The organism is Streptomyces silvae, from assembly GCF_016745505.1.
In the GTDB taxonomy this organism is placed as follows: domain Bacteria; phylum Actinomycetota; class Actinomycetes; order Streptomycetales; family Streptomycetaceae; genus Streptomyces; species Streptomyces silvae.
The window spans coordinates 1-57,538 of sequence record NZ_JAERUC010000153.1; the positions used below are offsets into that span (position 1 = coordinate 1).

The 57,538-nt window shown below is 71.0% G+C and carries 49 protein-coding genes and 1 pseudogene; 16 read left to right on the forward strand and 34 right to left on the reverse strand.

All coding sequences use genetic code 11. The features are described 5' to 3' along the window. Positions 1-302, reverse strand: a 302-nt coding sequence (locus JKV81_RS24350; RefSeq protein WP_307820594.1) for a carboxyl transferase domain-containing protein, incomplete at its 3' end; no start/stop codon positions are given. Between the two features lie 625 nt (positions 303-927). Between JKV81_RS24350 and JKV81_RS24355 the strand changes: the two genes are divergently transcribed. The 3 genes from JKV81_RS24355 to JKV81_RS24365 all read left to right on the forward strand — a co-directional run bounded on the left by JKV81_RS24355 (position 928) and on the right by JKV81_RS24365 (position 3,966). Next, positions 928-2,139 (forward strand): glycoside hydrolase family 64 protein, encoded by a 1,212-nt coding sequence (locus JKV81_RS24355; RefSeq protein ID WP_187281888.1) that lies wholly within the window; start codon positions 928-930, stop codon positions 2,137-2,139. Positions 2,140-2,267: 128 nt separating this feature from the next. After that, positions 2,268-3,590, forward strand: coding sequence for an amidohydrolase family protein (locus JKV81_RS24360; RefSeq protein WP_129265637.1), 1,323 nt, complete (start codon positions 2,268-2,270; stop codon positions 3,588-3,590). 127 nt (positions 3,591-3,717) lie between these two features. Beyond that, positions 3,718-3,966 (forward strand): hypothetical protein, encoded by a 249-nt coding sequence (locus JKV81_RS24365; RefSeq protein ID WP_236057593.1) that lies wholly within the window; start codon positions 3,718-3,720, stop codon positions 3,964-3,966. Between the two features lie 69 nt (positions 3,967-4,035). Here the strand turns inward: JKV81_RS24365 and JKV81_RS24370 are convergent, their stop codons facing one another. Then, a complete protein-coding gene (locus JKV81_RS24370) occupies positions 4,036-4,560 on the reverse strand; it encodes a hypothetical protein (protein WP_099174284.1) in 525 nt (174 codons plus the stop codon). A 231-nt stretch (positions 4,561-4,791) separates the two neighbouring features. On the opposite strand from JKV81_RS24370, the gene JKV81_RS24375 reads away from it, so the two are divergent. Then, positions 4,792-5,409, forward strand: coding sequence for a YceI family protein (locus JKV81_RS24375; RefSeq protein WP_202077775.1), 618 nt, complete (start codon positions 4,792-4,794; stop codon positions 5,407-5,409). 62 nt (positions 5,410-5,471) lie between these two features. Here JKV81_RS24375 and JKV81_RS36345 read toward each other — a convergent pair whose 3' ends face one another. The 3 genes from JKV81_RS36345 to JKV81_RS24385 are packed head-to-tail and all read right to left on the reverse strand — an operon-like array spanning position 5,472 to position 7,606. Continuing rightward, positions 5,472-6,110: an SAM-dependent methyltransferase gene (locus tag JKV81_RS36345; protein ID WP_129265634.1), complete on the reverse strand. Its 639-nt coding sequence runs from the start codon at positions 6,108-6,110 to the stop codon at positions 5,472-5,474. Then, entirely contained in the window at positions 6,107-7,144 is a 1,038-nt protein-coding gene (locus tag JKV81_RS36350; RefSeq protein ID WP_236057596.1) for an NAD(P)/FAD-dependent oxidoreductase, read from the reverse strand. Before JKV81_RS36350 ends, JKV81_RS36345 begins: the two co-directional genes overlap by 4 nt. A gap of 15 nt (positions 7,145-7,159) precedes the next feature. Continuing rightward, on the reverse strand, positions 7,160-7,606 hold the full coding sequence (locus JKV81_RS24385) for an ATP-binding protein (RefSeq protein ID WP_202077777.1): 447 nt from the start codon (positions 7,604-7,606) through the stop codon (positions 7,160-7,162). A 112-nt stretch (positions 7,607-7,718) separates the two neighbouring features. Between JKV81_RS24385 and JKV81_RS24390 the strand changes: the two genes are divergently transcribed. The 5 genes and pseudogenes from JKV81_RS24390 to JKV81_RS24410 all read left to right on the forward strand — a co-directional run. Beyond that, positions 7,719-8,540, forward strand: a complete 822-nt coding sequence (locus tag JKV81_RS24390; protein ID WP_202077779.1) for a helix-turn-helix domain-containing protein — start codon at positions 7,719-7,721, stop codon at positions 8,538-8,540. Next, positions 8,537-8,848, forward strand: a complete 312-nt coding sequence (locus tag JKV81_RS24395) for a DUF397 domain-containing protein (RefSeq protein ID WP_202077781.1) — start codon at positions 8,537-8,539, stop codon at positions 8,846-8,848. Before JKV81_RS24390 ends, JKV81_RS24395 begins: the two co-directional genes overlap by 4 nt. A gap of 10 nt (positions 8,849-8,858) precedes the next feature. Then, positions 8,859-9,692 carry an SMI1/KNR4 family protein gene (locus JKV81_RS24400; RefSeq protein WP_202077784.1) on the forward strand — a complete coding sequence of 278 codons (834 nt, stop codon included), beginning with the start codon at positions 8,859-8,861 and terminating at the stop codon, positions 9,690-9,692. A gap of 117 nt (positions 9,693-9,809) precedes the next feature. Then, complete coding sequence (locus JKV81_RS24405; RefSeq protein WP_202077786.1) at positions 9,810-11,189, forward strand: cellulase family glycosylhydrolase; 1,380 nt, start codon at positions 9,810-9,812, stop codon at positions 11,187-11,189. 187 nt (positions 11,190-11,376) lie between these two features. Beyond that, positions 11,377-12,051 (forward strand): annotated as a pseudogene (locus JKV81_RS24410) (cellulose-binding protein); the annotation flags it as partial. A gap of 63 nt (positions 12,052-12,114) precedes the next feature. Here the strand turns inward: JKV81_RS24410 and JKV81_RS24415 are convergent. Continuing rightward, positions 12,115-12,555, reverse strand: a complete 441-nt coding sequence (locus JKV81_RS24415; protein WP_129265627.1) for a hypothetical protein — start codon at positions 12,553-12,555, stop codon at positions 12,115-12,117. 19 nt (positions 12,556-12,574) lie between these two features. Next, positions 12,575-13,039: a GNAT family N-acetyltransferase gene (locus JKV81_RS24420; protein WP_129265626.1), complete on the reverse strand. Its 465-nt coding sequence runs from the start codon at positions 13,037-13,039 to the stop codon at positions 12,575-12,577. An 82-nt stretch (positions 13,040-13,121) separates the two neighbouring features. Between JKV81_RS24420 and JKV81_RS24425 the strand changes: the two genes are divergently transcribed. Then, entirely contained in the window at positions 13,122-13,988 is an 867-nt protein-coding gene (locus JKV81_RS24425) for a hypothetical protein (protein ID WP_129265625.1), read from the forward strand. Positions 13,989-14,042: 54 nt separating this feature from the next. Continuing rightward, positions 14,043-14,807, forward strand: a complete 765-nt coding sequence (locus JKV81_RS24430) for a DUF4097 family beta strand repeat-containing protein (protein ID WP_202077788.1) — start codon at positions 14,043-14,045, stop codon at positions 14,805-14,807. Between the two features lie 6 nt (positions 14,808-14,813). On the opposite strand, the gene ppk2 is transcribed toward JKV81_RS24430, so the two are convergent. After that, positions 14,814-15,767: a polyphosphate kinase 2 gene (gene ppk2 / locus JKV81_RS24435; RefSeq protein ID WP_236057606.1), complete on the reverse strand. Its 954-nt coding sequence runs from the start codon at positions 15,765-15,767 to the stop codon at positions 14,814-14,816. 153 nt (positions 15,768-15,920) lie between these two features. Between ppk2 and JKV81_RS24440 the strand changes: the two genes are divergently transcribed. After that, positions 15,921-16,508: an MSMEG_1061 family FMN-dependent PPOX-type flavoprotein gene (locus tag JKV81_RS24440; RefSeq protein ID WP_202077792.1), complete on the forward strand. Its 588-nt coding sequence runs from the start codon at positions 15,921-15,923 to the stop codon at positions 16,506-16,508. Positions 16,509-16,533: 25 nt separating this feature from the next. Here JKV81_RS24440 and JKV81_RS24445 read toward each other — a convergent pair whose 3' ends face one another. The 10 genes from JKV81_RS24445 to JKV81_RS24490 all read right to left on the reverse strand — a co-directional run bounded on the left by JKV81_RS24445 (position 16,534) and on the right by JKV81_RS24490 (position 31,387). After that, complete coding sequence (locus JKV81_RS24445; RefSeq protein ID WP_202077794.1) at positions 16,534-17,934, reverse strand: hypothetical protein; 1,401 nt, start codon at positions 17,932-17,934, stop codon at positions 16,534-16,536. 61 nt (positions 17,935-17,995) lie between these two features. Then, entirely contained in the window at positions 17,996-21,085 is a 3,090-nt protein-coding gene (locus JKV81_RS24450; RefSeq protein WP_202077795.1) for a glycoside hydrolase family 3 N-terminal domain-containing protein, read from the reverse strand. A 32-nt stretch (positions 21,086-21,117) separates the two neighbouring features. Next, the gene (locus JKV81_RS24455; RefSeq protein WP_202077797.1) at positions 21,118-22,992 is read right to left on the reverse strand and encodes a discoidin domain-containing protein; all 1,875 of its coding nucleotides are present in this window, start codon (positions 22,990-22,992) and stop codon (positions 21,118-21,120) included. A 30-nt stretch (positions 22,993-23,022) separates the two neighbouring features. Continuing rightward, entirely contained in the window at positions 23,023-24,435 is a 1,413-nt protein-coding gene (locus JKV81_RS24460; protein WP_129265619.1) for a GH1 family beta-glucosidase, read from the reverse strand. A gap of 53 nt (positions 24,436-24,488) precedes the next feature. Further along, on the reverse strand, positions 24,489-25,475 hold the full coding sequence (locus JKV81_RS24465) for an ABC transporter ATP-binding protein (RefSeq protein WP_129265618.1): 987 nt from the start codon (positions 25,473-25,475) through the stop codon (positions 24,489-24,491). Beyond that, a complete protein-coding gene (locus JKV81_RS24470; protein WP_241748526.1) occupies positions 25,472-26,545 on the reverse strand; it encodes an ABC transporter permease in 1,074 nt (357 codons plus the stop codon). Before JKV81_RS24470 ends, JKV81_RS24465 begins: the two co-directional genes overlap by 4 nt. A gap of 5 nt (positions 26,546-26,550) precedes the next feature. Further along, positions 26,551-27,531 carry an ABC transporter permease gene (locus JKV81_RS24475; protein WP_129265617.1) on the reverse strand — a complete coding sequence of 327 codons (981 nt, stop codon included), beginning with the start codon at positions 27,529-27,531 and terminating at the stop codon, positions 26,551-26,553. Continuing rightward, positions 27,528-28,583 (reverse strand): ABC transporter ATP-binding protein, encoded by a 1,056-nt coding sequence (locus JKV81_RS24480; RefSeq protein ID WP_202077799.1) that lies wholly within the window; start codon positions 28,581-28,583, stop codon positions 27,528-27,530. The genes JKV81_RS24475 and JKV81_RS24480 overlap by 4 nt, the downstream gene beginning before the upstream one ends. 18 nt (positions 28,584-28,601) lie before the next feature. Then, a complete protein-coding gene (locus JKV81_RS24485) occupies positions 28,602-30,281 on the reverse strand; it encodes an ABC transporter substrate-binding protein (RefSeq protein ID WP_129265615.1) in 1,680 nt (559 codons plus the stop codon). Positions 30,282-30,412: 131 nt separating this feature from the next. Beyond that, a complete protein-coding gene (locus JKV81_RS24490; RefSeq protein ID WP_124274844.1) occupies positions 30,413-31,387 on the reverse strand; it encodes a LacI family DNA-binding transcriptional regulator in 975 nt (324 codons plus the stop codon). A gap of 290 nt (positions 31,388-31,677) precedes the next feature. On the opposite strand from JKV81_RS24490, the gene JKV81_RS24495 reads away from it, so the two are divergent. Beyond that, positions 31,678-33,546: a ricin-type beta-trefoil lectin domain protein gene (locus JKV81_RS24495; protein WP_202077800.1), complete on the forward strand. Its 1,869-nt coding sequence runs from the start codon at positions 31,678-31,680 to the stop codon at positions 33,544-33,546. Between the two features lie 62 nt (positions 33,547-33,608). Here JKV81_RS24495 and cimA read toward each other — a convergent pair whose 3' ends face one another. The 9 genes from cimA to JKV81_RS24535 all read right to left on the reverse strand — a co-directional run bounded on the left by cimA (position 33,609) and on the right by JKV81_RS24535 (position 43,248). Continuing rightward, complete coding sequence (gene cimA, locus JKV81_RS24500; RefSeq protein ID WP_202077802.1) at positions 33,609-35,216, reverse strand: citramalate synthase; 1,608 nt, start codon at positions 35,214-35,216, stop codon at positions 33,609-33,611. Positions 35,217-35,494: 278 nt separating this feature from the next. Next, the gene (locus JKV81_RS24505; RefSeq protein WP_129265612.1) at positions 35,495-36,139 is read right to left on the reverse strand and encodes a TetR/AcrR family transcriptional regulator; all 645 of its coding nucleotides are present in this window, start codon (positions 36,137-36,139) and stop codon (positions 35,495-35,497) included. Positions 36,140-36,142: 3 nt separating this feature from the next. Then, positions 36,143-37,165, reverse strand: coding sequence for an agmatine deiminase family protein (locus JKV81_RS24510; RefSeq protein WP_202077804.1), 1,023 nt, complete (start codon positions 37,163-37,165; stop codon positions 36,143-36,145). An 8-nt stretch (positions 37,166-37,173) separates the two neighbouring features. Next, complete coding sequence (locus JKV81_RS24515) at positions 37,174-38,856, reverse strand: urease subunit alpha (RefSeq protein WP_202077806.1); 1,683 nt, start codon at positions 38,854-38,856, stop codon at positions 37,174-37,176. Continuing rightward, positions 38,856-39,545, reverse strand: coding sequence for an urease subunit gamma (gene ureA / locus JKV81_RS24520; RefSeq protein WP_202077808.1), 690 nt, complete (start codon positions 39,543-39,545; stop codon positions 38,856-38,858). Before ureA ends, JKV81_RS24515 begins: the two co-directional genes overlap by 1 nt. A 157-nt stretch (positions 39,546-39,702) precedes the next feature. Further along, a complete protein-coding gene (locus JKV81_RS24525) occupies positions 39,703-40,806 on the reverse strand; it encodes a branched-chain amino acid aminotransferase (protein WP_202077810.1) in 1,104 nt (367 codons plus the stop codon). 290 nt (positions 40,807-41,096) lie between these two features. After that, on the reverse strand, positions 41,097-42,140 hold the full coding sequence (locus JKV81_RS24530; RefSeq protein ID WP_202077811.1) for a 3-isopropylmalate dehydrogenase: 1,044 nt from the start codon (positions 42,138-42,140) through the stop codon (positions 41,097-41,099). Positions 42,141-42,252: 112 nt separating this feature from the next. Further along, a complete protein-coding gene (locus JKV81_RS36585; RefSeq protein WP_099174318.1) occupies positions 42,253-42,378 on the reverse strand; it encodes a hypothetical protein in 126 nt (41 codons plus the stop codon). A 270-nt stretch (positions 42,379-42,648) separates the two neighbouring features. Beyond that, complete coding sequence (locus JKV81_RS24535; RefSeq protein WP_129265606.1) at positions 42,649-43,248, reverse strand: TetR/AcrR family transcriptional regulator; 600 nt, start codon at positions 43,246-43,248, stop codon at positions 42,649-42,651. Positions 43,249-43,419: 171 nt separating this feature from the next. On the opposite strand from JKV81_RS24535, the gene JKV81_RS24540 reads away from it, so the two are divergent. Then, a complete protein-coding gene (locus tag JKV81_RS24540; RefSeq protein WP_307820595.1) occupies positions 43,420-45,705 on the forward strand; it encodes an exo-beta-d-1,3/1,6-glucosidase in 2,286 nt (761 codons plus the stop codon). A 146-nt stretch (positions 45,706-45,851) separates the two neighbouring features. Here JKV81_RS24540 and pruA read toward each other — a convergent pair whose 3' ends face one another. Both pruA and JKV81_RS24550 read right to left on the reverse strand, forming a co-directional pair. Further along, on the reverse strand, positions 45,852-47,483 hold the full coding sequence (gene pruA / locus JKV81_RS24545; RefSeq protein ID WP_124274833.1) for an L-glutamate gamma-semialdehyde dehydrogenase: 1,632 nt from the start codon (positions 47,481-47,483) through the stop codon (positions 45,852-45,854). 81 nt (positions 47,484-47,564) lie between these two features. Further along, positions 47,565-48,545, reverse strand: a complete 981-nt coding sequence (locus tag JKV81_RS24550) for a proline dehydrogenase family protein (RefSeq protein ID WP_124274832.1) — start codon at positions 48,543-48,545, stop codon at positions 47,565-47,567. A 177-nt stretch (positions 48,546-48,722) separates the two neighbouring features. Here JKV81_RS24550 and JKV81_RS24555 point away from each other — a divergent pair, with 177 nt between their 5' ends. Beyond that, entirely contained in the window at positions 48,723-49,865 is a 1,143-nt protein-coding gene (locus JKV81_RS24555; protein WP_202077813.1) for a PucR family transcriptional regulator, read from the forward strand. 21 nt (positions 49,866-49,886) lie between these two features. Here JKV81_RS24555 and JKV81_RS24560 read toward each other — a convergent pair whose 3' ends face one another. Further along, positions 49,887-50,945: an aldo/keto reductase gene (locus tag JKV81_RS24560; protein WP_202077815.1), complete on the reverse strand. Its 1,059-nt coding sequence runs from the start codon at positions 50,943-50,945 to the stop codon at positions 49,887-49,889. 116 nt (positions 50,946-51,061) lie between these two features. Here JKV81_RS24560 and JKV81_RS24565 point away from each other — a divergent pair, with 116 nt between their 5' ends. After that, a complete protein-coding gene (locus JKV81_RS24565; RefSeq protein WP_202077817.1) occupies positions 51,062-51,895 on the forward strand; it encodes a helix-turn-helix transcriptional regulator in 834 nt (277 codons plus the stop codon). A 99-nt stretch (positions 51,896-51,994) separates the two neighbouring features. Here JKV81_RS24565 and serA read toward each other — a convergent pair whose 3' ends face one another. The 4 genes from serA to JKV81_RS24585 form a co-directional block, all read right to left on the reverse strand. Further along, the gene (gene serA / locus JKV81_RS24570) at positions 51,995-53,587 is read right to left on the reverse strand and encodes a phosphoglycerate dehydrogenase (RefSeq protein WP_124274828.1); all 1,593 of its coding nucleotides are present in this window, start codon (positions 53,585-53,587) and stop codon (positions 51,995-51,997) included. A 299-nt stretch (positions 53,588-53,886) separates the two neighbouring features. Beyond that, complete coding sequence (ilvC, locus tag JKV81_RS24575) at positions 53,887-54,888, reverse strand: ketol-acid reductoisomerase (protein ID WP_031091632.1); 1,002 nt, start codon at positions 54,886-54,888, stop codon at positions 53,887-53,889. A gap of 105 nt (positions 54,889-54,993) precedes the next feature. Next, a complete protein-coding gene (gene ilvN / locus JKV81_RS24580; protein WP_099174327.1) occupies positions 54,994-55,521 on the reverse strand; it encodes an acetolactate synthase small subunit in 528 nt (175 codons plus the stop codon). Between the two features lie 22 nt (positions 55,522-55,543). Next, a complete protein-coding gene (locus JKV81_RS24585; RefSeq protein ID WP_202077819.1) occupies positions 55,544-57,400 on the reverse strand; it encodes an acetolactate synthase large subunit in 1,857 nt (618 codons plus the stop codon). Positions 57,401-57,538 lie beyond the last annotated feature (138 nt).

A 57,538-nucleotide genomic window follows, 5' to 3' on the forward strand; every position in this document is an offset into this window, starting at 1 on the left:
ACGAAGACCGTGCGGCCCTCGACCGTGCCCCAGCCGGTGATGACACCGTCGGTGTACGGCTTCTTCGCCTCCAGGCCGAAGCCGGTCGCCCGGTGCCGGCGCAGCTGCTCGACCTCCTTGAACGATCCCTCGTCCAGCAGCAGCTCGATACGCTCCCGCGCGGTCAGCTTGCCCTTGGCGTGCTGCGCCTCGGTCGCCCGGTCGCTCGGTCCACGCCGGGCCTGCTCACGCAGCGCCAGCAGTTCGGCCACCCGGCCACGCGTGTCGCTCGGCTCGCCCGGGATTTCGTCCACAACGGTCATACGTCGACCCTACGAACCCGACCGCGTAAACCCTGCCGTTCACTTTGGACAGTCTCCTGCCCGGTTTCCTGGTGGCACCTGACAGAAGCCGGGCACCATGCAACCCATCTGCCAGCTCACAGGGCTCTCGCGTTGTAGGGCTCCGACAAAGAGGGGCGTGTGGCGCCCGACACACGCCGGTCCGCGCGCCACGCCGCTGATCCACCGGGGCGGGCGACTGCGCACACCGCAAATGGCAGAGGGCCGGCACCGGGACCGGGCTCGCCGGAACGCGCTCCGCGAGCGACGGCTCCGCACCCCGGACCGCTCCCCGGGGGCGAAACAGACAGTACGCGCCCGCCGGCCGCAGGGGCGCCGGACCCCGGGCGGCCGTCGCGTTCAGTTCCTGTTCACTCCGCGCAGGCGGTGATCGACCAGGCGTGGCCAAAACCCGGCCAGGAGCGTCGAGTTGTGAAGAACGAAGACTTCTTGAGAGCGCTCTCAGTCATAACTCTTGACGCTCACCGGAGGCATCGCGAGAGTGGTGCGCACCGCAGACGGCCCCACCGCTCCGCCTCCCCGCACCACACCACATCCCTGTCTGCGACCCCCACACCTCGGGAGTTCCTCCGTGATTTCGCGCAGAATGTTCCTGACGGGCGCCGCCGCCTCCGCGACCGCGCTCACCTATCCCCTCTGGGGCAGCGCCCTGAGCCCTCGCACGTCGGCGGCCGCCGCCACCTGCGAACTGGCCCTGGAGAACCGCTCGTTGCCCGGCACGGTGCACGCGTACGTCACCGGGCACGAGCAGGGCACGGACCGCTGGGTGCTGCTGCGCCCCGACGGCAGCGTCTACCGCCCCGACTCCCCCGGCGCCCCGCAGACCCCGCTGCCGGTGGACTGTGCCATCCCGCTGAACTCCGCGGGCGGCGCGCCCGTGGTCCTGACCCTCCCCCAGATGTACGGGGCGCGGGTCTACTTCGTCCGCGACGACAAGCTGGACTTCTACCTCAACCCGGGGCCGTCCCTGGTCGAGCCGGCCTTCGCGACGCCCACCGACCCGAACTACGGCAGGACCTGGTCGTTCTGCGAGTTCACCTTCAACCCGCAGCAGCTGTACGCGAACATCAGCTATGTCGACCTGGTGACGGCGCTGCCGATCGGGCTGACCCTGGAGGGCGACGAGACGCACACGGTGGCCCCGCTGCCGGACGGCGCGGTCCAGCGCATCGCCGACGACCTCACGGCCCAGGCCGCCGCAGACGGGCAGCCCTGGGACAAGCTGGTCACCCGCGGCTCGGACGGGCAGGTCCTGCGGGTGGTCTCGCCGCAGAACCTGATGGCGCCGTTCTTCGACCGCCCGGACGAGATGCCCTTCCGCGACCTGTTCACCGCGCAGATCGACGAGGTCTGGGAGAAGTACCGCTCCACCGACCTGAAGATCGACCTCCAGGGCGGCCGGGGCACGCTCGCCGGCCGGGTCAGCGGCGACACCCTGACGTTCGAGGGCGGCCACACCTTCGTCAAGCCGACGTCGAAGGACATCTTCACCTGCAACCACGGGCCCTTCACGAACGACCCGGCGGACTCCGACGACAAGAAGGCGCTGCTGGCCAGGATCGCGGCGGGCTTCAACCGCTCGATCATGCTCAGCCACCCCAGCCAGCCGAACGGCACCTCGGTGGCCGACTACTACAAGGGCGCGGTGACCAACCACTGGTCGCGCGTCGTCCACGCGAACTCCCCGATCGGCTACGCGTTCCCCTACGACGACGTACGCCCGGACGGCGAGCCGGACGTGTCGGGGGCCGCGCACGACGGCAACCCGCGGCGCTTCACGGTGAGCGTCGGCTCCTGACCCACCCGTGACGCTGTGACACCGTGCCCGTCCGCCGCCCGTCCGCGGCGGGCGGGCACGGCCGCGTCCTGCACCCGAGCGGCCCAGCGCACCCTGCGCCGCCGGTCCCGGGGGTGGACCGTTGGCAGATGTCCTCCCTCGACGAGCACCCCGCCGGTGACCCCGCTGAGCGGGTCCTCCTCCATGGCCTGCGTCTGATCGACGGCACCGGCCGCGCCCCGGTCCCCGACGCGGCGCTGCTGATCGAGGGGGAGGTGATCCGCTGGGCCGGTCCCGAGGCCGGGCTCCCCGCCGCGCTCGGACCGGCGAGGCGGCTGGATCTCGGTGGCCGGACCGTGTGCCCCGGCTTCATCGACACCCATGTGCACTTCGCCCTGCCGGGCCCGGCGGGCAATCCTCTCCAGGGGCTCGGGGAGCTGCCGACCTACCGCGCCCTGAAGGTCCTGGACCGGCTGCGCGTCACCCTGGAGAACGGGGTGACGACCGCCCGGGACCTGATGGGACTGGACGCGGGCTTCCGGCAGGCGGTGGCGGAGCGGCGGATCCCGGGACCCCGGCTGCTGGTCTCGGTCACCATGCTCAGCCAGCGCGCCGGCCACGCCGACTTCACCCTCGCCGGAGGCATCGACGGGCTCGCGCTGGCCGTCACCTTTCCCGAGAGCCCGCGCAGCCTGGTCGGCTCCGTCGACGACATGCGGGCCCGGGTGCGCGACCTGGTCGCGGCGGGCGCCGACTGCGTGAAGCTCGCCACCAGCGGCGGTGTCACCTCCCCGCACGACCGGCCGGAGTGGCTGGGGCTGCGCCCCGAGATGATCCGGGCCGCCGTCGAGGAGGCCCAGGCCTACGGCGGCCTGCCGGTCGCCGCGCACGCCATCGGACGGCCCGGCATCGAGGCCGCCGTCCGCGCGGGGGTGAGCAGCATCGAGCACGGCTACGCCCTGGACGACGAGCTGCGGGCGGAGATGGCGGACCGGGGTCAGTTCCTGGTGCCCACGCTGCTGGAGACGACGCAGGACCTGGACCCGGCGCGCACCTCCCCGTCGGCGTACGAGAAGGGGGTGCGCTGGCACCGGATCGCCCAGGAGTCGGTGGCCCGGTCGGCCTCGGCGGGGGTCAGGATCGCGATGGGGACCGACAGCGGCCTGGCCGTCGGGCACGGGCACAACCTCCAGGAGCTCGGGCTGCTCGTGGAGATCGCCGGTCTGTCGCCGATGGCGGCGATCGTGGCAGCGACCGGTGACGCCGCGCGGCTGTGCGGTGTCGACGAGGTCACCGGCACCCTGGAGGCGGGCAAGGCGGCCGATCTGGTGGTCACGGACGTCGACCCCCTGTCCGACATCGCGTCCCTGGGCGATCCGGCCCACATCCTGGCCGTGGTGAAGGAGGGCCGGATCGCCGTCGACCGCGCCGGTGTCCTCGGCGCCGGCGTCCTGTCCGCGCTCTGCCCCTGAGCCGGAAAGCTCCGTCCGTACCGCTGGTGGAACGTGTAACTACACCTGGTCGACCGCCTCCTGCGCGGGATCGGCGCCGGGCCACGCGGCGATCAAGGCCGCCGCGGCGTATCTGGCCGCGACCGCCGTGGACCTCCTGCTCCAGCCGGAACTGCTGCGCGGCATCAAGGAGGAGTCCGGGAAACGGACGGAGGACCTGACCTGGAAGACCGCCCTCCCTGACGGCTACGAGCCGCCGATGTACGAGCCGCCCGCCCGGTTCCTGAAGAAGACCGGCCAGAGCTGGCCGCCGGAGAACATCACCTGGCCGCCGCGCCGGGTGATCAGCAAGGAGAAGTTCGCCTCGCTCGGGCCGGCGCTGAAGCCCCAGGTCTGACCGGGGGCGATCCGGACGCGAGGTGCCCCCGTCCGGTCCGGACGGGGGCACCTGTCGTGCGTACGGGGCTCAGCAGCCGCCGCAGTTGTAGTACGTCACGTCCCAGTGGTTTCCCTCGTCCGCGTAGACGTTGCCGGAGCCGGACTGGTACTGCGGGGCGCCGTCGCCGCGCACCCCGATGTAGGCGAACGTGCCCTTCACGTAGTTCGTCAGGCAGGTGGTCTTGCCGAAGTCGAGCTTGTAGCCGTTCCAGTGCGAGTAGGTGCCGCTGGCGTGCCCGGTCTCCGTACCCCCGGTGATGTTGAGCGCGCAGCCGGTGGCGCTCTTCAGGGTCTGGGCGCCCTGTGCGCTGGTCAGGTTGAGCTGGTCGAAGGACGTGCAGGTGGAGACGTTCCGGTTGGAACAGCCGCCCGAGGACGACCAGGTGATCCCGGACGAGCTGAAGCGGGAGGTCGCCTGGGAGTGGGTCAGCTTGGTGGCGGCGTGCGCCTCGGTGGCGCCGCCGCCGAGGATGCCCACGCCGGGCGCGAAGAGCGCGCCGAGGACGAGGGCGAGAGCGGCGAGGGCGGAGCGGAGTCGGGGACGGGTCTGCATGGGGGAAATCCTCCTGCTCATGACAATTTTGGGGGCAGGGAGATAGTGCCCCAGCTCTACGCGCGTCCGCCAGGGGGCGACAGAGGGCGGACGGTGCCCCGCCCGCGACTTTCGGACGGGCCTGGACCCTTGATGTTGAACTTTGAACAAGATGGGTCTACAGTCAATCTCGTTGAAGGTTAAACAAACCTTCGACGGCCACTCGTCTGAACCGTCCCCCGAGGAGGAGCCATGGCTCTGTTCAACCGCAGGAACAACAACGCCCCGTCCACCACCGCCACCCTCGCCGTGGACCCGGCGCTGGCCGCCCTGACCGGCACGTACACGATCGACCCGGCCCACAGCAGCATCGGCTTCACCGTGCGCCACGCCATGGTCACCAATGTGCGCGGCTCCTTCGGTGAGCACGAGGGCACCCTCACGCTGGACGGCACGGACCCGTCCGCCTCCACCGCGTCCATCGACGTGAAGATCGCCAGCGTCGACACCGGCATCGCCGACCGCGACGGCCACCTGGTCAGCGGCGACTTCTTCGACGCCGAGGCCTTCCCCCTGATGACGTTCCGCTCCACGGCGGCCGAGCAGCTCGGCGGCGACGCGTACCGCGTCACCGGTGACCTCACGATCAAGGGCGTCACCCGGCCGCTCGCCATCGACCTGGAGTTCAACGGCTCCGCCACCGACCCCTACGGCAACCAGCGCGTGGGCTTCGAGGGCAGCGCCGAGATCCTGCGCTCCGACTGGGGCCTGACCTACAACGCGGCGCTGGAGACCGGTGGCGTGCTGGTCGGCGACAAGGTCAAGCTGAACTTCGACATCTCCGCGATCAAGGCCGCCCCGCAGGCCTGACATCCCCGCACCGAGCGCGCCCGCCGCTTCCCCGAAGGGGAGGCCGGCGGGCGCTCGGCGTGTCAGCGGCCGGCCGCGCGGCGCACCTTCAGCGCGTTGTCCGTACGGGTGGTGGGGTTGCCGTCGGGGTCGTTCTGGATGCGCTCGTGCTCCTCGCTGAGCAGCACCTCCCACTCCCCCTCCGGCAGTTCGAGGGAGGCGAGGACCTCGTCCGTCGTGGGCAGCTCCATGTCCGGGTGGTCGTGCTCCCAGGAGGGGAATCCCGCGTGCCCGACGATCAGGAGGACGCCGCCGGGTGCGACGGCCCCCGCCGCCCGGCGCAGGATCTCCTCGCGGGGCAGATCACCCATCGAGTGCAGGAACTGGGCGGACACCAGGTCGTACTCCCCCTCCGGGAAGGAGGCCCCCAGGTCGTGCCACTGCCAGTCGACCCGGTCGGCGACACCGGCGTCGGCCGCGTGCACCGCCGCCCGCTCCAGGGCGACGCGCGAGATGTCGGTGGCGGTCACCTGCCAGCCCGTCCGGGCGAGCCAGACCGCGTCGGCCCCCTCGCCGCACCCGAGGTCGAGGGCGCGCCCCGGCTTCAGGTCCTCCACTTCACGGACGAGGACGACATTGGGGTTCCCGCTCCAGATCCGGTCGCTCTCGCGGTAGCGGTCGTCCCACATCTCGGCGTCGGTACGGGTGCTGTCGGTGGTCATTTCATCTCCTGAAGTCCGTGACGGCGGTCCCCGAGCACACGCTCGGTGACCTGGCGCTCGGCCTCGGCCGAGAAGGGCGCGCGGCGGGCGTCGACCGCGCGGGCGGTGTCCTCGGTGACGAGGTCCATGTTGATCGTCGAGGCCGCCTTCAGCCCGGCCGCCGCCGCGCCGACGACCTGCTCCATGAGGTTGGCGACGTTACCGGCGACCCATACCCCAGGCACGTCGGTGGCCCCGGCGGGATCGGCCGCGATGTAGGTGCCGATGACCTGGTCGCCCATGGTCAGCTCGGTCGGCACCAGGCCGAGGCTCTCCAGGACCGCCGACCGCGCGGTGAAGCGCGGCTGGACGACGAGCGCCTCGCACGGGATCACCGTGCCCCCGGCCAGCCGCACCCCGGTCATCCGGTCGCCGGTCACCTCCAGCGCGGCCACCTCGCCGTCCACCACGGAGATGCCCCGGGCGGCGAACCGCTCGTACTCCTCGTCACCGAAGTCGGGCTGCCCGTGCCGGAACAGCACCACGTCGTCGGTCCACTGCCGCCAGAGCAGCGCGTGGTGCACGGCCATGGGGCTGGTCGCCAGGATGCCGACGGTCGCATCCCGCACCTCCCAGCCGTGACAGTACGGGCAGTGGAGCACCTCGCGGCCCCAGCGCTCGGCCAGGCCCTCCACCTGCGGCAGCTCGTCGACGATCCCGGTCGTCACGAGCAGCCGGCGGGCGTGGACGGTGCTCCCGTCCTCCCGCACGACGCGGAAGCCGTCGGTCAGCTTCTCGGCCGAGACGACGTGCCCCCGGACGATCTCGGCGCCGTAGTCCGCCGCCTCGGCCCGGCCCGCTGCCAGCAGCTCCGAGGGCGGGGTGCCCTCCCGGCCGAGGTAGTTGTGCACATGGGACGCCGGTGCGTTACGCGGGCTCCCCGCGTCGATCACGAGCACGGAACGCCGCGCCCGGGCCAGGGCGAGCGCGCCGCTCAGCCCGGCGGCCCCGCCGCCGATCACCACCACGTCGTACCGCTGGTCCTTCTCGCTCATGCGGAACACCTCCTGTTACGGGAGATGGTGCGCGCGCGGCCCCGATTCGACAAACCTGCTTGCCGAACCGGCAAACTCGCACCAGACGATCTTCCCCGGATCCCGCTCCCCCACCCCCCAGGCATCGGCGAGCGCCCCGACGAGCGCGAGGCCGCGCCCGTACTCGGCGAGGGGCCCGGGGTCCTCCGGCTCCCCGACCCGCCCCCCGCCGCTGTCGTGCACCTCGATCCGGAGCACGCTCCCGCAGGTGAGCTGGACCCGGAAACCCCGGCCGGGCGGGACGCCGTGCAGCAGCGCGTTCGTCGCGAGTTCGCTCACACAGAGCAGTACGTCGTCGAGGTCCGCCTCGCACGCCCAGTCGAGCAGCGCCTCCCGGACGAACTGGCGCACGAGGGGCACCGACCTGCGCTCACGGCGGTAGAACGCCTCACGGAAGGAGGGGAGTTGTGTTGATTCATTCACGGGACGACTGTCACAGCTCGTCACTACTCTGGGTCACCGTGTCAGGTCGTACACCGCGTTTGTACGAGCGCTGACGGGTCCGGCGGGGTTCGCGTACGGGGAGAGGCACGTCATGCACTCGGTGAAGAGGAACAAGCGGGTCACGTCCTGGCATGTGATCGGCGCACAGCTCGCCGCGTTCCGCCGCGCGGCGGGGCACACGCAGACATCGCTGGCCGACCGGTTCTGCGTGGGCGAGGACACGATCGCCTCGATCGAGCAGGGGCGCCGCGCCCTCCAGGCGGACTTCGCGGCACAGCTGGACGAACTCCTGGATACGAAGGGGGCATTGGGGGTCGCGGTGGCGAAGGTGCCGCAGAAGGAGCGGTTCCCGGCGTTCGTGCAGGACTTCGTGGAGTACGAGCAGGAGGCGGTGACGCTGCTCTGGTACGAAACCCAGGTCGTGCCTGGACTGCTCCAGACCGAGGAGTACGCACGCTTCGTGTTCTCGTGCCTCTTCCCGCCCCTCGAAGAGGAGCAGCGGGAGGAGTGGGTGGCCGCCCGACTCGACCGGCAGCGGCTTCTCGAACGCAGGCCACGGCCGATGCTCCACTTCATCCTGGAGGAGAGCATCCTGCGCAGTGAGATCGGGGACTCCACCGTGCGGCGGGAGCAGATCCAGCACCTGCGGCAGTGCATGGAACTCCCCTTCCTGGGGCTGCAGATCATGCCGATGCGGCTCCCTAAACACGCCGGTCTGGCGGGGCCGATGGTCCTGCTGGAAACCCCCGATCACGACCATCTGGCCTACGTGGAGGCCCAGCTGACCAGCGTGCTCCACGATGATCCGGATGACGTCAGCGTCCTCCAGCAGAAATATGGGATGCTGCGTTCGCAGGCGCTTTCCGTGGAGAACAGCGCGCGCCTACTGGACGACCTGCTTGGAGAGTCATGACTCGCGCAGCACACGGCACGGATCTCTCGTGGTTCAAGTCCAGCTACAGCAGCGACCAGGGCGGCGCGTGCCTCGAAGTCGCCTACGACTGGCGCAAGTCCAGCTACAGCAGCGACCAGGGCGGCGATTGCGTTGAGGTCGCCTACGACTGGCGCAAGTCCAGCTACAGCGCCAGCGAGGGCGGCGCCTGCGTAGAAGTCTCCGCCCACCCCGCCGCCGTACACATCCGCGACTCCAAGGTCACCGACGGCCCGGTCCTGACCGTGCCCTCGGCCGCCTGGGCCGCGTTCGTCGCCTCCGCCGCCTGAAGGGCGCCGCATGACCGACCCTCTCGCCCGGATCGTCGAGCGCGTGCGTCCGCCCGCCGTGGCGGTCGACGGCCACGGCGACTGGGCGGAGGCGGAGCGTCGGCTGGGCACCCCGCTGCCGGAGGACTTCAAGCAGCTGGTCGCGACGTACGGACGCGGGGACTTCTGGGGAGCGCTGTGCCTGTGCACCCCGTTCGGTGACGACAACCCGGTCCCGCTCACGGCGGACCTCCTGGACGACTACGGCCCCCTGCGCGACGGCCGCCCCGAGGGCTATCCCTACCCGCTCTTCCCCGAGCCCGGCGGCCTGCTCGCCTGGGCGGTGACGGAGAGCGCGGCGCACGTCTGCTGGCTGACCGAGGGGCCTCCCGAGGCCTGGCCCGTGGTGATCTGGTCGCGGGACGACGACTACGAGCGGTTCGACTGCGGGGCCGGCGCGTTCCTCGACGGTCTGACGAGCCGCCGCATCACCTCCGAGCTCCTCCACCACGAGCCGGAGCTCGCCCCCTGGTTCGACCCCGGGATCCCGCTCGACCACGTGTACGTACGGCTGGGCGAGGGGCCGCGTCCGTACGCCGAGCGTCTGCGGATCCTGCGCGAGGCGCTCGGCCCCACGTCGGACCGCGGCGACTACGCGTACGACGGCCAGCGGCAGGACCACTTCGCCGTGGACGGGGCCGGCTGGCTCATGACGTACGAGTCGGCCTACGGCCATCAGCTCCGGGTCGCGTTCCCGCCGGCGGACAGCACGGAGGCCCGCCGTGCCGTGCTCGCGGCCGTGGAACTCATGGGCTGCCCCGTCGAGTCGGCGGACACCATCCACGGCACCTCGTCCTGGGCCTGATTCCGCACCGAAGCCTGCCGGATGTCTGTACGCGCATCGGCGCACCGTGTACGGTCTCGGCCCGATGGACCTTGGGAGCGCTCCCACCCCCCACCGCTTCGTACGAGGAGGAACGTCATGAAACGCCTGCTCGCCTTACTGGCCACCTGTGCCACCGTCCTGGGTCTCACCGCAGCGGTCAGCCCCCCGCAAGCAGCGGCCTCCGCCGCCACCGGCTGCACGGTCGAGTACACGGTCACCAGCCAGTGGCAGGGCGGCTTCCAGGCCGGGGTGAAGGTGACCAACCTGGGTGCCCCCGCCACCGGGTGGACGCTCGCATTCGCCCTGCCGGACGCCGGGCAGAAGGTCACCCAGGGCTGGAACGCCACGTGGTCGCAGTCCGGTTCCGGGGTCACCGCCGTCGGTCTCGACTGGAACCGCACGCTGGCCACCGGCGCGGCCGTCGATCTGGGGTTCGCGGGCTCCTTCACCGGCGCCAACCCGAAGCCCACGGCGTTCACGCTCAACGGTGTCGCCTGCACGGGCGCCCTGGAGGAGCCCACGCCCGACCCTGACGCGGGCACCCCCGTGGACGTCAACGGGCAGCTCCACGTCTGCGGTGTGAACCTGTGCAACCAGTACGACCGGCCCGTCCAGCTGCGGGGCATGAGCACGCACGGCATCCAGTGGTTCAGCCAGTGCTACAACGCCGCATCGCTGGACGCGCTGGCGAACGACTGGAAGTCGGACCTGCTGCGCATCGCCATGTACGTACAGGAGGACGGGTACGAGACCGATCCGGCGGGCTTCACCAGCCGGGTGAACGGTCTCGTGGACGAGGCCGAGGCGCGGGGCATGTACGCGCTGATCGACTTCCACACCCTGACGCCGGGCGACCCGAACGTCAACCTCGACCGCGCGAAGACGTTCTTCGCCTCCGTCGCCGCCCGTAACGCCGGCAAGAAGAACGTGATCTACGAGATCGCCAATGAGCCCAACGGCGTGAGCTGGTCGGCGATCAAGAGCTACGCCGAGCAGGTCATCCCGGTGATCCGGGCCGCCGACCCGGACGCCGTCGTCATCGTCGGCACCCGCGGCTGGTCCTCGCTGGGCGTCTCGGACGGGTCCGACGAGAACGAGGTCGTCAACAACCCGGTCAACGCCACGAACCTGATGTACGCGTTCCACTTCTACGCCGCGAGCCACAAGGACTCCTACCGTGCGACGGTGAGCCGGGCGGCCTCGCGACTTCCGCTGTTCGTCACGGAGTTCGGCACGGTGAGCGCGACCGGTGGCGGTGCGATGGACCAGGCGAGCACCACGGCCTGGCTGGACCTGCTCGACCAGCTGAAGATCAGCTACGCGAACTGGACGTACTCCGACGCCCCGGAGAGCAGTGCGGCGTTCCGGCCGGGCACCTGTGAGGGCGGCGACTACAGCAGCAGCGGTGTGCTGACCGAGTCCGGGGCGCTGCTCAAGAACCGGATCAGCACGCCCGACAGCTTCCCCACGAGCTGACGCCCCCGGCGGGGCTCCGGCGAGGAGCCCCGCCGCACGGAACCTCACCCCCGACTCGGAGGTACACGTGCGCATCCTTCCCTCACGATCACGATGGGCGGCGGCCCTCACGGCGGTCGCCCTGCTGGCGACCGGCTTCTCGGCGCATGCCGCGAGCGGCGCGGAGGCGGGCTGTCCGGCCGACGGCGCCCTGATCTGTTCGGACTTCGAGGACCAGACCGGGCCCGTGCCGTCCGGCGACTGGCAGTTCACGGCGCCGGACTGCCAGGGCACCGGCACAGCAGCCGTCGACACCGAAGTGGCGCACAGCGGCGGCAGATCACTGCGGGTCGACGGCGGAACCGGCTACTGCAACCACGCCTTCGTCGCGTCCACCGCCGACCTGTCCTCGGCCGGCCCGGTGGTGTACGTACGCATGTGGGTGCGGCACACCACCGCGCTGCCCACCGCCCATGTCACGTTCGTCTCGCTGCCCGACACCTCGCAGGACGGGCGGAGCCTGCGCGTCGGCGGCCAGAACGGGGCCCTGCAGTGGAACCGGGAGGTCGACGACGCCACCCTGCCGGCCCAGAGCCCGGCCGGTGTGGCGCTGAGCAGGCCGCTGCCGACGGACAGCTGGCAGTGCCTGCGCTTCTCGATCGACACCACGGCGCCGGGCCTCGTCACCTGGCTGGGCGACGAACTGGTCCCGGGTCTGCACGCCGACGGTGACCCGACGCAGGACATCGACCAGCAGTGGCTCGCCCGCACCACCCCGCCTCGGCCCACCGCGCTGCGGCTGGGCTGGGAGAGCTACGGGACGGGTGACGACACCCTGTGGTTCGACGATGTGACGGTCGGCTCCGCGCCCGTCGACTGCTGACGGCCCGTCGGGGCGCCGGGGGGAACCGCCTTCCCCGGTGCTCCGGCGCAGGCCCCTCGGGCGTCAGGAGAGGGCCGGGTCGGTGAGGTCCAGGGTCAGACGGTTCCGCCAGTCGTTGGTGAGGACGGCGGTCGTCCCCGCGTAGCGCACGCTCACGAACGGGTTGGAGGCCCACATCGCGGCGACCCAACGCAGGGAGCGGTCGGCGTCCAGGCGGGCGATATAGCCGATGTTGCCCATCCCGCCGCCTCCCCCGGTGATCCAGCCCGACCCGTCGGGCAGCGGGCTCTCGAAGCAGGGGTCCGCCTCGGTGGTGCCGTCCTCCGCGACGGCCTCGGCCACGCGGAGCGGCCCTCCGAGCCGGAAGGGGATGGGCTGTCCGGCGTCCGGGTGGTAGGCCCCGGGCCCGTCCACGTACAGCTCCAGGCCGGTGTCGTCCGCCCGGTACAGCCCGTCGCGGAACGGCAGCTCTCCGCCCGCCCAGAGCCGCTGGATCAGACCCATCCCCGTTTCCCCTTTCCGTTCAGGCGACGGTCCGGCGGTAGACCTGCCGTGAACCGCCCTCCGGACCGGGCTCCGCGGCCTCGGCCGGTGTGAAACCGAGGCGTTCGTAGAAGACCCGCGCCCCGCTGGCCACGGCACCCGGGTGGTCGGCCCCGAAGGTGATCACCTCGACGGTGCCCGGGCCCCGGACGTACCTGCGGAACGCATCCGCCATCAGCGCCCGTCCGACACCGGTCCCGCGCGCCTTCTCCCCCACGACGAGCCAGTGGACGTGGTAGGCCGGGGGCACCGCGCCGAACAGCAGCCCGCCGGCCAGGTGCCCGTCCGGGGCCTCCACGACCAGCGCCTCCGACCGGCCGATGTGTTCCTCCACGGCGCGGTGGAAACCGGGCTCCTCCACCATCGGCCCGAACCAGTCCTCGACCTGGGCGGCGAGGTCGAGAAGGCCGGCGAGGTCCTTCTCCTGCGCGAGTCTGATGTTCACTCATGCAGCTTCGCAGACGAACTCGCCCTGCCCGCACGGCAATCGGATGCCGCTTCCCGGACATCATGGCTAAAGTCCCGCTATGACTTCCAGCTCCAGCTCCTCCGCCCTGCCTTCCCTGACCGTGGGCAGCCGTTCCGGCTCCTTCGCCCTGGAGAGCCGCTCGATACTGCTCGAACAGGGCGGGGTCCGAAGACGCATACCGCTGGAGGCCGTTGAGGAGGTCCGCCTGGACGGGGTGCGCCGTCCGGCGGTGGAGGTCGTCCTGACCGCTCCCGCGGGGTCATCGGGCACGGTCTACCGGGTGGACTGCCGAAACGCCGCGTCCGCGACGGCTTTCGTGGACGCGACCGCGCGGGCGCTGCCCGCACGGGACGTGGACACACCGCGCGAGGACGGCGCCGCGCGGGTCGCCGTGCTTCCCCGTGCGGCGGACCGGAACAGGAGGTCTCCCCGCGACCGGCTGGTGATCGCGGCTGTCCTGGCCCCCGTGGCCCTCTATGTGGGCGGCCTGCTCGTCCTGATCATGGACGGGGACGTGCTCGGGGTGATCTTCTGGCTCCTCGGCCTGAAGCCTCTCGCCTTCGGCCTCCTCCTCTACGGCATGGCGGCCAAGAACCTGTACGACCGATGCCTTCTGCGCCGTCGCGGCATCTCGGTGCTGGCGACGTCCGACCACACCCAGGGCAAGAAGGAGATCTACCGCTACGTCGACGCGGAGGGCGTGCGGCGGTTCTTCGAGCCCGACCATGCGGCCGCGCCCGTCAGCCTCGCACCGCGCCAGGTGGCCGCCGTCTACGACCCCCGACGCGTCGAACGGGTCAAGGCCGTCCTGCCCCTGCGGACGTGGGTGCTCAGGACGATCGGAGTCGGCTTCGGCGGCACGTCACTGCTGGCCCTCGGGTTCTTCCTGGTCCCGTACCAGTTGATCGAGCTCCTCTCCCGCTGAGCGGTGTTCGGGCGGCATGCCATCGATGAGCCGGGGCGGGGAAGACGTGGAGTCATGGACATCACGGCTTTCACGCACGGACGGCGCCGGGCCTCGCTGCTGGTGGTCGTCCCCCTCCTCGCGGCGTGCGGCCATGACCCCGGCGCACGGCCGGACGCAGGACCGCCCGAGCTGGGGCGCGGCTCGCATCTGGTGATCACGACCGACAACGGGGTGCGGCTGCGGCCCTCCGACGACGAACGGGTGGTCGCCGGGGGGCGGATCGACAGCAGCTGGTCCCACCGCGACGGCACCTGGGTCCTCGACCTGACCTGCCCGGGGCAGGACGGCGACGAGGGGAACGCCGACGGCGGGCCGTGCACCCGTATGCCGGCGGTCGGCGTTCCCGCGGGCGTGTCCGTGACGGTCACCGCCAGGAACGCGGGGATCGACGTGGCGGGCGTGGCGTCGGCGCTGGACCTGACCACCGTCAACGGGGACGTGACGGTCGCCCGGTCCGGCCTGGACGACGCCACCGTCCGGCTGGCCACCCGCAACGGCTCCGTGCGCGCCGGGACCCTGAAGTCGGCCCACCTGCACGCCGAGACCGTCAACGGGGACGTGACGCTCGGCAGCACCACCTCGCCGTCCCGTCTGGACGCGGCCACGACCAACGGTTCGGTGCGGGTGGCGCTCCCCCACGACGCGCCCGCCTACGCCGTCGACGCGACGACACAGAACGGCCGGACCTCGGTGACGGTGCCCTCCGCCACGGAGCGCGACGGGCACGGGATGACACTGGCGACCGTCAACGGTGACGTCACGGCCGCACGCGACTGAGACGCCTCAGGGGTGCTCGCCCGGCCCTTCGGCGTGCGGGGCGAGGCGGGTGGGCGAGAGAGCGCTGTCCTCCTCGCCCGGTTCCAGCAGGGTGGCGGCCGGGCCCACGACGAGGGGGTCCGGCTTGCCCACGGCCTCGTCGCTCTTCGCCGTGTAGTCGATGCGGGCGAGCAGGCTGCGCATCGACTCCAGGCGGGCCCGGCGCTTGTCGTTGCTCTTCACGACGGTCCACGGCGCGTGCGTGGTGTCGGTGGCGCGGAACATGTCGACCTTCGCCGTGGTGTAGTCGTCCCAGCGGTCGAGGGAGTCGATGTCGGTCGGCGAGAGCTTCCACTGGCGGACGGGGTCGACCTGGCGGATCGCGAAGCGGGTGCGCTGCTCGGCGCGGGAGACCGAGAACCAGAACTTGACCATGATGATGCCGTCGTCGACGAGCATCTCCTCGAAGGCCGGGCACTGCCGGAGGAAGCGTTCGTACTCCGGCGGGGTGCAGAAGCCCATGACGCGCTCGACCCCGGCGCGGTTGTACCAGGAGCGGTCGAAGAAGACGAGCTCGCCGGGGCCCGGCAGGTGGGCGACGTAACGCTGGAAGTACCACTGGCCGCGCTCGCGGTCGGTGGGCTTGTCCAGGGCCACGATGCGGGCGCCACGCGGGTTGAGGCGCTCGGTGAAGCGCTGGATGGTGCCGCCCTTGCCGGCCGCGTCCCGCCCCTCGCAGACCACGACGATCCGGGCGCCGGTGTCCTTGGTCCACCGCTGGAGCTTGAGCATCTCGATCTGCAGGACGCGCTTCATCCGCTCGTACTCCTTGCGGCGGATCTTGCGGTCGTACGGGTAGTTCTCGCGCCAGGTCCTGATCGGCAGGCCGGACTCGTCGAGCAGGATCGGCTGCTCCGGCCGGCTGGTGTCGACGGTCAGGCCGTCCAGCAGCTGCTTCTCCACCCGGTCACGTTCCACCAGGCCAAGCCTGGCACCCGACGGCGCCCCGCGCCAACAGGGGCGCGGACGGTGTGCGGCCCCGCCACGGGCGCGCCCCCGGGAATACGTAAGGTTGACCGGACAGTTCCAGGTCAGCGATTCGCTGCCGCGCCCCCACGAGGTACGGAGACTCCCTTGTCGAACGCCGCGCCCGTGGCCGTCACCGCCGACGCGCCCGCCCCCGGCGGAGACCCCCTGGCCGGCGCGGTGCCCCTGCGGTCCGCCGAGCAGCTGCGCGAGATCCTCGGGACACCGTGGCCGCTCGTCATCGACAAGGTCCACGAGGAGCTCACCGAGGCCGACCTGGACCTCCTGGCCCGTGCGCCGTTCTGCGCCGTCTCGACCTCGGACGCCGACGGCAACTGCGACACCTCGCCGCGCGGCGGCGAACCGGGCTTCACGCGGGTCCTGGACGCGCGGACGCTCGCCCTGCCCGATCTGCCGGGCAACCGGCGCGGCGACAGCTTCCACAACATCCTGTCCAACCCGCACGTCGGCCTGCTCTACCTGATACCCGGCGCGATGACCGTCCTGCGGATCAACGGGCGCGCCCGCATCCTCACGGACGCGCCCTTCTTCGACGCGATGACGGTGAAGGGCCGGCGCCCCGACCTGGCGCTGGTCGTGGAGATCGACGAGATCTATCTGCACTGCCCGGCGTCGCTGAAGCGCTCGGGCATGTGGGCCCCGGAGACGTGGGAGGGCGCGGCCGGGAAGGCCTGAGCCGCTGTCGGAGGGCCGGCGGTGGCTAGAACCCGCCGCCTCCGAAGCCTCCGCCGTCGCCGAAACCGCCGCCTCCGAATCCGCCGCCGTCGCCGAAGCCGCCGCCGCCGAAGCCGGAGGAGTCGAAGTCGGAGCCGGAGACGTCGCCGCCTCCCCAGTCACCGCCGCCGCCTCCGCCGAAGTCACCGCCGCCGTACTCCGCCGCGTACGCCGGGGTGGAGAGCATCGAGCCGAGCATGGTGCCGACCAGCAGGCCCGGGAGGAGGCCGCCGCCGAAGTAGCCGCCGGCCCAGGGGCCGTAGGCCGGGCCCGCCTCCCAGTAGGGGCGCTGCCGGCCGTCGCCGACGTCGACGGTGCGGCTCATCGGGGCCTCGCCCTCGCGCAGCCTGACCTCGTCCGCGCCGCAGACCGGGACCTCACGGGCCGAGCCGCCGGACGGTGTCCACAGGACGTCCGCGACCGCCGGGCCGTGCCGGGGGTCGAAGAAGCAGGGCGGGCGGCGGGCCGGGAGCGGGCGGCCCTTGCGACGGGCCTCCAGGACGGTGAGGGAGAAGCGGCCGTCCTCCAGCGCCTTGGTCACTCCGCGTACGTCGGAGGGGTGGCGGGCGTTGCCCATGCGGGACTTGGCGTCCTCGTAGGAGTCGAGCGCGCGTTCGTAGTCGATGCGCATCGCGTTGTCCGCGCCCTTCTCGGCGGGATGGAAGTCCAGCCGGTCCAGGGTCTCGCCGTACGCGGTGATGTCCTCGTCCACGACGACCCGGAGCTTCTCCAGGGAGGCCTGCTCTTCCTCCTCCTTGCGCTTCCTGTTGCGGTGGGAGACCGCGAGCGCGGTGCCTCCGCCGAGCAGGACGACGCCTCCGAGGACGATCAGACCGGCCACGGGGAGCCCGTTGCGGCCGCCGTCGTCCGCCGCGCCTCCGGACCAGGAGGCCGGGGCGCTGCCGTTGGCCTCGTCCACGGCGCGGTCCACGAAGGCGTTGAGCTGGGTCGCGGCGTCGGTGTCCGCGCCGGGCGCCTTCACGGCGGTGGTGAGGTTCTCGACGGCCCGGGTGGGCATCACCTGCGGGTCGGCGCCCGCGTCGAAGCCGTCGCCGAGCCGGACCGCGTAGACGCCGGTGACTCCGGTGTCGGTGCGCAGGTTCTGGAGGAGGTTGTCGGGCGGGTACTCGGACGTGGCGGGCAGCACGGCCACGAAGACCGGCTTGTCGGCGTCCACGATCTTCTTCTCCAGGGCGGCCTCCTGGGACGCCGAGAGCTGGCCGGACGCCGCCGGGTCGACGTAGACGGGGTCCTCCCGCAGAGCGGTGGCCACGTCGTCGATCGTGGAGGGGGCGGCGGCCTGGGCAGCGGGGACGATGGCCAGCACGGCCGCCGAGAGGATCAGCAGCAGGCAGGCCCACAGGGGAGCGAACAGCCTCTTCCGCATACTCCGAAAGTAACCCGAACGGGCGACAAATGCGTCGCCCGCCCGGGTCCCCTTCATGCTGTTACACGGCGCGGTACGCCGCGCGCAGCTTCGCCACCGCCCCGGTGAGATCACCGGTGAGCAGCAGGTGGTCGGCCTCGGCGAACGGCTTGGACACCGCCGCGGTCAGCTTCCCGCCGGTCCTCTGCTGGACCAGGAGCCTCGCCCGGTCCACGATCTCCTTGCCGGCCGCGGTCCTCCCGAGGCCCGCCCGCTCGGCGAGCTGGGCGGCGACGGCGAGGGCGGTCAGGGTGGCTTCGCCGCCCGCCGGGGGCTTGCGCAGGGTGGTCAGTCCCCAGCCGTAGGGGAACTGCGGGTCGTACGTCGCGTCACCGACGTTGACCGGCAGCTGCGCCTCGGACTTCGGCCAGGTCACCGGGAGCTGCCCGGTGAAGGCCCGCTTGCCGTAGAGGACGTCGGCGACGCCGTCGCCCTCGGTGCCCGGCAGCCAGGAGGCGACCAGTGCGTCGATGTCGCCGAGCCGGTCGCCGATGAGCTGGGGGCGGCCGGAGACGACGAGGACCGCGCACTTCATGGCGGCGCAGACCGTGTCGATCGCCTTCTTGTCGGCGTCGGTGAGCTCCAGGTCGTGGCCGTTGCCCACGTCCCCGATGCCCTCGGCGTACGGCTTCTCGCCGACGACCACGACACCGGCGTCGTACCCGGCGGTCGGTGCGGAGGCGTCCTGGGACCAGGTGGCCGACGAGGTGTTCTTCTCGATGCCGTCCAGGATGGTCGTGCCCGTGGTGGTGGCGCCGGAGGCGCCCTGCCAGCTGATGGTCCAGCCGCCGGCCTGGTTGCCGAGGTCGTCGGCGTTGGACCCGGCGACGTAGACCTTCTGCGAGGGCTTGAGCGGGAGGACCGCGCCGTCGTTCTTCAGCAGCACCTGGGACTTGGCGGCCGCCTCGCGGGCGACCGCGCGGTGGGCCGCCGAGCCGACCTCGTCCAGGTTGGAGGTGTCGGCGTACGGCTTCTCGAAGAGGCCGAGGCGGAACTTCTGGGTGAGGATCCGGGACACCGCGTCGTCGATCCTGGCCTGCTCGATCCGGCCGGCGGTGACCTCGTCCTGGAGCGTCTTCGTGAAGTCCTGGTACGCGGTCGGGACCATGATCATGTCGAGTCCGGCGTTGACCGAGGTCCTCACGTCGCTCGCGTAGTCGCCGGGGATCTGGTCGATGGCCTGCCAGTCGCTGATGACGAAGCCCTCGAAGCCCATCCGGTCCTTGAGCACGCCGTTGATCATCTCCGCGTTGGCGTGCATCTTCACCGGGCCCGCGTCGTCGCCGAGGACGTCCAGCGAGGAGTACGACGGCATGACCGTGCCGACGCCCCGCTTCACGGACTCCGCGAACGGCGCGAGGTGGACGGCTTCGAGCTCCTTGCGCGTGACCTTCGTGACGCCCTGGTCGATGGTGTACGAGCCGGTGGTGGACGAGCCGAACTCGGTGCCGCCGTCGCCGACGAAGTGCTTGGCGCTGGCCAGCACCTTGTCGTTGCGGGCGAGGTCCTTGCCCGACGGGCTGCCCTGCATGCCGGTGATGACCGTCTCCATGGCCTCGACCAGCGCCGGGTCCTCGCCGTACGCCTCGTAGGAGCGGCCCCACCGCTCGTCGCGGGTGACGCAGACACAGGGCGCGAAGTCCCACGGGATGCCGGTGGCGCGCACCTCGTTGGCGGTGACCGCACCCGTCTTCTCGGCGAGCTTCGGGTCGCGGCCGGCACCGATGCCGATGTTGTGCGGCATGATCGTCGAGCCGATGACGTTGTTGTGGCCGTGCACCGCGTCCACGCCGTAGATCAGCGGGATCTGGAAGCGGGTCGCCTGCGCGCGCAGCTGGTAGGCGTCCACCATCTTCGCCCAGGCCTCGGGCGTGTTCGGGGTGGGCACGGAGCCGCCGCCGGAGAGCAGCGAGCCGAGGTCGTACGTGGCGATGTCGCCCTGCGACCGCAGCGCGTTGCGCTCCGCCTGGGTCATCTGGCCGGCCTTCTCGGCCGGGGACATCCGCGCGAGCAGGTCGGCGACGCGCTGCTTCACCGGGAGCTTCGCGTTCTGGTACGGCAGCCCGTGGGCGTCGATGACGACCTGGGGGTTCTCCTTGGGCGCCTTGGCCCCGGTGACGGTGAGTTCGAGCGGGACGGTCTCCGCCGACTCGGCGCCCTTGTCCTTGGTGGTGCGCACGGAGACGGTGTGCGTGGTGCCGGAGGCGGTGCCCGCGGGGAAGGTGTGGGTGCCGGTGACCGGGGTGTAGTCCTTGCCGGACTCGGCGCTGCCGCCCTTGGTCGTGTACGCGACGGTGACGGGCTCCTCGACGGGGGCCGATCCTGTGGTGGCGACGGAGATCTTGATGTCCGCCGTGCCGCCCTCCTTGACCGGGTGCACCGCGGAGTCGACGACGACGCTCGCCTTGAGGGCCGGGTCGGCCTTGCCGTACAGCTCGACGGCGTCCATGGCGAAGGAGCCGGGGGCGCCGGTCGGGAGGGTGAGGGCGTAGCCCCACATCTCGTTCAGGCCGAGGATCTGGTCGATGCCGCCGACGGGCTGGTAGTCGGCGCGGTAGACGAAGTCCGCGAAGGGGATCTCGACCTGGTGCCAGCCCTCCCAGTCGTCGGTGAAGGAGGTGGTCCAGAGTTCGGAGGCGCCGCCGTTGGCTCCGCCGTCCTTGATCTCGAAGTTGATCCGCTTGCCCGAACCGGGCGGCAGGGGCGCGGTGTTCTGGCCGTACCACCAGAAGCGGATGCCCTTGTGGGCCGTCCAGTCCTTCGGGGGCTGGTCGACGGCGAACTCGTGGCTGAGCCCGCCGTAGGAGCTGATGTCGTAGGTGCCCGACAGGACCTTGGCGCCCTCGGGTGCGTCGGCGCGCTCCTCGAAGGTGAGGGCGGGGTGGTCGTCGGTGTCTCCGCCCCAGGTGAAGAGGGAGTCGGCGGGCGGACCGCCGAGCGGGACCTCGCCCTCGAAGCGGTCGACGAGGACGGGCGCGGGGTCGTCCTCGGCGCCGGCCGCCGCGCTGGGGACGGCCCCGGCGAGCAGGGAGGCGAGGACGGTGGCCGCGGCGAGCGCGGCCGTGGCCGGTCTCGCGCGGTGTCGGGCGCGGGCGTGCGGGGTGCGTGGCATGTGCGGCTCTCTTCCGTGTGTCGGAGGTGCGGCTACTTCTGTTCGACCCGGACCCAGTCGATCTCCGCCTTGACGCCGCCCTGCGCGACCCGGTCGACGCTGGACTGCGGGAGGCCCCAGTAGGGCTGGGTGACCTTGTTCCAGCCGGCGGGGTAGGCGCCGCCGAGGGCCAGGTTGAGGATCACGTACTGGTTGTGGTCGAAGACCCACTTGCCACGCGTGGACTCCAGCTTCTGGCGGGAGGTCCGCTGCACGACACGGTCGTCGACGGTGAACGTCATGCCCTCGGGCGTCCACTCGACGCCGTAGGTGTGCCACTGGTCGGCCCGGCCGCCGTTCGGATACGTCTGGGAGGCGCCGATGTTGCCGTCCGCGGAGTAGCCGGGGCCGTGCAGGGCGGAGCTGGTCCAGTCGCCGTAGCCGATGTTCTCCATGATGTCGGTCTCGCCGGAGCCGGGCCAGGAGACCGCCGGGTCGTCGACGTCGCTGCCCAGCATCCAGAAGGCCGGCCAGAACCCGTCGCCGACGGGCAGCTTCATACGGGCGCTGACCTTGCCGTACGTGAAGTCGAACTTGGTGTTGGTGTCGACGCGTCCGGAGGTGAAGTCGAAGGTGCCGTTGGGGGTGGGTGTGCAGCCCTTGCAGTACTTCGACTCCAGGACCAGGGCGCCGTTCTCGGTGCGGATGTTGTCCGGCGAGTCGACGTACGCCTGTGACTCGCCGTTGACCGGGCCCATCTCCGTACCGGTGCGCACCACCCGCCACTTGGAGCGGTCGAGGCCGGAGCCGGTGAAGTCGTCGAAGAACGTCGTCCGGTACGCGCCGCCGGTGTCCCGGGGCAGCGCCGGGTAGGCGGCGTCCGCGCTGCCTCCGGTCCCCCAGACCTGGAACTCGTAGAGCGAGTAGCCGAACTGCGCGGTGGAGGGCGCCGGGTTGTAGAAGGAGCGGCGTTCCCTGCCGAGCATCCGGACGTAGCGGCCGGTGGCGGGGGTGGAGAGGGTGATCGTGTCGTGGCGGCCCACGGCGTCGCCCGGGGACTTCACGTCGGCGCGTCCGGCCGCCACCTCGGCGGCGGACGGGCGGTGGACGGTGCGCCACGTCCTGTTGTCGTCGGAGACCTGGATCTCGTAGTCGACGGCGTAGGCGGCCTCCCAGTAGAGGTCGAGGCTGCTGATGGTGGAGGTGGCGCCGAGGTCGACGCCCACCCAGCGGTCGGCGTTCCAGTCGGAGGACCAGCGCGACCGGTCGGCCTTGAGGTCGGCGGGCCAGCCGCCGTCGGTGATGTAGGCGGGCGAGTTCCCGGCGTGCTGGTAGAGGTTGCCGAAGGCGGGGTGGTTCAGGGCGAGGTTGGCGCGGGCCGTCGACGCGGGGGCCGGCTCACCGCCGTACACCTGGAAGGAGAACAGGGAGTAGCCCCAGGCCGTGCCGCGCTCCACGCCACGCATCCGGACGTAGCGGCCGGTGACCTCCTGCGGGTAGGTGTGGGCCGTGACGGTGCCGCCGGTGCCCGCGTCCTCCGTGTAGAAGTCCGTCCAGTTCGTGCCGTCCCGGGACACCTCCAGGACGTACCGCTTGCCGTAGGCGGCCTCCCACTCCAGCTTCACCTGGTTGATGCGGATGGTGGAGCCGAGGTCGATCCGTATCCAGGCGTCGTCGGCGAAGTCGCTGGACCAGCGGGTGGCGGCGTCACCGTCGGCGACGGCTCCGGGGCCCGACGCGCCGTTCTCGCTGCCGGACGCGGTGACCGCGCCGGGGTTCGCCGTGTAGGCGGCAGCGGCGCGGTCCGTGTCCCAGGCCGCGGCGGCGGCCCGGGCGGCGGGGTCGGGGGCGGGCGCCGCGAGGGCCATGGGGGCGGTGAGGGCGACCAGGGCGGCGGCGGTCACGAGTAACGTCGTACGAGAAGGCATGGGGGCGCTCCTATACGGGTCGGTCCTGCGTCAGTCGGTGGGGGTGTTCCGGGTGAGGCGGATCGTGTCGCGGTACCACTTGGCGCTGTCCTTGAGCGTCCGCACCTGCGTGTCGTAGTCGACGCGGACGATGCCGAACCGCTTGTCGTAGCCGTAGGCCCACTCGAAGTTGTCCATCAACGACCAGGCGAAGTAGCCCCGGACGTCGGCGCCCTGCCTGCGGGCCTCGGACACGGCTGCGATGTGGTCGGCGAGATAGGCGGTGCGGTGGGTGTCGGGGACCGTGCCGTCGGCGGCGACGGTGTCGTCGAACGCGGCCCCGTTCTCCGTGATGACGGTCGGCAGGGCGTAGTCGCGCTGGAGCCGTAGCAGCAGCTCGGTGAGCTCGCCCGGGGTGATCTCCCAGTCCATGGCGGTGCGGGGCAGGTCGCGCTCCACCCCGCGCACGACGGGGAGGCCGTCGGTGTCGGTGGGCGAGCCGTCCTCGGTCACCCCGGAGAACAGCGCGCCGCGGTAGAAGTTGACGCCGAGGACGTCGAGGGGGGTGGCGATGGCGGCCAGGTCGCCGTCCTGGACGGGCAGTTCGATGCCCTGGGCCGCGAGGTCGTCGACGACGTCCGCCGGGTAGCGGCCGTGGACGATCGGGTCGAGGTAGAGGCGGGTGCCCATGCCGTCGGCACGGCGGCAGGCCTCCCGGTCGGCCTCGCTGTCGGTCTCCGGGGTGGCGGTGCCGAGGTTGAGGGTGATGCCGAGCTCCAGCGGGCTGCTCCCCGCCGCCTCACGCATCTGCCGGGCGGCGAGTCCGTGGCCCAGGAGCAGGTGGTGGACGGCGCCCATGGCGTCGCCCAGGTCGGTGCGGCCCGGGGCGTGCGCCCCGTAGGCGTAACCGAGCATGGCCGAGCACCACGGCTCGTTCAGGGTCGTCCAGTGCTCGACCCGGTCGCCGAGCGCCTCGTAGGCGAGCATGGCGTACTCGGCGAAGCGCAGGGCGGTGTCACGGGCAGGCCAGCCGCCCGCGTCCTCCAGCTCCTGCGGCAGGTCCCAGTGGTAGAGCGTGATCCAGGGGGTGACGCCCCGGCCCTGGAGCTCGTCGACCAGCCGCTTGTAGAAGTCGAGGCCCTTGGCGTTGGCGGGGCCCCGGCCACCCGGCTGGATGCGCGGCCAGGCCAGCGAGAAGCGGTACGTGTCGACGCCCAGGCCGGCGATCAGCTCGACGTCCTCGGGCATCCGGTGGTAGTGGTCGCAGGCCACGTCGCCGTGCTCCGCGTTGTGCACGGCGCCCGGCACACGGCAGAAGGTGTCCCAGATCGACGGGGTCCGGCCGTCCTCCGAGACCGCGCCCTCGATCTGGTACGAGGAGGTGGCCACGCCCCAGCGGAAGTCGGCAGGGAGACCCTGGACGGCGGCGGGCTGCAGGCGGCTGCGGGGCGTGACGAGGTTCATGGTTCTCCGTGACTCCGGTTCTGCTGTGGGGTGGTGGGCGGCGGTGCGGGCGGTCAGTGGTGCAGCCAGCAGGCGACCTCGCGGTCCTGGCCGGCGTCCGGCGCGGCGAGGACCGGGACCCGCTGGGAGCACGGCTCGAAGGCCTTGCCGCAGCGGGGGTGGAAGGCGCAGCCGGCGGGCATGGCGGACAGGTGCGGGGGCGAGCCGGGGATGCCGGTGAGCTCCCGGCGGGGGCCGTGCAGCGCGGGGAAGGAGTGCAGCAGCCCCTCGCTGTAGGGGTGGCGGGGATCGCGGTAGATCTCGGCGGCTCCCGCCTGCTCCACGATCCGGCCGCCGTACATGATCGCGATGCGGTCGGAGAACTCGATCAGCAGCGAGATGTCGTGGGTGATGAACACGACCGAGAACGAGAGGCGTTCGCGCAGCTCCACCAGCTTGCGCAGGATCTGCCGCTGCATGACGACGTCGAGCGCGGTGGTGGGCTCGTCCATGATGACGATCTCGGGTTCCAGGGCGAGCGCCATCGCGATCATCACGCGCTGGCGCATGCCGCCGGAGAGCTGGTGCGGGTAGGCGGCGAGCCGGTCGGCGGAGATCCCGACGAGGTTGAGCAGCTCCTCGGCGCGGGCGGTGCGCTCGGCGGCCCGCATGCCGGGGCGGTGCGCGGTGAGCACGTCGGTGAGCTGGCTGTGGACGGTGTGCACCGGGTTGAGCGAGTTCATCGCCCCCTGGAACACGATCGACAGCTCCTGCCAGCGGAAGGCGCGCAGCTCGTCCGGGGTGAGGGAGAGGATGTCGACGCTCTCGCCGCCCGGCCGGTGGTAGTGGACGTCGCCGCCGGTGATCACCCCGGGCGGGGAGAGCAGCCGGGTGACGGCGTACGCCAGCGTGGACTTGCCCGACCCTGACTCCCCCGCGAGGCCGAGGACTTCGCCGCGGTGCAGGGTGAGGTCGATGTCGCGCAGTGCGCGGACGCCGCTCGTGCCGGTGCCGTAGTCGACGTTCAGGCCGCTGATGGTGAGGATCGGCTCGGCGGTCATGCGCTGTGCTCCTTGCTGGGCGTTCCGGGCGACTCGGGCTCCTCGGCCGGCCCGGGGGCGGCGGATGCGGTGGTACGGGCCACCGGGGTGAAGCCGGGCGCGGTCTTCTCGGGCGCGGTGGTGCGGGCCACCGGGGTGAAGCCGACCCGCATCCGGACCTTCCGGGAGGAGCCCGTCGCGGTGCGCAGGCGCGGGTTGACGAACTCGTCGATGCCGAAGTTGATGAGGGAGAGCGCGGTGCCCAGCAGGGCGATGCACAGGCCGGCCGGGACGAACCACCACCAGGCGCCCTGGGCCAGGGCCTGGTTGGACTGCGCCCAGAAGAGCACCGTCCCCCAGTTCCAGTGGGAGATGTCGGCCACGCCGATGAAGGCGAGCGTGATCTCGGAGAGGACCGCGAAGATGACGGTGCCGACGAAGCCGGACGCGATGACGGCGGTGAGGTTCGGCATGACCTCGAAGAGGATGATCCGCCAGGTCGACTCACCGGTGGCGCGGGCCGCCTCCACGTAGTCGCGGCGCCGCAGCGACAGGGTCTGGGCGCGCAGCACACGCGCTCCCCAGGCCCATGAGGTGAGGGCGATGACGGCGGCGATCAGCAGGTCCCCGGTGTCCTCGACGAAGCTCGCGATGATGATGATCAGCGGCAGGCCCGGGATGACGAGGAAGATGTTGGAGAGCATCGAGAGGATCTCGTCGGCGGCTCCGCCGAGGAACCCCGCGCTGACCCCGATGAGCACGGACAGCACGGTCGCCAGGATGCCGGCGAGGAATCCGACGAACAGCACGCCGCGGGTGCCGACCAGGATCTGGGAGAGGACGTCCTGCCCGGTCTGGGTCGTCCCGAACCAGTGGGCGGAGGACGGCGGTTGCAGCAGCTGGTCGCTCATCGCGTCCGGGTCGTACGGGGCGAGCCAGGGGCCCGCCACGGCGAGGATCACGAAGAACGCGAGGATGAGCAGCCCGGTGCGGGTCTTCCCTCCGCGCAGGAAGCGGAACCTCGCCCGGCCCGCGGCGGCGGGGGTGGGCGGGTCGTCCAGTACGGCGACGTCGGTGGCGGTGACGGACACGGTCGTCAGGCCTCCTTACGAGTGCGGGGGTCGAGGAGGGCGTAGGCCATGTCGGCCAGCAGGTTCGCGGCGAGCACGGAGAGCGTGATGATCAGGAACACGCCCTGCATCAGCGGGTAGTCCTTGGCTCCGACGGCCTGGAACAGCTGGTAGCCGATGCCCGGGTAGGAGAAGACCATCTCGACCAGCAGGGTCCCGCCGACGATGAAGCCGAGCGAGAGCGCGAAGCCGGAGATGTTGGGCAGGACCGCGTTGCGGGCGGCGTAGGAGAACATCACGCGCCGCTCGGACAGGCCCTTGGCCTGCGCGACCATGACGTAGTCCTCGGAGGAGACGGTCACCATCATGTTGCGCATGCCGAGGATCCAGCCGGCGATGGCGCTGAGCACGATCGTCACGCCGGGCAGCACCCCGTGGTAGAGCGCGCTGGAGACGAACGGCCAGTCGAAGGCCGGGACCAGGGAGTTGTCGTAGCCTCCGGCGGCCGGGAAGATCTGCCACTTCACCGCGAACACGGCGATGGCGATGAGGCCGAGCCAGAAGTACGGGATGGCGGAGATGAAGGTGGTCACGGGCAGCAGCCCGTCCAGCCAGGAGCCGCGCCGCCAGCCGCTGTAGACGCCGATGCCGGTGCCGAGCAGGAAGCTGATCAGGGTGGTGATGCCGACCAGCGCGAGCGTCCAGGGCAGCGACTGGGAGATCACCTCGCCGACCGGGGTCGGGAAGAAGGTGAAGGACAGCCCGAGGTCGCCGTCGAGCAGGTGCGACCAGTAGTCGGTGTACTGCGACCAGATGGACGCGTTCTCCTCCAGCCCGAACAGCGCCTGGAGCGAGGCGATGGCGGAGGTGTCGAGCTGCCCCTGGTAGCGGCTGATCAGAGCCTCGACGGGATCACCCGGCATCAGGCGCGGGATCAGGAAGTTGATGGTGATGGCGGCCCACGCGGTGATCGCGTAGAAGGCGATCCGCTGGAGGATGTACTTCACTTCGCTGCTCCCTCGGCGGTGGTGCCGTCGTACAGCCAGCAGGCGGCCCACTGGCCGTCCGCCAGGTCGAAGCGCGGCGGCAGGTCGGTGCGGCAGCGCTCCATGGCCTTCGGGCAGCGGGGGTGGAAGCGGCAGCCGGCCGGCGGGGCGATCAGCGAGGGCGGCTCGCCGCTCCCGGTCTCCTCCTGTGCCTCCTCGTCGGCCACCCGGTCGGGGTCGGGCGCGGAGGCGATCAGCAGCTGGGTGTAGGGGTGCGCGGGGTGCTGGGTGACGGTCTCGCTGTCGCCGCCCTCCACGATCCGGCCGGCGTACATCACCAGGGTCGTGTCCGCGAAGTAGCGTGCGGACGCGATGTCGTGGGTGATGTAGAGGATCGCCAGGTGCAACCGCTCCTTGAGGTCGCGGAGCAGGTTGAGGACGCCGAGCCGGATCGACACGTCGAGCATCGAGACCGGTTCGTCGGCGAGCAGGACCTGCGGGTCGGCGCCGAGCGCGCGCGCTATCGCGACGCGCTGGCGCTGCCCGCCGGACAGCTCGTGCGGGAACTTGTCCAGGTACTGATGAGGAGGAGTCAGCTGGACGCGTTCCAGCAGAGCCGCCAGATTCGTCTCCAGTTCCGCCTCTCCGTCCCCCGCCCGGCCGTGGATCTTCAGGGCGCGGGTCAGGTGGTAGCGCACGGTGTGCACCGGGTTGAGCGAGGCGAAGGGGTCCTGGAAGATCAGCTGGACCTGCTTGACGTATCTACGGAAGGACCGGCCACGCCCGGCCTTCACCGCCGTGCCGCCCAGCTCGATCTCCCCCGCGGTGAGCGGGTACAGCTGGGCGAGCAGCCGCGCGACGGTGGATTTGCCCGAGCCGGACTCCCCCACCAGAGCCGTGACGGTGCCGCGCCGGAGCTTCAGCGAGACGTCGTCGACGGCGTGGACGGTACGGCGGCTGCGGGCGAGGAGGTCCTTGCCGGTGCGCCGTACGGGGAAGTGCTTGGTGACTCCGCGTGCTTCGAGCACCACGTCAGCCGTGGTGCGCACGTCTTCGGACTGTTCGGTGGTCATGGCCGGTTCTTCCCGTTACTACTTGGCGGGCTTCAGGTTCAGCACGACTTCCAGCGCGTCCGGCTGGGTGTGCTGCGGGGCTGCGTACTGGTCCTGCTCGGTCGGCCAGCCCACCCAGTTCTTCGTGGAGTACTCGGCACCGATCGGGGCGGCGGCGGTCGGGATGAGCGGCGCCTGCTCGACCATGATCTTCTGCAGCGTGTTCATCGCCTTGGTGCGCGTGGCGTCGTCCGCGGCGTTGGCGTACTCCCTCAGCGCGGCGGTCGCCTCGGCGTTCTTGAACCGGCCGAAGTTGCCCGTCTGGGCGGACTTGCCGATGGGCTGGTAGATCGCCTCGTCCATGATGTTCTGGTACATGTCGTACGGCGTGGCGCCGCTGTTGGTCCAGTGCAGGGTGGCGTCGAAGTTGCCGGTGGCGACGTCGTTGCCCCAGGCCTCGGCGGTCTGGGTCTTGACCTTGGCCTCGATGCCGAGCTGCTTGATGTTGTCCTTGATGATGGAGAGCCCGGTGATGTAGTCGTTCCAGCCGGCCGGGTCGGTGAAGGTCAGCTCCACCGGCTTGCCGCCCGGGTCCTTCAGGACGCCGCCGCTGAGCTTGAAGCCGGCGTCCTTGAGCAGCGCCTTGGCGCCGTCCACGTCGGGCGCCGTGGTGGCGCTCTTGTACTCGGGGGCGAGGAACTTCTCGCCGGCGGGCAGCGGGATGCCGGTCGGGCTGGTGATCTCCGGGTAGAGGGTCGCCTGCGCCTGCACGTGGATCGCCTTGCGGTCGATGACCATGGCCATCGCCTTGCGCAGGGCCGGGTTGTCGAACGGCTTGCGGGCGGTGTTGAACCACAGGCCGTGGATGCCGAGCCCGGAGGGGAACCAGAGCTTGTGGTTCTTCGGGTCCTTGGCGACGTACAGCTGCTTGTAGTTCGGCATGAAGACGAACGACCACTCCAGCTTGCCGTTCGCCAGAGCGGTGGTCGCGGCGCTGTTGTCGTTGTACGTGGTGTAGCGCAGCTCCTTGACCTTGGTCTCGCCCTTCCAGTAGCTGGGCGTGGCGGTCAGGGTGGTGGTCTGCGGGGTGAACGTCTTCAGCTTGTACGGGCCGGAGCCGACCGGGGTCCGGTTCGGCCAGGTCTCGGGGTTCTCGACCTTCTCCCAGATGTGCTTGGGCACCACGAAGATCGAGGTGATCTTGTTCTGGTTGACGAACTGGGAGTCCTTGAAGGTCAGGACGACCTTGCCGCCCTCGACCGCGATGCCGTCGAAGGGGATGCCGTCCTTGTTGAGCGCCGGGTGCTTCTTCAGGAGTTCGAAGGTGAAGGCCACGTCCTCGGCGGTCAGCGGCTTGCCGTCGGCCCACTTCGCCCGCTTGTCGAGCGTGAAGGTGACCTTGGTGAAGTTCGCCTCCCAGTCCCAGGCGGTCGCCAGCCAGGGGTCCGCCTTGTCCGAGGGCCGGATCTGGTTGGGCATCGCCAGCGGCTCGTAGACCATGACCCGGTAGCCGAGGACGGCCGCCGCCGAGGTCGCGAGGAACGGGTTGCTGTTGTTCGTCTGCGGTCCGTCGGGCTTGCCGAGGGTCAGTACGCCGGAGGCGCCGGCTCCGCCTCCCTTGTTGGCACCCGAGTTGGCGGACGAGCAGCCGGCGGCGAGCGCGACCACGGCAGTGGCGACTGAGAGCGCTCTCAGAGTGTGACGACGGCGTACGGACATGGCGACTCCAGGAGGACTGCGGGTCTGGGAGATCCGGTGTGGACAGCGCTCGACGCGCCGGGGCGGGGTGGTGCGGTGCCGGTTGCGGCTGGTTCGGGGATACGGACGGGTGACCGGCGGGGCCGGGTCCGTTACGGCGCCGAGTGGCGCACGACCAGTTCGGTGGGCAGCACGACCGGTCCGTCCGGTACGGCGGTGCCGCCGAGGTGGGAGAGCAGCAGACTCGCCGCCGCCTCGCCCATCTGCCGGGTGGGCTGATGCACGGTGGTCAGCGGTGGTTCGGTGTGTTCGGCCATCGGGATGTCGTCGAAGCCCACCACCGCGACGTCGTCGGGTACGCGGCGGCCGGCGGCCCGCAGGGCGCGCAGCACCCCGGCCGCCGTGATGTCGTTGTGGGCGAAGACCGAGTCGAACTCGGTTCCCGCCGCCAGGTGTTGCTCCACGGCGAGCCGCCCCCGGCGTTCGGTGAAGTCCCCGTCCACGACCAGCTCGGTGGGCAGGACCGAACGGAAGCCGGCGAGCCGGTCGCGTACGCAGCCGAAGTGGGTCGGGCCGGTGACGACCATGGGTCTGGTACGCCCGGCGGCCCGCAGATGGCGGGCGACGGACGCACCTCCCTCGTGATTGGTGGTCACGACGGAGGGGAATTCCGGGTGGTGGCCCCGGTCGTCGATCAGGACGATCGGCAGACCGGCGCGGTGCAGTGCGGTGAGCTGGTCGAGCGTGTTCTCCGGTTCGACGACGACGAGCCCGTCGAAGGCGCGCGCCGACACCTGGGTGGTGAAGCGCTCGACGGACTGCGCGCCCCGGGTGCACGTGAAGAGCAGGAGCCCGTAGTCGGCGGCCTCGACCGTGTCGACGATCCCCTGGAGCACCTCACCCATCCAGGGCCAGGTGAACGAGGGCACCAGCAGGCCGACCGTACGGCTGCGGCCGCGTGCCAGTCCGACGGCGCCGGAGCTGGGTACGTAGCCGAGGTCCGCGATCACTTCACGAACGCGGGCCGCGGTCGAACCGTCCACTTCGCCCTTGAAGTTGATGACCCGCGACACGGTCGTCTTGCTGACGCCGGCCTCACGGGCGACATCGGCGATGGTGACACGCAACGGGGCCTCCAGGGACAAGGCAGGACAGGGGGTGGCTCGGACTTCGGTACCGGTTCCGTAACCGGTACCGGAACCGGTACCGGCGTTGCGGCTGGAGTTAACCGCGCCGGAACAGAGGCGTCAATACTTCACGCCGACATTGGTCCGTACCCATGATCGAAGCAGGTCCAGGAGAGCTTCCGTTCATTTGTTGAACGAATGAAGCTCTTGACGCGAACACGTAAGAGCAGTTCACTCACGGCTCGTTCGACGGCACTTCCCCACGCCCCTGCCGAGAAAGGCAGCAGCCCATGATTCGGACAAGCAGAGCGGCGAGCGTCCTCGTCGCGACGGCGCTCGCGACCGCGGGACTGGCCGGGCTCTCCTCCGGCACCGCCCAGGCCGCGGGCGAGACCGTGAACATCGTGCTGACCACCACGGACGACTCCGGCGGCCGGCATGTCACCCGGGGTCTCCAGGCGCAGACTCCGGCCTCCTTCGGCGCCGGCAACGGCGGCTCCGGCACGAACATCACCGTCGACGAGAACACCCGCTACCAGACGTTCACCGGCGGCGGCGCCTCGTTCACGGACACCGCGGCCTGGCTGATGAAGGGCAGCGGCGCGCTGAGCCAGGCGACCCGCGACGAGACGATGAAGAAGCTCTTCTCCCCCACGGAGGGCATCGGGCTGTCGTTCGTACGCAATCCGATGGGCGGTTCGGACCTGGCGCGGTTCGGTTACACGTACGACGACCTGCCGGCCGGGCAGACCGACCCCGGCCTCACGAAGTTCTCGATCGCACACGATCTCCAGGACGTCCTGCCGCTCACCAAGCAGGCCCGGCAGCTCAACCCGGCGCTGACGACGGTCGCCTCCCCGTGGACGGCGCCGGCCTGGATGAAGGACAGCGGGCAGCTCAACGGCGGCTGGCTGAAGGCCGAGAACTACGGCACGTACGCCGACTACTTCGTGAAGTACCTTCAGGCCTGGAAGGACCAGGGCGTCCCGGTCGACTACGTCACCGCGCAGAACGAGCCGACCTGCTGCTCCGGCTATCCGTCGATGATCTGGAACGGCTCGGGCCTCGCGTACTTCACCAAGAGCGAGCTGCTGCCGAAGCTCCAGGGCGCGGGGCTCACCACCAAGGTGCTGGCGCACGACTGGAACTGGGACACCTACGACGCGTACGCCGCCCCGACGGTCGACGACGCGGCGGTGCGCAGCCACCCGAACTTCGGCGGGATCGCCTGGCACGGGTACGGCGGTGACATCGCCAAGCAGACCGCGGTGCACGACAAGTACCCCGGGCTGGACGCCTTCCAGACCGAGCACTCGGGCGGTACGTGGATCGCCGACCAGCAGCGCGAGGACATGCTGAACATCATCGACTACACCCGCAACTGGGCGAAGTCGGTGACGAAGTGGTCGCTGGCCGTGGACCAGAACCGCGGCCCGCACAACGGCGGCTGCGGCACCTGCGACGGGCTGGTCACGGTGCACAACGGGGACGGCAGGCACGGGCAGGTCGACTACACGGTCGAGTACTACACGATGGGCCACCTCACGAAGTACGTCCGGCCCGGCGCCTCCCGCATCGCCTCCACCGCCAGCTCCGCCGTGCCCAACGTGGCCTGGCGCAATACGGACGGCTCGAAGGCCCTGATCGGCTACAACGGCTCCTCGTCGGCCCAGCAGCTCACGGTCAACTGGGGCGGGCAGAAGTTCACGTACTCCCTGCCCGGCCGTACCTCGGCGACGTTCACCTGGTCGGGAACCCAGTCGGGCTCCTCGGGCAGCAGCGGCGCCCTCGCGGGCACCGGCGGGAAGTGCCTGGACGCCACGGGCAACACCGGCGCCGACGGCACCCCCGTCCAGATCTGGTCCTGCACCGGCGCGGCCAACCAGCGCTGGACGGTCGGGGGCGACGGAAGCATCACGGTGCTCGGCGCCTGCCTGGACGTCACCGGGGGCTCCACGGCGAACGGAGCAAAGGTCCAGCTGTACACCTGCAACGGGTCGGGCGCGCAACGCTGGCGGTACGACGCCGGGACGGGGGACGTCGTCAACACCGCGGCGGACAAGTGCCTGGACGTGACCGACCAGTCCACGGCGAACGGCGCCCGCGTCCAGATCTGGACCTGCACCGGAGCCGCGAACCAGAAGTGGCGGCTCCAGTAACGGGCCCCCGCTCGCACGACGGCCGCCCGTCCCCGGCGGGGACGGGCGGCCCGTGGGGTCGCTCAGTCCGTCGGCTCGACGCCCGCCCGCAGCAGGCCGTACGTGTACGCGTCCTCCAGCGCCTGCCAGGACGCGGCGATGACGTTCTCGGCCACGCCGACCGTCGCCCAGTCGCCGGTTCCGTCGCCCGTGGTGATCAGTACCCGGGTGGTGGACTCGGTGCCGGTGCGGCCTTCCAGGATGCGGACCTTGTAGTCGATCAGCTCCAGCTTGGCGAGCTGCGGGTAGATCCGTTCCAGGCCGACGCGCAGCGCCCGGTCCAGGGCGTTGACCGGGCCGTTGCCCTCGGCGGTGGCGACGATGCGCTCGCCCTTGGCCCAGAGCTTCACGGTCGCCTCGTTGGCGTGGGTGCCGTCGGGGCGGTCCTCGACGATGGCCCGCCAGGACTCGACGCGGAAGTAGCGGCGGGGCCGGCCGTCGACCTCGGCGCGCAGCAGCAGTTCGAAGGAGGCGTCGGCGGCCTCGTAGGTGTAGCCCTTGAGTTCGCGCTCCTTGACCCGCTCGACGACGCGCTGGACGAGGGCGCGGTCGTCGCGCAGGTCGATGCCGAGCTCCTTGCCCTTGAGCTCGATGGAGGCGCGGCCCGCCATGTCGGACACCAGCATCCGCATGGTGTTGCCGACCCGCTCGGGGTCGATGTGCTGGTAGAGGTCCGGGTCCACCTTGATCGCGGAGGCGTGCAGTCCGGCCTTGTGCGCGAAGGCGGAGACACCGACGTACGGCTGGTGGGTGGAGGGCGTGAGGTTGACGACCTCGGCGATGGCGTGGGAGATGCGGGTCATCTCGGCGAGCGCGCCCTCGTGCAGGACGGTCTTGCCGTACTTGAGCTCCAGCGCGGCGACGACGGGGAAGAGGTTGGCGTTGCCGACCCGCTCGCCGTAGCCGTTGGCGGTGCACTGCACATGGGTGGCGCCCGCGTCCACGGCGGCCAGGGTGTTGGCGACGGCGCAGCCCGTGTCGTCCTGGGCGTGGATGCCGAGCCGGGCGCCGGTGTCGGCGAGGACGGTGGAGACGACGGCCTGGACCTGGGCGGGGAGCATCCCGCCGTTGGTGTCGCAGAGGATGACGACGTCGGCGCCGGCCTCGTGGGCGGTGCGTACGACCGCCTTGGCGTACTCCGGGTTCGCACGGTAGCCGTCGAAGAAGTGCTCGCAGTCGACGAAGACCCGGCGGCCCTGCTCCCGGAGGTGGGCGACCGTGTCGCGGACCATCTCCAGATTCTCGTCCAGGGTGGTGCGCAGGGCCAGTTCCACATGGCGGTCGTGGGACTTGGCGACCAGGGTGATCACCGGGGCGCCCGAGTCCAGGAGCGCCTGGACCTGCGGGTCCTCGGCGGCCCTGCCGCCCGCTCTGCGGGTGGCGCCGAAGGCGACGAGCTGGGCGTGCTCGAAGTCGATCTCCTGCTTGGCGCGGGCGAAGAACTCGGTGTCACGCGGGTTGGCGCCGGGCCAGCCGCCCTCGATGAAGCCCACGCCGAAGTCGTCCAGATGCCGGGCAATGGTCAGCTTGTCCGCGACCGTCAGGTTGATGCCTTCACGCTGCGCACCGTCGCGCAGCGTGGTGTCGAAGACATGGAAGGTGTCGTCGGGGGCCGTGGCCTTGGTGGTCATGCTGATCTGACTCCTGTCGGGTGAGCGGATCCGGACGAATCGGCTCCACTTGCCCCCATCCTCTCGCGTGCCTCGCCCCGGCCGTGGTGGGGGCCGGAAAACGAAAAAACCCCTCGCGGGTGCGAGAGGTCTGCGCGCGGGTCTGGGGCACGATGTCCGTTCCGTACGTGGTGATACGGGACGGTCACTGCGGACCGGCGCGCCTGCTGCCGATAATCATGGCGAACGAGGACACGCCCGCAGTCTGGCACAGCGGCGCTCCGCGGTCCCGGCCCGTCTCAGGATGCGGGCGTGATGTCCGTCGCAGGGGCCCCGGCACCGGGTGGCGTGAGCGTCTCGTCCGCGTACGCGCGCATCTGGTCCAGGACCTGTCCGCGTCCGGTGCCGGGGATGCCGACGGTGACATGGACGCTGAACCCGTCCATCAGGGCCCGCAGGCGGGTCGCGGCCCGGCCGGTGTCGACGGCGCGGAACTCACCGTCTGCGACGCCCTCGGCCAGCAGCCCGACGAGGTCGCGGTGCCAGGCGTCCTCGATGGCCGCCTGCCGGGCGCGGGCGTCGTCGTCGGCGCCCTGCGAGCGGTTCCAGACCTCCAGCCAGAGCGTCCAGTGCGGGTCGCGGTGGCCGTCGGGGACGTACAGGGCGATGTAGGCGTCGAGCCGCTCGCGGGCGGTGCCGGGGCCGGTGAGCAGGGCCCGGCGCTCGGCGCCGAGCCGCGCCTCGCTCCACTCCAGGGTCTGCAGCAGCAGCTCGTCCTTGGTGCGGAAGTAGTAGAGGAGGTGGCCGCTGCTCATCCGCACCTCACGGCCGAGCCCCGCCATGGTCAGCCCGTCGAGCCCGCGCTCGGCGACGGTGGCCATGACGGCGGCGAGCACCTCCTCCCGGGGCGGGGCGATGTTGCGACGGCGCTGGCTACTGGGCACGGTTCAGATCCTGGGCTGTTGCTGCGTGATGCAGTGGATGCCTCCACCACCGGCAAAGATCGTACGGGCGTCGACGGGTGTCACCGTACGGCCGGGGAACAGGTCGCGGAACACGGCCGCCGCCTCGTCGTCCCTGGGGTCGTCGAAGGCGCAGAGGACCACGCCGTCGTTGCAGAGGTAGTGGTTGATGTAGGAGAAGTCGGCCCAGGCGCCCTCCGCGTCGGTGAGCGCCGTGGGTGCCGGGATCTCCACGACCTCCAGCGGGCGGCCCCCCGCGTCGGTGGCGGCCCGCAGGATCCGGACCGTCTCCCGGGTGATCTCGTGGTCCGGGTGGGACGGGTCGGGCTGGACATGGGCGACGACGACACCCGGACGGGCGAACGCGGCGACGATGTCGACGTGGCCGAGGGTGCCGTACGTCCCGTAGTCGCCGGCCAGGCCGCGCGGCAGCCAGATCGCCTTCGCGGTGCCGAGCCGGGCGTGGATCTCCGCCTCGACGGCCTCCCGGGTCCAGCCGGGGTTGCGTTCCTTACCCAGCTGGACGGTCTCGGTGAGCAGCACGGTGCCCTCGCCGTCCACATGGATCGCGCCGCCCTCGTTGACCAGGGGCGAGCTGTGCACGGGCACCCCGGCCAGCTCGGCGACGCCCTTCGCGATGTGCCGGTCGTGCTCCCAGCGGGCCCAGCCCTGGGCGCCCCAGCCGTTGAACGTCCAGTCCACGGCGGCGAGTTCGCGGGTGTCGGGGTCGACGACGAAGGTCGGGCCGATGTCCCGCATCCAGGCGTCGTCGAGGGGGCGTACGGCGGTCTCGACATCCGGGCCGAGGAGCGTGCGGGCACTGTCCTCCTGGCCCGGGCCGACGATCACGGTGACGGGTTCGAAGCGGCGTACGGCGCGGGCGACGGCGGCCCAGGCCCGGCGCGCCTCGTCGAGCTCGGCCGGGGTGGCGAAGGTGGGGTTGGGGCCCGGCCAGGCCATCCAGGTGCGCTCGTGCGGGGCCCACTCGGGCGGCATGCGGAAGGTCATGGCGGGTCCTAGAGGAAGTAGAGGCGGTTCAGGGAGACGGACTCGGCGGCGGGCGAGCGCAGCGGGTCGCCGTCCAGGGTGACGAGGCCCGTCCCGGCGTCGACACCGACGGTCCCGGTACGGGAGTTGAGGAGCAGGTCCGCGGGCCCGATGGAGCGCGTGCCCCGGACCGCGACCCGGCGGCGGCGGGTGGGCATGAGGTCGGCGCCCAGCTGGGCGGCGGCCTCCGCGACGAAGGCGACGGAGAGATCGGCGGCCGTCGCCCCGTACGCGCCGAACTGCGGCCCCAGGACGAGGGGTTCGCAGGTGTCCGTGGCCGCGTTGGGGTCGCCGGTGACGCCGTACGCGGGAAAGCCGGACTTCAGGACCAGCTGGGGCTTCGCGCCGAAGAACTCGGGGTGCCACAGGACGATGTCGGCGAGCTTCCCCGGCTCGATGGAGCCGACCTCGTGCGCGATGCCGTGGGCGATGGCGGGGTTGACCGTGAGCTTGGCGATGTAGCGCAGCACCCGGGCGTTGTCGTCGCCGGGGCCGTCGCCCTCCAGGGGGCCGAACTCGGCCTTCATCTTCGCGGCCATGGCGAAGGTGCGGCGCACGGTCTCGCCGGCCCGGCCCATGCCCTGCGCGTCGGAGGAGGTGATGCCGATGGCGCCCAGGTCGTGCAGGACGTCCTCGGCGCCCATGGTTCCGGCCCTGATCCGGTCGCGGGCCATGGCGGCGTCGCCGGGCAGGTCGGTCTTGAGGTCGTGGACGGAGACGATCATCCCGTAGTGCTCGGCGACGGCGTCCCGGCCGAAGGGGAGCGTCGGGTTGGTGGAGGACCCGATGACGTTGGGGACGCCCGCCATCTTCAGCACGTTGGGCACGTGCCCGCCGCCGCAGCCCTCGATGTGGAAGGCGTGGATCGTCCGGCCTTCGAGCACGCTCAGGGTGTCCTCGACGGAGAGGCACTCGTTCAGCCCGTCGCTGTGCAGGGCGACCTGGACGTCGTGGTCCTCGGCGACCCGCAGGGCGGTGTCCAGGGCACGGGTGTGGGCGCCCATGTCCTCGTGGACCTTGAAGCCGCAGGCCCCGCCCTCGGCGAGGGCCTCCACCAGCGGCGCCTGGTGGGAGGACGAACCGCGGGCCAGGAAGCCTATGTTGACGGGCCAGGCGTCGAAGGCGTTGAAGGCGTGGCGCAGGGCCCACGGGGAGTTGACGCCGACGCCCCACACCGGGCCGAACTCCTGGCCGATGATCGTGGTGACGCCGGAGGCCAGGGACGCCTCCATGATGCGCGGGGAGAGCAGGTGGACATGGGGGTCCACGGCTCCGGCCGTGGCGATCATGCCCTCGCCGGAGACGATGGTGGTGCCGGTGCCGACGACCACGTCGACCCCGTCGAGGGTGTCCGGGTTGCCGGCCCGCCCGATCGCGGCGATACGGCCCTCGCGGATGCCGATCGAGACCTTCCGGATGCCCAGCACGGCGTCGATGACCAGCACGTTGCTGATGACGACGTCGCAGGTCTCCCGGACGGCTGCGGCCTTCAGGTGCAGGCCGTCGCGGGCCGTCTTGCCGAAGCCGGCGAGGAACTCGTCGCCCTGCTTCTGGGAGTCGGACTCCACGCGGACGGTCAGCCCGGAGTCACCGAGCCTGACCCGGTCCCCGGCGCGCGGGCCGTGCACGGAGGCGTACTCGTACGGGTCCATCAGTTCTCCTCCCCCGCTCCGAGGTAGCCGCAGGCTGCTGCTCTGCGCAGTGCCTCCTCCTTCGCGCCCGGCGCGTCCAGCGGCCCGTCCACGAGCCCGGCGAAGCCGATCGCGATCCGGTCGCCGCCGAGGGGGACGAGCGCCGCGTCGGCGGTCTCGCCCGGGCCGAAGCGGACGGAGGAGCCGGCCGGCACGCCGAGCCGCATCCCGTACGCCGCCGCGCGGTCGAAGTCGAGCCGGGGGTTGGCCTCGAAGAAGTGGAAATGGGACGTCACGCTGACCGGGACCGTCGCGGTGTTACGGACGGTGAGCCGCACGGCGGGCTCCGGATCCGGCGTCGCGGGGCCGGGGAGCAGCGCGCCGGGGGCGTCGTCGCCGAGGCCGCCTCCGGCGAGCGGTTCGCTGACGACCGCGAGCCGGGAGCCGTCGTCGAACACGGCCTCCACCTGGACCTCGGTGACCACATCGGCCACGCCCGGCAGCACGTCGTCCGGCCCCAGCACGGCACTGGCCGCCTCGATCGCCTCGGCCAGCCTGCGTCCGTCCCTGGCCGCCTCGCAGACGGTGTCCGCGATCAGGGCGGTCGCCTCGGGCACGTTGAGCCGCAGGCCACGGGCGCGCCTGGCTCTGGCCAGCTCGGCGGCGCCGAAGAGCAGCAGCCGGTCGCGTTCGGTCGGGGTCAGTCGCACGTCACGGACCTCCTGGTCGGAGCGCTGGATCCTGAGAGCATTGGAGCAGCACTCTAACCAGGTTTTGAGCGGCGCTCAAAATGTGTGGCAGGACGCAGGTACGACGAAGGCCGCGCCCCCGGTCGGGGACGCGGCCTTCCTGGGTACGGCGGAGCGGCTAGCCGAGCTCGTGCATCCAGCCGTGGGTGTCCTGGACGACACCGCGCTGGATGTCCAGCAGGCGCTCGCGCAGCTTGAGGGTGACCTCGCCCGGGGTGCCGTCGCCCTGGGTCCACTCGCCGTCCGCGGACTTCACGGTGCCGACGGGCGTGATGACGGCGGCGGTGCCGCAGGCGAAGACCTCGGTGAGGGTGCCGTTCCCGGTGTCGGCGCGCCACTGGTCGATGGAGACGCGCCCCTCCTCGGAGGCGTAACCGAGGTCACGGGCGACGGTGAGGAGGGAGTCACGGGTGACTCCGGCGAGCAGCGAGCCGGTGAGGGAGGGCGTGACGATCTTCTTGCTGCCGTCCTCCTGCCCGTACACGAAGTAGAGGTTCATCCCGCCGAGCTCCTCGACCCACTTGTGCTCGACGGCGTCGAGGTAGGCGACCTGGTCGCAGCCGCGTGCGGCGGCCTCGGCCTGGGCGAGCAGGGAGGCGGCGTAGTTGCCGCCGGTCTTGGCGTCGCCCATGCCGCCGGGGACGGCGCGGACCCGGTCCTGGGAGAGCCAGATCGAGACGGGCTTCACACCGCCGGGGAAGTAGGCGCCGGCGGGCGAGGCGATGACGAGGAAGAGGTACTCGTTGGCCGGCCGGACACCGAGGCCCACCTCGGTGGCGATCATGAAGGGGCGCAGGTAGAGGGACTCCTCGCCGCCGTGGGCCGGGACCCAGGCCTGGTCCTGCTGGACCAGGACGTCGCAGGCCTCGATGAAGGTCTCGACGGGCAGCTCCGGCATCGCGAGCCGGGCGGCGGAGCGCTGGAAGCGGGCGGCGTTGGCCTCCGGGCGGAAGGTGGCGACCGTGCCGTCGGGCTGCCGATAGGCCTTGAGCCCCTCGAAGATCTCCTGCGCGTAGTGCAGCGTCATGTTGGCCGGGTCCATGGACAGCGGCCCGTACGGCACGAGCTGGCCGTCGTGCCAGCCGCGGCCCTCCGTCCAGCGGATGGTCACCATGTGGTCGGTGAAGTGGCGGCCGAAGCCGGGGCTGGCCAGGATCGCCTCGCGCTCCGCGTCGGACAGCGGGTTCGAGGAGGGCTTGAGCTCGATCGTGGGCGTCGTCATGAGTGCGTGTCCTTCACCGGTCTTGTGTGTGATGGACCGCGCTCACGCCCGCTCCCGCCCGGTATCCGGGCGGGTTGTAGGACGTCCGAGCTCTACCGCGAGCCGCGGTCCCGCGTTCGATTATCTCCCGGGGGCGGCTCTGCACGAAATGATGCGATTGCGGTGTGGCTCACGGGACGCTGACGCGACACGCGAACGCGGTCCAGGGGTCGATGGTGGCACCCGGGGACCGCAAGGTGAAGCCGCCGGGTGCGGTTGCGACCCGGCGGCTTCGAAGTGGAGACGTCGGGTCAGCTCGCTACGCGTACCGCGAGCGCGTCGCCGATCTGGTCGGTGGTACGTGCGTTCTGCCCGTCACGCTCCGCGAGGTCGGCGGAGACGGCCTCCTCGATGCGCACGGCCTCGGACTCGTAGCCGAGGTGGCGCAGCAGGAGGGCGACGGAGAGGATCGTGGCCGTCGGGTCGGCCTTGCCCTGGCCCGCGATGTCGGGCGCGGTGCCGTGCACCGGCTCGAACATGGACGGGAAGGCGCCCGTCGGGTTGATGTTGCCGGACGCGGCCAGGCCGATTCCGCCGGTCACGGCGGCGGCCAGGTCGGTGAGGATGTCACCGAAGAGGTTGTCGGTGACGATGACGTCGAAGCGCTCCGGCTGGGTGACGAAGAAGATCGTCGCGGCGTCGACGTGCAGGTAGTCGGTGGTGACCTCGGGGAACTCGGCCGCGACCTTGTCGAAGGTGTTCTTCCACAGGTGGCCGGCGTGCACGAGGACGTTGTTCTTGTGGACCAGCGTCAGCTTCCTGCGAGGGCGGGCGGCGGCACGCGCGAAGGCGTCGCGCACGACACGCTCGACGCCGTACGCGGTGTTGACGCTGACCTCGGTGGCGACCTCGTGCTCGGTGCCCGTGCGCAGCGAACCGCCGTTGCCCGTGTACGGGCCCTCGGTACCCTCACGGACGACGACGAAGTCGATCTCGGGGCGGCCGGCCAGCGGGGTCGCGGTGTTCGGGTAGAGCTTCGACGGCCGCAGGTTGATGAAGTGGTCGAAGGCGAAGCGCAGCTTCAGCAGCAGCCCCCGCTCCAGCACGCCCGACGGCACGGACGGGTCGCCGATGGCGCCGAGCAGGATGGCGTCGTGGCCCTTGAGGGCCTCCAGCTCCGCGTCGGGGAGGGTCTCACCGGTGCGGTGCCATCGCCGGGCGCCGAGGTCGTACTCCTTGGTCTCCAGCTTCACATCCTGCGGGAGAACAGCGTTGAGAACCTTGAGGCCCTGGGTGACGACCTCCTGGCCGATACCGTCGCCGGGGATCACTGCGAGATCGATGCTGCGAGACATACAGGCACCCTAGCTTCCGTCCCACCCCATGACATTCAACGTCCACGATGCGGACATCAGGGCTCCCGCCGGCGGGCGGGCGTCACGGGGCGGGAGCGCGGCCTCAGTGGCCTCAGTGGCCCGTCGAACCGCCGTTGTCCCGGCGGTCGAGGGCCCGCTGCAGGGCCGCGGCGGCGTTCTTGCGCTCCGACTCGGAGCGGGAGGTGTGGCGGACGCGACGGACGGTGGTCTCGGCCATGGGGGATCGACTCCTTGAGATCGCGTGGATTTCGAGATCGGGATTTCGCGCAACGGATATCGAGATCGGGGGATTTCGAGGCGCCGGAAGGGGCGGGGAGCGGATGCCGCAGGGGTTGCCTGCTCGGGGCACGCTCACGCACGCCGGTCGCTGGATCAGCGATTCGTTCGGCTTCTACAAAGCTAGGACAGCTCGGGCCATCTGTCTCTACAGATACTCGGACTTCCTACTATCTGAGACGGCGGAGTTCACGGAGCCCTCCGCCGGGCCTCAGAAATCCACGGTGAGCTGCGCCTCGATGTGGGCGCGCAGGACGCCGGCCATGTCCGGGGCGCAGTCGCCGAGCAGCCACTGCACCTGGAGTCCGTCCATCAGGGCGATCAGCTGCCGGCCCGCGGCGTCGGGGTCCACACCCGGCCGCAGCGCACCCTCCAGGCGTGCCTGTTCGTACGCCAGGCGGGCGCCCGCCACCGAGTTCTCGTAGCGGCGTACGAAGTATCCGTGGGCGGGGTGGTCGGCGGCCGTCGCCTCGGCGGAGACCACCGTGAACAGCTCGACGATCCCGCGCCGCGAGGAGTTGAGCTCCGCCAGCTCGGCGAACCGCCGCAGCCGTCCGACGCCCGTGGTACCGCCGAGCGAGAGCCATTCGTCGTCCACGTCGTCGCGGTGCTCCAGCACGGCGAGCAGCAGCGCCTCCTTGGTCGGGAAGTGGTGCAGCAGACCGGTGTGGGAGATGCCGCAGCGGGTCGCGATCACCCGCAGCGAGGCGCCCCGGTAACCGGCCTCGCCGAACAGGGACATGGCCTGGTCGAGGATCTCGCGCCGCTTCGCACGGCCCTTCGCGTAGCCGCGCAGCGCTTCGGCCGTCACTTGCCACTCTCCCGGTCCGCCGGCTTCGGTCGGGCCGGCACGTCGGTGCATCGGGTTCCATTCAACTCCCCCGGAGGACCGCCTCCGGAGATTCGACCGCCGGAGATACTTACCAGGTGGTCGGTATTGACTCTATGGTGAAGGGGAACCGTGTCGCGAAAGGACCCCCCCGTGGCCCCCTCCCTGCCCTATCTCGACCCCGCGCTTCCCGTGGCGGAGCGGGTCGCCGATCTCCTGGGGCGCATGACGCTGCCCGAGAAGGTCGGCCAGATGCTCCAGCTGAACGCCAAGGAAGGGGTGCGGCACTTCGTCGAGGACCTGCACGTGGGGTCGATCCTGCACACCTCGCCCGAGCGGGTCCTGGAGGCCGCGGAGCTCACCGACCGGTCCCGGCTGCGCATCCCCCTGCTCGTCGCGGAGGACTGCATCCACGGGCACTCCTTCTGGGAGGGCGCCACGATCTACCCCACCCAGCTCGGCATGGCCGCGACCTGGGACGCGGAGCTGGTGGAGCGGATCGCGCGGGCCACGGCGGTGGAGGTCGCGGCGACCGGCGTGCACTGGACGTTCTCACCGGTCCTCTGCATCACCCGGGACCTGCGCTGGGGCAGGGTCAGCGAGACGTTCGGCGAGGACCCCCATCTGATCGGCGAGCTGGCGTCGGCGATGGTGCGCGGGTACCAGGGCGACGGCCTGTCCGACCCCACCGCGGTCCTGGCCTCGGCCAAGCACTTCGCGGGGTACTCCGAGACGCAGGGCGGGCGGGACGCCAGCGAGGCGGACATCTCGCGGCGCAAGCTGCGGTCCTGGTTCCTGCCACCGTTCGAGCGGGTCGCCAAGGAGGGCTGCCGGACGTTCATGCTGGGCTACCAGTCCATGGACGGCGTGCCGATCACGGTCAACGACTGGCTGCTCAACGACGTGCTGCGCGAGGAGTGGGGCTACACCGGGACCCTGGTGACCGACTGGGACAACGTCGGCCGCATGGTGTGGGAGCAGAGGGTGTACGCCGACTACGCGCAGGCCGCCGCGGCGGCCGTCCGCGCCGGCAACGACATGGTGATGGCGACCGAGGGGTTCTTCGAGGGCGCCCTGGAAGCGGTCGGCAACGGCACCCTGAGCGAGACCGACATCGACGCGGCCGTACGCCGCGTCCTGACGCTCAAGTTCGAGCTCGGCCTGTTCGAGGAGCCGCGCCGCCCCGACCCGGCCCGCCAGGCCGAGATCATCGGCAGCGACGCCCACGCCGTACTGAATCTGGAGGCGGCCCGGCGCTCGCTGGTGCTGCTGACCAACGACGGCACGCTGCCGCTGGCCGGCGGTCTGACGGCGGGCGACGACGGGCGGGCCACCGGGGCCGCCGGCCCCCGTACGGTCGCGGTGATCGGGCCGAACGCGGACGACGCGCAGACCCAGCTGGGTGACTGGGCGGGCTCGTCGGGCCAGGTGGACTGGCTCCCGGACGGGCAGCCGCGCGCCATGATCCGTACCGTCCTCGACGGTTTCCGGGAGCACGCTCCCGCCGACTGGACGGTCTCGCACGCCCGGGGCGCCAGGATCCTCGATGTGGGCGCTGACCCGGAGGGGCAGTTCTTCCCCGACGGCCAGCCCCGCCCCGAGGTGGTCATCCCCGCCGAGCCCGACGCCGGCCTGATCGGTGAGGCGGTCGCCGCCGCCGAGGCCGCCGACTACGTCGTCGCCGTGGTCGGGGACCGCATCGAGCTGATCGGCGAGGGCAAATCCACGGCCACCCTGGAGCTCGTCGGGGACCAGGTCGCCCTGCTCGACGCGCTCGCCGCGACCGGCAAGCCGCTGGTCGTCGTGGTCATCAGCTCCAAGCCGCTGGTGCTGCCGCCGTCCGTCCTCGACGCGGCGGCGGTCGTGTACGCCTTCAACCCGGGCATGCAGGGCGGCCGCGCGGTGGCGGAGGTCCTGCTTGGCCTCGTCGAGCCCTCGGGCCGGCTGCCCGTCTCCTTCGCCCGGCACGCGGGCCAGCAGCCGACGTACTACAACCAGATCCGGGGCCAGCACGGCTCCCGGTACGCCGACCTCACCCAGCGTCCGGCCTTCGTGTTCGGCGAGGGCCTGAGCTACACGACCGTGGCCTACTCCGGTCTGGAGGTGCTCACGGCGGACGTCGGCGAGAACGACACGCTGCGGGCCCGGGTCACCGTCCGCAACACCGGCGCCCGGCCCGCCCTGGAGACGGTGCAGGTGTACGTCAGCGACACCGTGACGTCCGTGACCTGGGCGGAGAAGGAGCTGAAGACCTACCAGCAGGTGGAGCTCGCCCCGGGCGAGACGCGTGAGGTGCTGCTGGAACTGCCGGTCTCCGAGTGCACCCTCGTGGACGCCGCGGGCCGGCGGGTCGTCGAGCCCGGAGCCTTCGAGCTGCTGGTCGGCCCGTCCTCGTCGGACGACGACCTCCTGCGCGCCGGCTTCACGGTCAAGGGCTGAGTCCGTGAAGGGCTGATCCGTGCGGGGCCGGGTCCGTGAAGGGCTGAGTCCCCCCGTACATGGAAACCGCCTCCCGGCCGGCGGGGGGAGCCGGTCGGGAGGCGGAGTGCGGGGCGGGGCGCCCGCTGCGGGCGCCCCGGAGGGCGTCAGCCCTGGTGGGGGTAGGTGTACTCGGTCGGCGGGACCAGCGTCTCCTTGATGGCGCGGGTCAGCGTCCAGCGCTGCAGGTTCTGCGGGGCGCCCGCCTTGTCGTTGGTGCCGGAGCCACGGCCGCCGCCGAAGGGCTGCTGGCCGACGACGGCACCGGTCGACTTGTCGTTGATGTAGAAGTTGCCCGCGGCGTAGCGGAGCTTCTCCATCGTGTACGCGGCGGCCGCGCGGTCGTTGGAGATGACCGCACCCGTCAGCGCGTAGTCGGAGACCGACTCCATCTGCTCCAGCATGGCGTCGTACTTCTCGTCCTCGTAGACGTGCACGGCGAGGATCGGGCCGAAGTACTCGGTGGTGAAGACCTCGTTGGCCGGGTCGTCGCAGACGATGACGGTCGGGCGGACGAAGTAGCCCACGGAGTCGTCGTACGTGCCGCCCGCGACGATCGTGCACGTCGGGTCGGCGGCGGCGCGGTCGATCGCGGCCTTGTTCTTCGCGAACGAACGCGCGTCGATGACGGCGCCCATGAAGTGCGACAGGTCGGTGACGTCACCCATGGTGATGGAGTCGACCTCGGCCGCGAACTCCTCCTTGAAACCGGAGTTCCAGATGGAGGCCGGGATGTAGGCGCGGGAGGACGCGGAGCACTTCTGGCCCTGGTACTCGAAGGAGCCGCGGGTCAGCGCGGTCTTCAGCACGGCGCGGTCGGCGCTGGGGTGCGCGACGACGAAGTCCTTGCCGCCGGTCTCACCGACGAGCCGCGGGTAGGTGCGGTAGTTGGCGATGTTGTTGCCGACCGTCTTCCACAGGTGCTGGAAGGTGGGGGTCGAGCCGGTGAAGTGGACACCGGCCAGGTCGCGGTGGTTCAGCGCCACCTCGGAGACGGCGATGCCGTCACCGGTGACCAGGTTGATGACGCCCTTGGGCAGCCCGGCCTCCTCCAGGAGCTGCATGAGCAGCACGGCGGCGTGGGTCTGCGTCGGGGACGGCTTCCACACCACGACGTTGCCCATGAGCGCGGGCGCGGTGGGCAGGTTCGCCGCGATGGCCGAGAAGTTGAACGGCGTGATCGCGTAGACGAAGCCCTCCAGCGGGCGGTGGTCCATGCGGTTCCACACGCCGGGGGAGTTCGCCGGGGGCTGCTCGGCGAGGATCTGGCGCGCGTAGTGCACGTTGAAGCGCCAGAAGTCGACGAGCTCGCAGGGACAGTCGATCTCGGCCTGCTGGGCGGTCTTGCCCTGGCCGAGCATCGTGGAGGCGGCCAGCGTCTCGCGCCAGGGGCCGGACAGCAGCTCGGCGGCGCGCAGGATGATGGCCGCGCGGTCGTCGAAGGACATGGCGCGCCAGGCCGGAGCGGCGGCGAGGGCCGCGTCGACGGCGTCCTGGGCGTCCTGCTCGGTGGCACCGGCGAAGGTGCCGATGACGGCCTTGTGGTTGTGCGGCTGCACGACGTCGACGCGCTCGCCGCCGCCCATGCGCTTCTCGCCGCCGATGGTCATCGGCAGGTCGATCGGGTTCTCGCCGAGCTCCTTGAGCTTCGCCTCCAGGCGGGCTCGCTCGGCGGTGCCGGGGGCGTAGGAGTGGACCGGCTCGTTGACCGGCGCGGGGACCTGGGTGACAGCGTCCATGAGTGCCTTGTCTCCTTGGTTGAGGTGGGTGGTCGGCCGGGCAGGTCAGCCCTGGTTCAGCCCTTGGTTCAGCCCGTCGGCTCAGCCCTTGGTGAGGACGGAGCGGCCGAAGAACAGCAGGTTGGCCGGCTTCTCCGCGAGGCGGCGCATGAAGTATCCGTACCAGTCGGTGCCGTACGCCGTGTAGACGCGCATCCGGTGGCCCTCGGCCGCGAGCCGGACGTGCTCCTCGCTGCGGATGCCGTACAGCATCTGGAACTCGTACTCGTCCAGTTTGCGCCCGGCCTGGCGTGCGAGCTCCTGGCCGATGGCGATGAGACGGGGGTCGTGGGAGCCGATCATCGGGTAGCCCTCGCCCAGCATCAGCGTCTTCAGGATGCGGACGTACGCCTTGTCGATCTCCGGCTTGCTCTGGTACGCGACGGAGGCGGGCTCCTTGTAGGCGCCCTTCACCAGGCGGACCCGGCTGCCCGCGGCGGCGAGGCGGCGGGCGTCGGCCTCGGTGCGGAACAGGTAGGACTGGATCACGCAGCCGGTCTGCGGGAAGTCCTTCCGCAGCTCCTCGTGGATCGCGAACATCGAGTCGAGGGTGGTGTGGTCCTCGGCGTCCAGCGTGACCGTGGTGCCGATCGCGGCGGCGGCCTCGACGACGGGGCGGACGTTGGCGAGGGCGAGCTCGTGGCCGCCCGGGAATTCGGGGGCGGGCCCGGAGGGCTCTCCGTTGAGGGCGGTGGTGGGCGACGGGAGGGACTGGCCGAACATCGACAGCTTGACGGACATCTCGGCACGGGCGCCGAGGCCGAGCTCCTTCAGGCGGCCGATCAGCTCCAGGTAGGCGTCGCGCGCGGCGGCGGCCTGCTCCGGGGTGGTGATGTCCTCGCCCACGACGTCGAGGGTGACCTCCAGGCCCTTGGCGGCCGCGTCCTGGATGACGGGGACGACCTGGTCGACGCTCTCGCCGGCGATGAAGCGGTCGACGACCTGCTTGGTGCCGGGCGCGGCCGAGATGAAACGACGCATCTTGTCGCTGCGTGACGCGGCGAGAATCACGGGACCCAGCACGGGGCACCTCCACGGAGTACGAACGAGGCCGGACCGGTACGGATGTGAACGGACCGGGATGGCACGGAGAACCACTGTGAAATCTAGGGACCCGGGTACCCGCCTGCCATCGACAGCTGTCACGCATCCGTGTACTGGATCTCAGACATATGTCTGAAGGGGTGCGAGAATGGCGGGGTGAAGGGCGATTACCAGGAGCTGGTCGACGAGATCTCCGCGCTGCTCAGCGCCCCCGCGACCCTGGAGAACCGCGATTTCGGCCTGGTCGCCTTCGGGGCGCACGACAGCGACGACGACACCGCCATGGACCCCGTCCGTACGCGCTCGATCCTGACCCGGCGCTCCACACCCGCCGTCCGCGCCTGGTTCGAGGGCTTCGGCATCACCCGTGCGACGGGCCCGGTCCGCATCCCGGCCGCCCCGGAGGCCGGGGTGTTCCGGGACCGCATCTGCCTTCCGGTACGCCATCGGGGTGTCGTCCTGGGCTACGTATGGCTGCTGGACGCGGACCCGGGGCCGACCGACGGGCAGCTGGCCGCGGCCATGGACGTGGCGGCCAGGATCGGCGCGCTGCTCGCCGACGAGGAGCGGGCGGGCGCGGACCTGTCGCGGGAGTTCGGCGCGGTGCTCGTCGCGGGGCGCGGCTGGCAGCGCGACATGGCGGTGGCCGCGCTGCACGACGCCCTGGGAGCCGACGCGGACGGGCTGCACACGGTGGTGTGCGTGACCCCGTGGCCGGGCGAGCCCCCCTCCGTGCGTACGGTGCCGTCGGCGGCGGCCCTCGCCACGGTGTCCCGGCCCGGGGGCCAGGCCCTGGCCGCCCTGGTCCGGCTGCGCTCCGCCGAGGCGCTCGACCCGGCGACGACGGCCGCGGAGCGGCTGCGCACCGCCGCCGGGCCCCCCGCGACCGGTGGCCTCGCGACCGCCCGCCGGGGTCTGACGGAGCTGGCCGACTCCTGGCACGAGGCGCTGTCCGCCGCGCGCGCCGCCTCGGCGGAGTCCCGCTTCGGCCCGGTCGCCGACTGGTCGGCCATCGGCCCGTACCGCATCCTGGCCGCGCTCCCCCGCACCTCGGACCCGGCTGCTCCGGACCCGGCGGTGCGCCCGCTGCTGGCGCCGTCCCACTCCGAACTGGCCCGCACCGCCGAGGTGTTCCTGGACTGCGCGGGCCAGGCGAGCCGGACGGCCACGGAGCTGGGCATCCACCGCCAGACGCTCTACTACCGGCTCGCCCGGGTCCAGCAGCTCACCGGCCTCGACCTGAACGACGGTGAGGACCGGCTGCTGCTGCACATGGCGCTGAAGCAGGCGCGGCTCTGACGTCGGAGCGACGCGTACGGATCAACGGCGGGTCTCGATCTTCATGTCGCCCCGGGTCACCCTGCGCATCGCGTCACCCGCGAGCAGGTCGTGCGGGAAACCGAGCTGGATCGCGCTCGCCCGGTCGAGGCGGTCCAGCTGGGCCGCGGTGAAGCCGACCTCCAGGGCGCCCAGGTTGTCCTCCAGCTGCGCCGGGGTCCGGGCGCCGATGACCGGTGCCGTCACGCCCGGGTTCTGCAGGGTCCAGGCCAGCCCGACCTGGGCCGGTGTGCGGCCCAGCTCCGCCGCGACCTCCTTCACGACGTCCGCGATGTCGAAGTTGCGCTCGGTGAGGGCGCCGGTGGCGACGGTGACGCTCTTGCGGGTGCTGTCGCCGACGCCGGACGCGGTCAGGTCGCCACGGCGGTACTTGCCGGTGAGCACCCCGCCGGCCAGCGGTGAGAAGGGGACGACCCCCAGCCCCATCTCGCGGGCCATGGGGATCAGGTCGCGCTCCCCCGTGCGCTCGGTCAGGTTGTACTCGATCTGCAGCGCGACCAGCGGCGACCAGCCGCGCAGGTCCGCGATCGTCTGCATGCGCGACACCTGCCAGGCCGGGGTGTTGCAGATCGCCACGTAGAGGACCTTGCCCTGCCGGACCAGATCGTCCATGCCCCGCAGGATCTCCTCGACCGGCGTCGTGGGGTCCCACACGTGCAGATAGAGCAGATCGATGTAGTCCGTGTTCAGCTGGCGCAGGCTGGCCTCCACCGAGGCGAACAGGCTCTTGCGCTGAGGGCCCCCGGAATTGGGATCGCCGGCCCGGCGCAGCGTCGTGTACTTCGTCGCCAGTACGAGGCTCTCGCGGTTCTCGCGGGTGAATTCACCCAGCAGGCGCTCGGAGCTGCCGTCGGTGTAGGTGCTGGCGGTGTCGATGAAGTTGCCGCCCCGCTCGACGTAGAGGTCGAACAGCTTGCGCGCCTCGTCCTGCTCGGCGCCCCAGCCCCACTCGGTGCCGAAGGTGGCCGCGCCCAGAGCCAGCGGTGAGACCCGCAGCCCGGAGCGGCCCAGCAGCCGGTAGGTGTCAAGGGTGAGCGACATGGTGGCCTCCTGTGTGTGATCCGTGGTTCCGACAGGAGTCTGTGACCGCCGCGGGCCGGGGATAAGGGAAGGAACTTCCTGGGAACAGCGTTCCTACCCTGGCTGTTGAACCGCACATGACGAGCCGCACCGTGGACACGACGCAGGAGCTGGCCGCGTTTCTGCGGACCCGTCGAGAACGCCTGGACCCGCGTGATTTCGGTCTGCCGACGCGCCGGCAGGCCCGGCGGACCCCTGGACTCCGGCGTGAGGAGGTCGCCGAACTGGCCGGGGTCAGCATCGACTACGTCGTACGGCTGGAACAGGGCCGTGGGCTGCGGCCGTCGGCGAACGTGGTGGAGGCGCTGGCCCGGGCGCTGCGCCTGGTCCCCGACGAACGCGTCTACCTCTTCAACCTGGCCGGCCGGCGCCCCCCGGAGCCCGGCCGGCCCGCCACCGCTGCGGCACCGCCGCTGGCCGGGCTGGTCGCCGACCTGTCACCCCTGCCGGCCATGCTGATGAACCACCGTTACGACATCCTGGCCTGGAACAGCGAGATGGCAAGGCTCCTGCTGGATTTCGACACGCTGCCGCCCGTGCAGCGCAATTCGATGTGGCTGTGCCTGGCCCATCCGAAGACGCGTGCGTTCTATCCCGACCGTGAACGCGTCGTACGGGAGGGAATCGCCCACCTGCGCGCCGCCTGGGCCGCGCATCCGGAGGATCAGGCGCTGATCGACCTCATCGCCGAGTTCACCGGTCGTGACGAGGAATTCGCGAGGCTGTGGGCCCAGGGGGACGTCAAGGCGAAGAACCGCGGGGAGAAACTGATGCGGCATCCCGAAGCCGGTGACATCTCCTTGCTCTTCGAGGTGCTCATGCCGCTCCAGGACCCGGACCAGCTCCTGGTGATCCACCGCCCCGCGGACGACGACAGCCGGTCGGCGTTGGACCGGCTGTTCGCCCGGTGACGGCCGGGGCGCCGGACCGGCCCCGCGTGCACGTACGACCGCGCCCGGCGGACAGAGCGCAGTCCGTCCGCCGGGCGCGATCGTAAGGGGGAGGACCGGTCAGTCGGTGAGGTTCACCGAGCGGGCCGAGGCCGCGCCGATCTCTTCCGCGATCTCGTTGAGCACCGACTGCGGGATGGTGTCGTCGACGGTGAGGACGACCAGCGCCTCGCCGCCCGCGTCCTGCCGCGAGACCTGCATGCCGGCGATGTTCAGCCCGGCCTCGCCGAGGATCTTGCCGACCGCGCCGACGACGCCGGGACGGTCCTCGTAGCGCAGGACGACCATGTGGTCGGCGAGCGCCAGGTCCACGTCGTGCTCGCCGATGGCGACGATCTTCTGGAGGTGCTTGGGGCCTGCCAGCGTGCCGGAGACCGCGACCTCCTCGCCGTTCGACAGGGTGCCGCGGACCGTCACGACGTTGCGGTGGTCCGGCGACTCGGAGCTGGTGGTGAGGCGGACCTCGACACCGCGCTCCTGCGCGAACAGCGGGGCGTTGACGTAGCTGACGGTCTCGTCGACGACGTCCTCGAAGACACCCTTGAGCGCGGAGAGTTCCAGCACCTTCACGTCGTGCTGGGTGATCTCGCCGTACACCTCGACGTCGAGGCGGGCCGCGACCTCGCCCGCGAGCGCGGTGAAGATCCGGCCGAGCTTCTCGGCGAGCGGCAGACCGGGACGCACGTCCTCGGCGATGACGCCGCCCTGGACGTTGACCGCGTCGGGCACGAGCTCACCGGCGAGCGCCAGGCGGACGGACTTGGCGACCGCGATGCCCGCCTTCTCCTGCGCCTCGTCGGTGGAGGCGCCGAGGTGCGGGGTGCAGACGACCTGGTCGAACTGGAACAGCGGGGAGTCCGTGCAGGGCTCCTTCGTGTACACGTCCAGACCGGCGCCGGCGACCCGGCCCTCCTTGAGGGCGGAGGCGAGCGCCTCCTCGTCGACGATGCCGCCGCGCGCGGCGTTGACGATGCGCACCGAGGGCTTGACCTTGTGCAGCGCGTCGTCGCCGATCAGGCCGAGCGTCTCGGGGGTCTTGGGGAGGTGCACCGTGATGAAGTCGGAGACCTCGAGCAGCTCGTCCAGCGTGAGGAGCTTGACGCCCATCTGCGCGGCGCGCGCGGGCTGCACATAGGGGTCGTACGCGACGATCTTCATGCCGAAGGCCGACATGCGCTGGGCGACCAGGACGCCGATGCGGCCGAGGCCGACGACGCCGAGGGTCTTCTCGCTGAGCTCGACGCCCGTGTACTTGGACCGCTTCCACTCGCCGTTCTTCAGGGCGGTGTTGGCCTGCGGGATGTTGCGCGCGGTGGCCACGAGCAGACCGCAGGCGAGCTCGGCGGCGGTGACGATGTTGGACGTCGGCGCGTTGACGACCATCACGCCGGCCTTGGTGGCCGAGGAGACGTCGACGTTGTCCAGACCGACACCCGCACGGGCGACGACCTTGAGCTGCTTCGCGGCGGCGATGGCCTCGGCGTCGACCTTGGTGGCGGAACGCACCAGGATCGCGTCGACGTCGGCGATCGCGGGGAGGAGTTCGGCGCGGTCCGCGCCGTTGCAGTGCCGGATCTCGAAATCCGGACCCAGAGCGTCGACCGTGGCGGGCGACAGCTCTTCGGCGATGAGTACGACAGGTTTCGAGCTCACGTGTGTCCTCACAAGTCCAGTGCGGACGGCCGTCCCGACGGCCGCAGGCGGTGGAGGGGCTAGCCGCGTGGAAGACGCACGACACTGTGGGCCCTGACGCGTGTATGTGTTGGTGAGAGTGTAGTCATGCGGCCGGGCACGCACTGCGCCCCGGTGGAAGGATCACCCGCACGGGGTGGACGGGCTGTACAGACGTACGGCGCCGCCTCCTGCCACCCACCTCTCCCCGCAGTGACACGGGGGTGAGGCCGGCCGTGCGCCGGGGGCAGGCCCGGTGCGGACCTGCCCCCGGCGAGAACTCAGGCGTCCTCGTTGTCGACCCAGCTCATGAGCTTGCGGAGCTCCTTGCCGGTGGTCTCCAGCAGGGACTCGCTGTCGGCCTTCTTGTACTCGTTGTACTTGGGCAGACCGTTGTGGTACTCGGCCATCCACGCCTTGGCGAAGGTGCCGTCCTGGATCTCGGCCAGGACCTTCTTCATCTCGGCCTTGGTGGCGTCCGTGATGATGCGCGGGCCGGTGACGTAGTCGCCCCACTCGGCGGTCTCCGAGATGGACCAGCGCATCTTCTCCAGGCCGCCCTCGTACATGAGGTCGACGATGAGCTTCAGCTCGTGGAGGCACTCGAAGTACGCGATCTCCGGCTGGTAGCCGGCCTCGGTCAGCGTCTCGAAACCGGCCTTGACCAGGGCGGCGGTGCCACCGCAGAGGACGGCCTGCTCACCGAACAGGTCGGTCTCGGTCTCCTCGGTGAAGGTCGTCTTGATGACGCCGGCGCGCGTGCCGCCGATGCCCTTCGCGTAGGAGAGGGCGAGCTCCAGGCCCTTGCCCGAGGCGTCCTGCTCGACGGCCACGATGCACGGGACGCCGCGGCCTTCCTCGTACTGGCGGCGGACCAGGTGGCCCGGGCCCTTCGGGGCGACCATGCAGACGTCGACGTTGGCCGGCGGCTTGATGAAGTCGAAGCGGATGTTCAGGCCGTGGCCGAAGAACAGCGCGTCGCCGTCCTTGAGGTTGTCCTTGACGGACTCCTCGTAGACCTGGGCCTGGATCGGGTCCGGGACGAGGATCATGATGACGTCGGCCTCGGCGGCGGCCTCGGACGGGGTCACCACGCGCAGGCCCTGCTCCTCGGCCTTGGCCTTGGACTTCGAGCCCTCGTGCAGACCGACGCGGACGTCGACACCCGAGTCACGCAGCGACAGCGCGTGGGCGTGCCCCTGGCTGCCGTAACCGAGGACCGCGACCTTACGGCCCTGGATGATGGACAGGTCGGCATCGTCGTCGTAGAACAGCTCGGCCACTGGGTCTTCTCCTTGGTGTGCAGGTGTTGCGTCCCACCGTACGGCGGGGTGCGTCGGATACGTTGCCGGGTCTCGCCATACGAGCGGCGAGGCGGCCCGTGAGGGTTACGCCGAGCGGTCGAGTGCGCGCAGGGAACGGTCGGTGATCGAGCGCGCGCCGCGCCCTATGGCGATGGTGCCGGACTGGACCAGCTCCTTGATGCCGAACTGTTCGAGCATCTTGAGCATGGCCTCCAGCTTGTCGGCACCCCCTGTCGCCTCGATCGTGACGGCCTCCGGGGAGACGTCCACGGTCTTGGCGCGGAACAGCTGGACGATCTCGACGATCTGGGAGCGGGTCTCGTTGTCTGCGCGGACCTTCACCAGGACGAGCTCCCGCTGGATCGCTGCGGCGGGCTCGAGTTCGACGATCTTCAGGACGTTGACCAGCTTGTTGAGCTGCTTGGTCACCTGCTCCAGGGGCAGGCCCTCGACATTCACGACAATGGTGATGCGTGAGATGTCGGGATGTTCGGTGGTACCGACCGCGAGCGAGTCGATGTTGAAGCCGCGCCGGGAGAACAGGGCCGTGATCCGGGCGAGGACTCCGGGCTTGTTCTCGACCAGGACGGAGAGCGTGTGCTTGGTGGACATGGAGTCGGTCTCTCTCTGTCTCTCAGTCGTCTTCGTTGTCGCCGAAGTCGGGGCGGACGCCCCGCGCTGCCATGACCTCGTCGTTGGAGGTGCCGGCGGCGACCATCGGCCACACCATGGCGTCCTCGTGGACGATGAAGTCGATGACGACCGGGCGGTCGTTGATCGCGTTGGCCTCGGCGATGACCTTGTCCAGGTCGGCCGGGTCCTCGCAGCGGATGGCGTAGCAGCCCATGGCCTCGGACAGCTTGACGAAGTCCGGGACGCGGGTGCCCTTGGCGGCGTTGCCGTCCGCGTCCGGGCCGGAGTGCAGCACGGTGTTGGAGTACCGCTGGTTGTAGAACAGGGTCTGCCACTGGCGGACCATCCCGAGCGCGCCGTTGTTGATGACGGCGACCTTGATCGGGATGTTGTTGAGCGCGCAGGTGGTGAGTTCCTGGTTGGTCATCTGGAAGCAGCCGTCGCCGTCGATCGCCCAGACCGCGCGGTCGGGCATGCCCGCCTTGGCGCCCATGGCGGCCGGGACGGCGTAGCCCATGGTCCCGGCGCCGCCGGAGTTGAGCCAGGTGCTGGGCTGCTCGTAGCGGATGAAGTGCGAGGCCCACATCTGGTGCTGGCCGACGCCCGCCGCGAAGATCGTGCCCTCGGGGGCGAGTTCGCCGATGCGCTCGATGACCTGCTGCGGCGAGAGGCTGCCGTCCTCCGGCAGGTCGTAGCCGACGGGGTAGGTCTCGCGCCAGCGGTTGAGGTCCTTCCACCAGGCGTCGTAGTCGCCGGTGTTGCCCTCGGTGTGCTCGGCCTGGACCGCCTGGACAAGGTCGGCGATGACCTCGCGGGCGTCCCCGACGATCGGGACGTCGGCGGCGCGGTTCTTGCCGATCTCGGCCGGGTCGATGTCCGCGTGGACGATCTTGGCGTACGGGGCGAAGCTGTCCAGCTTGCCGGTGACGCGGTCGTCGAACCTGGCCCCGAGCGCGACGATCAGGTCGGCCTTCTGCAGCGCGGTGACGGCGGTGACCGAACCGTGCATGCCGGGCATTCCCACGTGCAGCGGGTGGCTGTCGGGGAAGGAGCCGAGCGCCATCAGGGTGGTGGTGACGGGCGCTCCGGTGAGCTCTGCCAGGACCTTCAGCTCCGCGGTGGCGCCGGCCTTCATGACACCGCCGCCGACGTACAGCACGGGGCGCTTGGCCTGGGTGATGAGCTTGGCGGCCTCGCGGATCTGCTTCGCGTGCGGCTTGGTGACGGGCCGGTAGCCGGGCAGGTCCATCGTCGGCGGCCAGCTGAAGGTGGTCTTCGACTGCAGCGCGTCCTTGGCGATGTCGACGAGGACCGGTCCCGGGCGGCCGGTGGAGGCGATGTGGAAGGCCTCGGCGATCGTGTGCGCGATGTCCTCGGCGCGGGTGACCAGGAAGTTGTGCTTCGTGATCGGCATGGTGATGCCGCAGATGTCGGCTTCCTGGAAGGCGTCCGTGCCGATGGCGGCGGAGGCCACCTGGCCGGTGATCGCGACCATGGGCACGGAGTCCATGGCGGCGTCGGCGATCGGGGTGACCAGGTTGGTGGCGCCGGGACCCGAGGTGACCATGCAGACACCGACCTTGCCGGTGGCCTGCGCGTAACCGGTGGCCGCGTGACCCGCACCCTGCTCGTGGCGGACCAGGATGTGACGGACCCGGGTGGAGTCCATCAGCGGGTCGTACGCCGGAAGGATGCAGCCGCCGGGGAGTCCGAATACGGTGTCGGCCCCGACTTCCTCGAGAGAACGGATGAGGGACTGCGCGCCCGTGAGGTGCTCAACGGAGGCGGAGGACGGTCCGCCGTTACGGGCCCGCGGCTGCGGGTGCTGGGCCCCGGTGGCCTGCTCGGTCATCGGCATTCTCTTCTCGAAGCTGAGGGTTTATGCGGTGTTTTTGTGGGGTTTTGAGAGGTCCCGGTGCAACAAAAAACCCCTCGTGCCGTGAGGCAAGCGAGGGGAGCGCGCCGGTGCGGTCTGCAGGGTGTCCATGAGTGACCC

Coding starts and splice junctions, on each gene's coding strand:
- JKV81_RS24530 (WP_202077811.1), bottom strand. CDS start 42,140: ATGTCTCGCAGCATCGATCTCGCAGTGATCCCCGGCGACGGTATCGGC.
- JKV81_RS24400 (WP_202077784.1), top strand. CDS start 8,859: ATGACCGACCCTCTCGCCCGGATCGTCGAGCGCGTGCGTCCGCCCGCC.
- JKV81_RS24405 (WP_202077786.1), top strand. CDS start 9,810: ATGAAACGCCTGCTCGCCTTACTGGCCACCTGTGCCACCGTCCTGGGT.
- JKV81_RS24465 (WP_129265618.1), bottom strand. CDS start 25,475: ATGACCGCCGAGCCGATCCTCACCATCAGCGGCCTGAACGTCGACTAC.
- JKV81_RS24460 (WP_129265619.1), bottom strand. CDS start 24,435: ATGAACCTCGTCACGCCCCGCAGCCGCCTGCAGCCCGCCGCCGTCCAG.
- JKV81_RS24495 (WP_202077800.1), top strand. CDS start 31,678: ATGATTCGGACAAGCAGAGCGGCGAGCGTCCTCGTCGCGACGGCGCTC.
- JKV81_RS24375 (WP_202077775.1), top strand. CDS start 4,792: ATGGCTCTGTTCAACCGCAGGAACAACAACGCCCCGTCCACCACCGCC.
- JKV81_RS36345 (WP_129265634.1), bottom strand. CDS start 6,110: ATGACCACCGACAGCACCCGTACCGACGCCGAGATGTGGGACGACCGC.
- JKV81_RS24390 (WP_202077779.1), top strand. CDS start 7,719: ATGCACTCGGTGAAGAGGAACAAGCGGGTCACGTCCTGGCATGTGATC.
- JKV81_RS36585 (WP_099174318.1), bottom strand. CDS start 42,378: ATGGCCGAGACCACCGTCCGTCGCGTCCGCCACACCTCCCGCTCCGAG.
- pruA (WP_124274833.1), bottom strand. CDS start 47,483: ATGGACGCTGTCACCCAGGTCCCCGCGCCGGTCAACGAGCCGGTCCAC.
- JKV81_RS24510 (WP_202077804.1), bottom strand. CDS start 37,165: ATGACCTTCCGCATGCCGCCCGAGTGGGCCCCGCACGAGCGCACCTGG.
- JKV81_RS24515 (WP_202077806.1), bottom strand. CDS start 38,856: ATGGACCCGTACGAGTACGCCTCCGTGCACGGCCCGCGCGCCGGGGAC.
- JKV81_RS36350 (WP_236057596.1), bottom strand. CDS start 7,144: ATGAGCGAGAAGGACCAGCGGTACGACGTGGTGGTGATCGGCGGCGGG.
- JKV81_RS24525 (WP_202077810.1), bottom strand. CDS start 40,806: ATGACGACGCCCACGATCGAGCTCAAGCCCTCCTCGAACCCGCTGTCC.
- JKV81_RS24485 (WP_129265615.1), bottom strand. CDS start 30,281: ATGTCCGTACGCCGTCGTCACACTCTGAGAGCGCTCTCAGTCGCCACT.
- JKV81_RS24415 (WP_129265627.1), bottom strand. CDS start 12,555: ATGGGTCTGATCCAGCGGCTCTGGGCGGGCGGAGAGCTGCCGTTCCGC.
- ilvN (WP_099174327.1), bottom strand. CDS start 55,521: ATGTCCACCAAGCACACGCTCTCCGTCCTGGTCGAGAACAAGCCCGGA.
- JKV81_RS24560 (WP_202077815.1), bottom strand. CDS start 50,945: ATGTCGCTCACCCTTGACACCTACCGGCTGCTGGGCCGCTCCGGGCTG.
- JKV81_RS24565 (WP_202077817.1), top strand. CDS start 51,062: ATGACGAGCCGCACCGTGGACACGACGCAGGAGCTGGCCGCGTTTCTG.
- JKV81_RS24395 (WP_202077781.1), top strand. CDS start 8,537: ATGACTCGCGCAGCACACGGCACGGATCTCTCGTGGTTCAAGTCCAGC.
- JKV81_RS24370 (WP_099174284.1), bottom strand. CDS start 4,560: ATGCAGACCCGTCCCCGACTCCGCTCCGCCCTCGCCGCTCTCGCCCTC.
- JKV81_RS24445 (WP_202077794.1), bottom strand. CDS start 17,934: ATGCGGAAGAGGCTGTTCGCTCCCCTGTGGGCCTGCCTGCTGCTGATC.
- cimA (WP_202077802.1), bottom strand. CDS start 35,216: ATGACCACCAAGGCCACGGCCCCCGACGACACCTTCCATGTCTTCGAC.
- JKV81_RS24360 (WP_129265637.1), top strand. CDS start 2,268: ATGTCCTCCCTCGACGAGCACCCCGCCGGTGACCCCGCTGAGCGGGTC.
- JKV81_RS24455 (WP_202077797.1), bottom strand. CDS start 22,992: ATGCCTTCTCGTACGACGTTACTCGTGACCGCCGCCGCCCTGGTCGCC.
- JKV81_RS24355 (WP_187281888.1), top strand. CDS start 928: ATGTTCCTGACGGGCGCCGCCGCCTCCGCGACCGCGCTCACCTATCCC.
- JKV81_RS24430 (WP_202077788.1), top strand. CDS start 14,043: ATGGACATCACGGCTTTCACGCACGGACGGCGCCGGGCCTCGCTGCTG.
- JKV81_RS24450 (WP_202077795.1), bottom strand. CDS start 21,085: ATGCCACGCACCCCGCACGCCCGCGCCCGACACCGCGCGAGACCGGCC.
- JKV81_RS24480 (WP_202077799.1), bottom strand. CDS start 28,583: ATGACCACCGAACAGTCCGAAGACGTGCGCACCACGGCTGACGTGGTG.
- JKV81_RS24425 (WP_129265625.1), top strand. CDS start 13,122: ATGACTTCCAGCTCCAGCTCCTCCGCCCTGCCTTCCCTGACCGTGGGC.
- JKV81_RS24585 (WP_202077819.1), bottom strand. CDS start 57,400: ATGCCGATGACCGAGCAGGCCACCGGGGCCCAGCACCCGCAGCCGCGG.